Source organism: Rhodoferax sp., assembly GCF_034519335.1.
Taxonomy (GTDB): Bacteria; Pseudomonadota; Gammaproteobacteria; order Burkholderiales; family Burkholderiaceae_C; genus Allorhodoferax.
The window spans coordinates 1-56,110 of record NZ_JAXHOL010000010.1 but is presented as its reverse complement, the minus strand read 5'-3'; the positions used below and the strand labels follow the sequence as shown (position 1 = coordinate 56,110).

Here is a 56,110-nt window from a genome sequence, read left to right as displayed (position 1 = left end):
ATGGCGGGTTTTGGCATTGCCATTGTGGTGGGGGTGTTGCTGGGTTTTGTGATCGGCAGTTCGCGCCTGGCCTATGCCGCGGTGTACCCGCTGATGACGGCTTTTAATGCCTTGCCCAAGGCGGCCTTTGTGCCTATTTTGGTGGTGTGGTTTGGCATTGGCGTGGGGCCAGCCATCCTGACGGCCTTCCTCATCAGCTTCTTCCCCATCATGGTGAACATCGCCACCGGCCTGGCTACCCTGGAGCCCGAGCTGGAAGACGTGTTGCGGGTGCTGGGCGCCAAGCGCTGGGATGTGCTGATGAAAGTGGGCCTGCCCCGCTCCATGCCCTATTTCTACGGCTCGCTCAAGGTCGCTATCACGCTTGCGTTTGTGGGCACTACCGTGTCCGAGATGACCGCCGCCAACGAAGGCATTGGTTATCTGCTGATCAGCGCGGGATCCGCCATGCAGATGGGCCTGGCCTTTGCCGGGCTGGTGGTGGTGGGTGCGATGGCCATGGTGATGTACGAACTGTTCAGCGCGATTGAAAAACGCACCACCGGCTGGGCACACCGCGGCTCGCAGAACGCATGACCCCTTCTTTCTTTCCCCCCCCCGCCCCTCCCTCGGGGGGCCCGCCGGCGATTCTTTCCCTGAGCAGATTGAGCGCCATCTGCTGCGCGCCAACGCCGTGGCACAGCGTGCTATCGGCCTGGGCAAGCACCCGTTTGGCGCCATCTTGGTGGCGCCGGATGGGGAAACCGTGCTGGCCGAACAAGGCAATGTGGACACGGTGAACCATGCCGAATCCACCTTGGCCCGAACGGCCGCTACCAACTTCACTCCCGACTACCTGTGGGGCTGCACGCTGGTGACTACGGTAGAACCCTGCGCCATGTGCGCGGGCACCCAGTACTGGGCCAACATTGGCACGCTGGTGTTTGGCATGACCGAACGCCGCCTGCTGGAGTTGACCGGCAACCACGCCGAGAACCCCACCATGGATCTGCCCAGCCGCACCGTGCTGGCGGCAGGCCAAAAGCAGGTGCAGGTGATAGGGCCTGTGCCCGCGGTGGAAGAAGCCATTGCCGCCTTGCACCTGAACTTCTGGAAGCCCTGAGGCTCCCGCCTCGGCAGACAAATCCCTATGGTGTGGCACGCCCAGTTAGACCTGAACTACCGCCTGGAAGCCGGGCGTACGGTGGCACGCCACCAGCACAGCGGCCCGCTGCGCATCTTGCAAAGCCTGTACCCCGAGGGCGATGGCATTTGCCACAACGTGCTGGTGCACCCGCCCGGTGGCCTGGTGGGAGGCGACACACTCGACCTGCGCGTACACGCCGGAACCGGTGCGCACGGCCTGATCACCACACCCGGGGCCACGCGTTTCTACCGCTCTGAAGGCCCCTGGGCCACGCAAACCACGCGGCTAACGCTAGAGGCTGGCGCGCGCCTGGAATGGCTGCCGCTGGAGGCCATTTGTTACGACGCCTGCCAGGCTCGCAACCAGCTTCGCCTGGAACTGGAACCCAGCGCGGAATGCCTGGGCTGGGACACCACGGTGCTGGGCCTGCCCATGGCCAACTTGCCCTTCACCCAGGGCCAGTTTGAACAACACATCGAGATACCGGGCATCTGGCTGGAGCGGGGGCTGATCGACGGGCAAGACCAGCGCCTGCTCAACAGCCCCGCAGGCATGGCCGGGCAGCGTTGCCTGGCCACCCTGTTCTTCGCATCCGGCAGCCCACTCTCGCGCGATCGCAAAGAGGCGCTGCTGGACACTGCGCGCGCCTGCCTGCAAGACCATGCGCTGGCGGGAACGGCCGGCGCCACCAGCCCACACCCCCAACTGGTGGTGCTGCGCGTGTTGGCCCCGCACGTAGAACCTGCCATGCAGTTGCTGCGCAGTGTGCGCCGCGCCTGGCGCACCCAGCAGTGGGCGCTGGAAGCTGCCGACCCCCGCATCTGGGCGATGTAACGGCTACCTTTTTTGTAGCGCAGCGCCCATAATGCGCCATCGATGGACCCCGCCCTCCCAACAGGGCGTATGGCAAGACACCTGATGGCTGCGTTAGAAAACGACTTCTCCGCCTGCTCCGCCCTGGTTGTGGACGGCAACCCCACCTCGCGCTCGATTCTGGTGTCGCAGCTGCGCGATTTTGGTGTGGCATCCGTCGCACAGGCTGCACGCCCTGCGGATGCACGCCGACAACTGGAATTCAAAACCTTTGACTTTGTGCTGTGCGAGCAGCACTTTCCGAGCGACAACACCTCGGGCCAAGACCTGCTGGACGACCTGCGCCGCAACCAGCTGCTGCCCTTTTCGACCGTTTTCATCATGATCACGGGTGAAGCCACCTACGCCAAGGTGGCAGAAGCCGCCGAATCGGCACTGGACGGCTACATGCTCAAGCCGCACAAGGCGACCCAACTGGGGGACCGGCTGGTGGCTGCCCGCATTCGCAAGGTGTCCTTGCAGGAGATTTTTAGTGCCATCGAAGACGAGCGCTTTGAGGACGCCGCCAAGCTGTGCCTGGACCGTTTTGAGAGCAGAGGCATGTTCTGGCTGTATGCGGCGCGTGTGGGTGCCGAGCTGTTGCTGCGCATCGGCCGCTGCGCCGACGCGCAAACCCTCTACAAAGCTGTGGTCGAAGCCAAAACACTGCCGTGGGCCAAGCTGGGAGTGGCACGCTCGCTGCTCGAATCCGGGCAGATCAACCAGGCCACCAGTACGCTGGAGCGCCTGATCAGCGAAGACCCCAACTACGCCGATGCCTACGACGTGATGGGCAGGGCCCACTTTGAGCTGGGGCGCTTTGACAAGGCACTGGAGACCTACAAAATGGCCGCCACGCTAACGCCGGCCTCCATCAGCCGGCTGCAAAACCTGGCCATGATGACCTACTACGCGGGCGACCATCAAGAGGCCGAGCAGTTGCTGGACAAAACGGTGCGCCTGGGCCTGGAATCCAAAATGTTTGACGCACAAACGCTGGTGCTGTTGGCCTTCGCGCGGTTGGAGACTGCCGACCGCAAAGGCCTGCAGCGCTGCCATGACGACTTCCTGCGTCTGATCGATAAAGACCCGGACAACGCACGGCTACAACGTCTTTCGGGCATCGTAGCTGCGCTCAACCTGATTCAGCAGCACCAGTTTGCGCGCGCGGTAGAAAGCGTGCGCGACCTTGCCAAAACCGTGCGCGAGCCCCTGTTTGATTTTGAATCCGCTTGCAACCTAGTGGCCTTGTTGGCCCAGCTGTCAAACAAGGCCATCCAGCTCAATGAAGTGGAGTCCACCATAGGCACCTTGGCCAAACGGTTCTGCAGCAACCGCTCCCTCACCGAGCTACTGGCGTCCAGCGCCAGTGCCTACCCGCCTTATGCAGACACCATTCGCGGTGCGCAGACGCAGGTGCTGGAATATGCGGAGACGGCCATGTCGCTGAGCATGTCGGGCAACCCGACAGCGGCCGTTAAGAACCTGATCTTGCATGGCCGCGAAACCCTGAATGCCCGCTTGGTAGACAACGCTTACCAGCTGCTGCAAAAACACGCTGCAAAAGTGCAAGATGCAGCGAGCTTGGCCGCCACCGTAGAGGAGTTGCGTGGCCTGTGTGGCCCCACGGTCAGCCGGGCTTCATTGGGTGAGCAAAGGCGCCAGGCCGGTGGCCTGGCCCTGCGCACCGGAAAGCGTGCTCCCGCCGACGCCTCCGCACCCAATACAGCCTAGATAGCCACTAGGCCGCGTACCCCGTCAATCTCCATGTTCTGGCCCATGCCGCGCGCCAGCACCGCACCGCGCTCCATCACCACGTACTGGTCGGCCAGTTCCTGGGCAAAGTCGTAGTACTGCTCCACCAGCACAATGGCCATGGTGCCGCGGTCGGCCAGCATGCGGATGACGCGGCCAATGTCCTTGATGATGCTGGGCTGGATGCCTTCGGTCGGCTCGTCCAGAATCAGCACCTTGGGGCCAGCCGCCAATGCGCGCGCGATGGCCAGCTGCTGTTGCTGCCCGCCAGACAAGTCGCCGCCACGGCGGTTCAGCATCTGCTTGAGCACCGGGAACAGCTCGAACAATTCGGCCGGGATGGGCGTATTGGCACTCTTGTAGGCCAGGCCCATGCGCAGGTTTTCTTCAACGGTGAGGCGCGCAAAAATTTCGCGCCCTTGCGGCACAAAGCCCAGGCCCATGCGCGCACGTTCGTAGGGCGTGAGTTTCTGGATGGGTTTGCCATCAAATTCGATGCTGCCGGACTTGATGGGCACCAGTCCCATCATGGACTTGAGCAGCGTGGTTTTGCCCACGCCGTTGCGCCCCAAGATCACCGTGACCTTGCCGATTTCGGCCTCCAGGCTCACATCGCGCAGGATGTGGGAGCCGCCGTAGTACTGGTTGACGTTATTGATTTTCAACATGCTTAGCGTCCCAGATAAACCTCAATCACCCGCTCGTCGGCCTGCACCTGATCCAAGGTGCCTTGTGCCAATACCGAGCCATCGCAGAGCACGGTGACGATGTCGCTGATGGTGCGGATGAAGCTCATGTCGTGCTCCACCACCATGAGCGAATGCTTGCCCTTGAGCGTGAGGAACAGCTCGGCCGTGCGTTCGGTTTCCTCGTCGGTCATGCCTGCAACCGGCTCGTCCAGCAGCAGCAACTTGGGGTCTTGCATGAGCAGCATGCCGATCTCCAACCATTGCTTCTGCCCATGGCTCAGGTTGCCGGCCAGGCGGCCTACGCTATCGGCCAGGTGGATGGTGTGCAGGATTTCGGCCAGGCGGTCACTCTGTGCCGAGTCGAGCTTGAAGAACATGGAGGCCTTTACGCCCTTGTTGGTCTTCAGCGCCAGCTCCAGATTTTCAAACACCGTGAGCTGCTCGAACACCGTGGGCTTCTGGAACTTGCGGCCAATGCCTAACTGCGCAATCTCCGCTTCCTTGAAGCGCAGCAAGTCAATGGTGCTGCCGAAGAACACCGTACCCTCGTCAGGCCGTGTCTTGCCGGTGATGATGTCCATCATCGTGGTCTTGCCAGCGCCGTTGGGGCCGATGATGCAGCGCAGTTCACCGGGCGCAATGTCCAGGCTGAGCTTGTTGATGGCCTTGAATCCATCGAAGCTCACGCTCACATCTTCGAGGTACAAGATACGGCCGTGAGTGACATCCACCTCACCGGCCTTGGCCACGCGCGAGAAGCCCGCAGCGCGGCCCCCAGATTCGGTTTGCCCTTTGTTCGCCGCCAGCGCTGCCATGTGCGCCTGAACGCGCTTCTCGCCTTGCTCCAACAGATCGGGAGTCATGCTTTGCTCCCTTTGAGTTTCTTGATCAAGCCCACCACTCCATCAGGAAGGAAGAGGGTCACGCCAATGAACAGCGCGCCCAAAAAGTACAACCAGAACTCGGGGTAGGTCACGGTGAGCCAGCTCTTGGCCCCGTTGACGATGAAGGCGCCGACCACCGGCCCGATCAGCGTGGCACGCCCGCCCACAGCGGCCCAAATGGCAATCTCGATGCTGTTGGCCGGGCTCATCTCGCTGGGGTTGATGATGCCCACTTGCGTAACGTACAGCGCCCCGGCCACGCCGCACATCATGGCCGAGATGGTCCAGATCGTGAGCTTGAAGCCGATGGGGTTGTAGCCGCTGAACATGACACGGGTTTCTGCATCGCGCACGGCCTGCAACACACGGCCAAACTTGCTGCCCACCAGCCAGCGCGACAGCAGGAAGAAGCCCAGCAGCACCAGGGCCGTCAGCACAAACAGCGTCATGCGCATGCTGGTGGTGGCAATCGGAATGTCCAGAATGCGCTTGAAATCGGTGAAGCCGTTGTTGCCGCCAAAGCCGGTTTCGTTGCGGAAGAACAGCAGCATGGCGGCAAAGGTCATGGCCTGGGTGATGATGGAGAAGTACACGCCCTTGATGCGCGAGCGGAAAGCGAAGTAGCCAAACACAAAGGCCACGATGCCAGGCACCGCCACCACCAGGAACAAGGTGGCGATGAAGCTGTCCGACAGCGCCCAGTGCCAGGGCAGCTCTTTCCAGTCCAGAAACACCATGAAGTCCGGCAGCGCACTCTTGTAGTTGCCATCCAGCCCGATCTGGCGCATGAGGTACATGCCCATGGCATAACCACCCAGCGCGAAGAACAGGCCGTGGCCCAGACTCAGGATGCCGGTGTAGCCCCAGATCAGGCCCATGGACATGGCGCAGATGGCGTAACACATGATCTTGGCCACCAGCGCCACGGCAAAGTCGCTGAGGTGGAACACGCTGCCTTCGGGCACCCAGAGGTTGAGCACGGGCACCAGGGCACACAGCACCACCAATGCACCCAGCCAGGAAACCCAGCCGGTACGCGTGAGCAGGGGTTGCGGAGTAGGAAGAATCAGGGAAGGGGTACTCATGCTTCTGCGCTCCGGCCCTTCATGGCAAAGATGCCTTGCGGACGCTTCTGGATAAAGATGATGATGAAGACGAGGACGGCGATCTTGGCCAACACGGCGCCGGTCCAGCCTTCGAGCAGTTTGTTGAGCACGCCAAGGCCCAGCGCGGCATACACCGTGCCGGCCAGTTGGCCCACACCACCCAGCACCACCACCATGAACGAGTCGACGATGTAGCCTTGGCCCAGGTCAGGCCCCACATTGCCCACCTGGCTCAGCGCGCAACCGGCCAAGCCAGCAATGCCGCTGCCCAGTGCAAACGCATAGGTGTCAATGCGCGCGGTGTTCACACCCATGCAACTGGCAATCGGGCGGTTTTGCGTCACGCCGCGCACAAACAGGCCCAGGCGTGTCTTGCTGATCAAAAAAGCCACGCCCGCCAGCACCGCCAATGCAAAGCCGACGATGACGAGACGGTTGTAGGGCAGGGACAAATTCCCCAATACCTGCACACCACCGCTCATCCAGCTCGGGTTCTCCACGCCCACGTTCTGCGCGCCAAAAATCGTGCGCACCAGTTGCATCAGCATGAGGCTGATGCCCCAAGTGGCCAGCAATGTTTCGAGCGGGCGGCCATAGAGGAAGCGGATCACCCCGCGCTCCAGTGCCGCACCCACCAGGGCCGACGCCATGAAGGCCACGGGCACCGAGGCCAGCAGGTACCAGTCAAACGCGCCGGGCAGGTATTTTTGGAACAGGCCCTGCACCACGTAGGTGGCGTAGGCGCCAATCATCATGAGTTCGCCATGGGCCATGTTGATCACGCCCATGAGGCCATAGGTAATGGCCAGACCCGAGCGCCACCAGCAGCAAGATGGAGCCCAGGCTGATGCCGCTGAACATGGCACCCAGGCGGTCGCCCCAGGCCAGGCGGTTTTCTACGGCGCTCAGGCTTTTTTGCAGCGCCACTTTCACAGCGCTTTCAGTTTCGCCCTGCAGACGTTCAGCAAGCAAGGTCTTGGTGGCGGCCAGCCCGCTGTCCCCCAGCAGGGTAGCGGCCTCCAGGCGCTTGGCCGGGTCTCCGCTCGACAACAAGGCAGAAGCACGCAACAACGCCAGTTTGTCCTTGATGTCGGCCACCGTTTCTGCGGCAAGCGCCTGGTCCAGCAACGGCAGCTTGTCCATGTCCACATTGCCCTGCAAGGTGGTCACAGCAGCGCGCCGCACCGCCACGTCGGTGGACAGCAGCTTCACGGCGGCCAGCGCGTTGTCCAGCTCGCCGCGCATGCGGTTGTTGTTCATCACGTCTTCGGCGGTATCGGGCAAGGCAATTTCAGCCTGCGTCACCGGGTCCACACCCTTGCCATCCACCACCATCACAGGCACATCACCCACCAGTTTCACGCTGTCATCAGACAGCGCCTGGATAAAACGCACGGTGTTGTCGTCGGCCTTGGCCACGGCCGCCTGCAAGGCGGCCACCCGGTCGTCACTCTCGCCGGTTGTGATGGCTTTTGCCTCTTGGGCCGTGAGCGCGTGTGCGCTGCCTGCTACAAAAAGCGTAGCTATCAATAGCAGATGGATGAATCTCTTTGGCATACGCCAATCTCTCCGGTTGAATGGAACAAGCCGCCACGCCCCTTGCAAGGCTGTGGCGGCTCTAGCTAGAAGCTAGCTTCTCCCTGCCTTCGCCTTATTTCTTTGCGGGCTCATCAGGCTTCTTGTCGTTGCCTTCGATGTAAGGAGACCATGGCTTGGCTTTCACGGGGCCAGGTGTCTTCCAGACCACGTTGAACTGGCCGTCCGCCTTGATTTCGCCGATGAACACCGACTTGTGCAAGTGGTGGTTCTTCTCGTCCATCTTGGAGACGATGCCGCTTGGTGCCTTGAAGGTCTGGCCAGCCATGGCGGCAATCACCTTGTCCACATCGGTGGACTTGGCCTTCTCAACCGCTTGTTTCCACATGTTGATGCCGATGTAAGTGGCTTCCATCGGGTCGTTGGTCAAAGGCTTGTCCTTGTGGCCAGCGATGCCCTTGGCCTTGGCGTAAGCCGACCACTTGGCGATGAACTCGGTGTTGGCGGGGTTCTTGATCGACTGGAAGTAGTTCCATGCGGCCAGGTGGCCCACCAGCGGCTTGGTATCTACACCGCGCAGCTCTTCTTCACCCACCGAGAAGGCGACCACTGGCACGTCCTTGGCCTTCAGGCCAGCGTTGCCCAGTTCTTTGTAGAAAGGCACGTTGGAGTCACCGTTGATGGTGGACACCACGGCAGTCTTGCCACCCGCAGCGAACTTCTTCACGTCAGCCACGATGGTTTGGTAGTCGGAGTGGCCAAACGGGGTGTACTTTTCGTCGATGTCCTTGTCCGCCACGCCCTTGCTCTTGAGGTAGGCGCGCAGGATCTTGTTGGTGGTGCGGGGGTACACATAGTCGGTGCCCAGCAGCACCCAACGCTTGGCGCCGCCGCCTTCTTTGCTCATCAGGTAGTCGACAGCAGGAATGGCTTGTTGGTTAGGGGCTGCACCGGTGTAGAACACGTTCTTGGACAGCTCTTCACCTTCGTATTGCACGGGGTAGAACAGCAGGCCGTTCAGTTCTTCGACCACGGGCAGCACGGACTTGCGGGACACGGAGGTCCAGCAGCCGAAGATCACGTCGACCTTGTCTTGGGTCAGCAGCTGTTTGGTCTTTTCAGCAAACAGGGGCCAGTTGGAGGCGGGGTCCACCACCACGGGTTCGAGCTTCTTGCCCAGAATGCCGCCCTTGGCGTTGATTTCGTCAATCGCCATCAGCACGGTGTCTTTCAACACGGTTTCCGAAATGGCCATGGTGCCAGACAGGCTGTGCAGAATGCCGACCTTGATGGTGTCAGCCGCGTAGGCTGGCAGTGCGGACAGGGTAGTCAAGGCGACCGCAGCGGTCAGTGCCTTCAAAGAAAAACGACGTTGCATGTGGGCTTCTCCGTGGGGGTTAAAAAATCTGTCTCGCCCAAGCGGTGCCGTGTTGCCAAAGCGCTTGCTGGATGCGATGGGTTGACTTTAGGGACCCGCGGCAGAAACCGAAATACGCCGTGTGGCGTACACCCTGTGTGGTACCCGGTGGATGCAATACGCTATCCATTTAATAGCTGCTCGCGCATATTTCACAAGGGCTAGAGGCCTAAATGGCATGTAAATATCCATCCATCACCAAGGCCAGCCAGTCCATCACCACGCGTACGCGCTGTGACAGGTTGCGCCGATTGGCGTACACCTGCGTCAGCGTGGTGGCGCCCGGCGCCATTGAGACGGACTTTGGCGGCGGCGCTATGCGCGACAACGCCCAGCTCAACGCCTTTGTGGCCAGCCAGACCGCCCTGGGCCGCGTGGGTGTGCCCGACGACATTGGCGCCATGATTGCCTCTCTGCTGACACCCGCCAACCGTTGGGTCAACGCGCAGCGCATCGAGGCTTAGGGTGGCATGTTCCTGTAAGCCTTGGCTGTGCGCTGATGGCAGACACAGCGGTTTGGCAAAACCGCCGTGTTGCGATATACCGGCGTGGTCTACACGGAAGGACCACCATGACCATGGCCACCCCATCGCACCACCGCACCTTGCAGCGCGTCAGCGCACTTGCCCTCAGCCTGCTGGCCGGCTGCGCCGGCACCAACTGGGAGCGCGCCTTCTACGACGGCTTCCACCGCTGCCAGACTAACCAAACCGCTGACCACGCGCCCTGCCCGCCCACCAAGTCGTATGAGCGGTATGAGCAGGAACGCAAGCAGGCGCTGGAGCGGGAAGGTGCGGCGCCTGCGGTGGCGCCGGTTGCGAATTCGATTGAAGAGAATCAGCTTTGACGGATGCGCATACGCTGCGTATTGGGGATTCCTTCGCCAGCCGGTTCACACCACTCACCAACTTCAGTTGGGGCTCATCTTTTATTTGCCAGAGATTTGCTCTCTAGGTCGCGTTTGGGCCGAGGCTGTGTGGAAACTCACGATAGCGTCTAGGAAGGAGCTGCTTTGCGTTAACCCAACAGGTTTTCGCGATGAACACCGTACCGATGCCGCTTGAGCGGTCTTATGGCGCTCCTGGGGCCCCATATGAAGCAGCAAACTCCAACAAAGGACTCATGCCCCTGCCAGTTTCATCGCCTCATCATTCCCTCAAACCCAAGAACTCAACACACCAAGACGCCAACATCAACCCATCTCTCCTACGGGGCAGCCGCGGAGGAAGGGTGAGCCCATCCAGCCTTGAGCGGCCAACACTGCTCTACGGTTCGTCGCCTGACGGCATGGAGCAGAGAACACGCACTGCACAGCCTCCAACACTCCTCATTCCCACGAACCCGATGCCGCGGGTCCCCATGGCAGGGGCAGCGCGCCCAGACGGCGAGCCATTCCGCGCCTCTCTGGCCTCTAACTTCGCCCTCCCACACTCTATTCTCATCTTTCTTATAAAGCTCCTTGTCACACCCGCCTGCGTCAGCGGCTCCACAATACCTCACGGCACATCCTTATTTCACCACAAAAGCCACGGTCTCGATTGCGCGCAACCTCTTCTTACCCATACTTCACGCGCAGCTTCGCCATGACTAGTTGGGCTCTATCACTACCCGCATTGTACTTCATCCACACAAGTGTTTGCGTCCACACCCCTTACGTTGTAGGCCACCATACCCATCCCTTCCACTGTGCCATGACCGTCATCGACGGTCCTAATATTTACCGTCGGGCTCGTCTTAGCTGTTCTTTTTGCGTCGAGCTCACGCATTTGCTGCGCAACCGTGCAATTTTGTCTGTCAAACGCAAAGTCTTGCTTCAAGCTCAACAGTCTTGTGCGACGCGGTCTCCAGTGCACTCAAAGCGTTGGAGCTTTCTTCAATCTGCTCCTGCGCTTGTCGACTTTCCGGTGGAGTTGCAATCACCGAGTTAACTGCCTTAACTTGCTCCATCGATGGCTACTACTCCTGCTAAGAGTTTGAGGTCGCGGCACAGCATACGAACGACGGCATACGTTGCGGATGCCAGTGCTGTTGGCACGGCGAAAGTCTGCAATGGTTTTGAAGTCTGGGGCAAGCCTGCCTGTGAGCCACATGAGCTCCCGTTGCGCTGCATTCACGCTCCAGCGCCACTATTAATACGGTTGAGATACCCATAGAGGTAGAGCTTCAACATGACAGCAGATAGGCCGACGTCCCGTTGCAGCTATTGGCACCTTCAAAGCCCAAGCGTTCATGTCCAGCTCACTACAAGGCATCGACCACCCACCGTGTTGTCTTCAGTATGAAGTCGTCCAGGCACTCTGGCAACAAAGTCCTTATGCCTGTCTTCTCCCACAATGAATCTGGACATACTCAAACCTCCAAACAGCTTGATAGGTCATAGCAAACACTGCGCCAGATTCAAAGGGTTTTCACACAGCCTCGGCCAGATGCAGTCACTTGCTAATGTCCGTTCAGCGCACTCCGGAAGCGCAGTGCTAGACTTACCTTTCCTCGCGGTTTCTTGCTGAACGGCAAGAATGAAAAGGGAACGACAGAACGGTTGAGTTTCAACCCATGCTGTGGCTGCCCCCGCAACTGTGATCGGCAAGTTTCATGTCCACCACGCCACTGGCTTCGCGCTGGGAAGGCCGACATGCAAACGACGACCCGAGAGCCAGGAGACCTGCCCTGAGGAAGTGACCTATGTAAGGGCGGGGTGTCCCTGTGCGAGTGTCGTTTTTTCTCATGGCAGACGGGCTCGCCCGTGCTGCCGCCGTCCTATGGCTCCAACCAGGGGGCGGCCTATTGCATAAACGATTTCTGGCCGCGCTCCGCCTCCATTATTTTTGGAGGATGAATGTCAGACTTGGCTGAAACACATGCACCGGATATCCCGGCGATACCGGTCCCCCCGATTTCTGGCACAGAACCTTCCCGGATGTCTGTGGTTGACATGGTCTGGCCGGACCAGTCCAACCACCATGGAACCCTGTTCGGTGGCGCCGCCTTGGCTGCGCTGGATCGCCTGGCTTTCATCATGGGCAGCAAGGTGCTGCGCGGAACGGTGGTGACCGCCGCCGTCAGCCGCCTGGACTTCGCGGCGCCGGCGCCCGCAGGCCATCTGATCGAGTGCACTGCGGAGGTGGTGCACCGCGGGCGCAGGTCGGTGACCCTGAAAACGGAGCTGGTCGCCGAGGCTTTGCTGACCGGTGAGCGCACACGCTGTCTATCGGGTGACTTTGTGATGGTCCGCCAACAGGCGCCCGAGGAGACCTCATCAGCTCTGGCACCAACAGCTGCGGATGCGGGTGTGTTCCCGCAGGAAATATCGGATCGGACTGTGGTTCGGTTAGCAGAAATAGTCTTTCCGGGCCATGCCAATCATCGGGGAATTCTGCATGGTGGCCCCGCCATGGCTTGGCTGGCCAAGGCGGGGTTTGTCGCCGCAACCCGCCATATGCGCCGCACGGTGGTGATGGCCAGCAGCGAACGCATGGACTTTGTGGCCCCGGCCCACGTCGGTGAGGTGGTTGAGGTACTAGCCCACGTTACGCGCGTTGGCAACCGATCCATCACCGTGCAGGCGGACATGTGGTCGGAGTCTCCCGTCACCGGCGCACGCCGTTTGTGCACTTCTTCGAGTCTGGTCTATGTATCCGTTGATCACTGAAATCGGCACTCTGGATGTCGGGCACCGCCATGCGCTGCAACTGCATCTGATGACGCTGGAAAAGGACGATCGCTATGCCAGGTTCGGGCGTACCTTGTGCGATGACGCCGTGTTGGCGTGGGTGCAGGGCATGGACTGGAACCAGTCACGGTGGTGGGGCGCGTGGTCGGCTGCCGACATCGGACTGCTGGGTGCATTGCAGCTCACGCCAACTTCATATCCTGGGGTCAATGAATTGGCCTTGACGGTGCATCCCAAGGCTAGACGCCTGGGCGTGGCGACTTCCCTATTGAAATACGTTGTGGAAACACGTACGGATGCCAACCTGGCGACGCTGGTGTGTGAAAACGGTCACCCTGCTATCTTGCGCATGGCAAAGGCCTTGGGTTGGAACGTGCGCCTGCAAGAAGAAGCGCCCCGTGTGTGGCTGGAATTGCCAGCGCACATTAATTGACGCAATCCCGGGAGCGCTTGTTTCCGCTCGATAGCGGCATTCACCCTTTGGCGCCTTGCGCTATGGCCATAGCAGCAGGCTGGCGGGCCAGTTCAATAAAAGCCCGCACGTAGTCGATGCCGGTTTCCGACTCACGCGCCCCTAGAAAGATCTGCTTGGCGATGCCGCGCGCGCCCAGCCGCACGGGCACCACATCCATCTTGGCCGCGTATTCCTCCACCAGCCAGCGCGGCAGTGCGGCCACACCGCGGCCGCTGGCCACCATCTGCAGCATGATGTCGGTGGTTTCGATGGCTTTGTGGCGCTTGGGCGTGACGCCGGCTGGCAACAGGAACTGGTTGTAGATGTCCAGGCGCTCAATGTCCACGGGGTAGCTGATGAGCACTTCCTGGGTCAACTGCTGGGGCTTCACATAGGCGGCCGTTGCCAGGGCATGGCCTTTAGCCACGACCAACACCTGCTCGTAGTCGAACACGGGTTCGAACTTGAGCCCCGGCTTGAAGAGCGGGTCGGGCGTGACCAGCAGGTCAATCTCGTAGCCGAAGAGCGCGCCGATCCCGCCGAACTGGAATTTCTGCTTGACGTCCACATCCACGTCAGGCCATGCGGCCAGATAGGGTGACACCACCTTGAGCAGCCATTGGTAACACGGGTGGCATTCCATGCCGATGCGCAGCGCACCGCGCTCGCCCTGCGCGAATTGGCCCAGGCGCTCTTCGGCCAGGTCCAGTTGCGGCAGCACCCGGTTTGCCACCGCCAGCAGGTACTGGCCAGCCTGCGTCAGCCGCAGGCTTCGCCCTTCGCGCAGCCACACGTCAGTGCCCAGCTGCTGCTCCAGTTTCTTCATGCTATGGCTCAGGGCCGATTGGGTCAGATTCAGCACGCCTGCGGCTGCCGTCAAAGAACCTTGTTTCTCAACCTGCTGAACGATGTTCAGGTGCATGCGCTCCAGCATCTGAATGATCCTAATTCATGGATTAATGAGAAAAGAACATTTTACTTCATGGTTTACCGCAGGTAGCATCCGCTCCATTGTTTGAATATGAAAGCACGCATGACACGTCCACTCCGCTTAGTAGCCGTTTCCGGCGGGCTGCAACGCCCCTCCAAGGCTGCAGCACTGGCAGAGCACCTGCTGGACCTGATCGCCGATGAAGTCCCTTGCGAGCAACACCTGATCGAACTGGGTCAGCTCGCACCGCAGTTTGCCGGCGCAACATGGCGCTCTCAATTGCCCGCCATGGTGGAGCGGGAGCTTGTCGCGGTCGAACAAGCGGACGTGTTAGTGGTGGCAACACCGGTCTACCGGGGCTCTTACACGGGGCTGTTCAAACACTTCTTCGACTTCATTCACCAGGATGCCTTGATCGACAAGCCCGTGTTGCTGGCGGCCACTGGCGGCAGCGAGCGCCATGCTTTGGTGATCGACCACCAGTTGCGGCCACTGTTCAGCTTCTTCCAGGCACGCACATTGCCGCTGGGTGTCTACGCGACCGACCAGGATTTTTTCGACTACCAACTTCAGAACGAGGCCCTGATCCAGCGCGCCGCATTGGCTGTGCAACGCGCATTGCCCTTGGTGGAAATGACGCACCAGGCCAAGCCCTATTTGGCCGAAAAAATGCTTGCGGCCTGAAACAAGAGTCGCCCCCTCCAGCACAACCTAACTAACAAGATCGCCATGAACGAAGAACTCAGCTTTCACCTCAAGAGCATCCGTTTCGATGAGAACTACCACCCATCGGACAGCACACGCATCACCACCAACTTTGCCAACCTGGCCCGGGGAGCGAGCCGGCAACAGAACCTGCGCAACACGCTGAAGATGATTGACAACCGCTTCAATGATTTGGCGCATTGGGACAATCCGACCGGCGATCGCTACGCCGTTGAGCTGGACATCATCTCCGTCGAGATGAGTATCGAAGCCAAGCGCAGCACCGATGCATTTCCGTTGATTGAAATACTCCAGACCAGCATCCACGACAAGCGAGAAAACAAGCGCATAGCCGGCATTGCGGGCAACAATTTCTCATCCTACGTGCGCGACTACGACTTCAGCGTCGTGCTACCGAGCCACAACCTCAACCGGGCGGAATACAGCGTGCCGGAAGATTTTGGCGACCTGCATGGCAAGCTGTTCAAGCAATTTGCCAACTCGCGCGCTTACCAAGAGCGCTTCAACAAGCCGCCTGTGATCTGCATCAGCGCGTCGACCAGCAAGACCTACCAACGCACCGGCAACCAGCACCCCGCACTGGGTGTGGAATACCAACAAAATGAACTGTCGTCTACCGACCAATACTTCGCAAAAATGGGCATGCAGGTTAGATTTTTCATGCCACCGAATGGCGTTGCGCCACTGGCTTTCTACTTTCACGGCGACCTGCTGGGCGACTACACCAACTTGGAGTTGATCGGCACCATCAGCACCATGGAAACCTTTCAGAAGATTTACCGCCCTGAAATCTACAACGCCAATTCTGCAGCAGGCAAACTCTACCAACCGAGCCTGAAGAACCAAGATTACTCGTTGACGCAGATTGTGTATGACCGCGAAGAACGCAGCCAACTAGCTGTGAAGCAAGGCAAGTTTGCGGAGGAGCATTTCATCAAACCGTATGGCAACGTACTGGGCCAATGGGCTGCCAGCGTCGCGCTCTGACCTTGCCCCCGAAAAACACCTACACCCGCCCCACACCCGGCGGCCGCGGCGCGACCGCACCCCCCCCCCCCGCCCCCCGGTCCCGCCGCCCCCCCCCCCCCCCCCCCTGGCCCCCCCGCACCCCTCCCCCCCCCTCCCCCTTCCCTCTCACGCCGGCCCGCCCCCCCCCACCCCCACCCCGCTCCCCCCGGCGCCCCCGCCCCCCCGCCCCTCACCCCCCACCCTCCCATTTCCCCCCCCCCCCCCCTCCCCCCCCCCCCCCCCACCCCCCCCCGCCCCCCCCCCCCGGCCCCCCCCCCCCGCCCCCCCCTACCCCCCCCCCCCCCCCCCCACCCCCCCCCCCCCGCCCCCCCCCCCCCCCCCCCCCCCCCCCCCCCCCCGGCCACGCCCCCCCCCGCTCCTCTGACCAACTCACCACCTCCAATCTCTTTTTCTTGAAAGTAGTTCTCTGATGTTTGAAACCTCCATCGCTGGCAGCCTGCCGAAACCCGCCTGGCTGGCCGAAACCAACAAGCTCTGGCCCCAGTGGATGGCCGAAGGCGATGCGCTGCGCCAGGCCAAGGCCGACGCAACCCTGCTGTGGATCAAGGCCCAAGAAGACGCAGGCCTGGACATCGTGGGCGACGGTGAACAATCGCGCCAGCATTTCGTGCATGGCTTCTTGGAGCAGATCGAGGGCATCGACTTCGAGCACAAGGTGAAGATGGGCATCCGCGACAACCGTTACGACGCGATGGTGCCGCAGGTAGTGTCTGCTCTGCGCCTGAAAGGCCGCGTGCATGCCTTCGAGGCCCAGCTAGCGCGCGCGCACACCAAGAAGAAGCTGAAGTTCACCCTGCCCGGCCCCATGACCATCGTTGATACGGTGGCCGACCGTTTCTACGGTGACAAGGTGAAGATGGCTTTCGCGTTTGCCGAGCTGCTCAACCAGGAAGCGCTCGCGCTGCAGGCAGATGGCGTGGACATCATCCAGTTCGACGAGCCCGCCTTCAATGTCTACATGAAGGATGCCGCCGACTGGGGCGTGAAAGCGCTGGAGCGTGCGGCGCAGGGCCTGACCTGCACGACAGCGGTCCACATTTGTTACGGCTACGGCATCAAGGCCAATACCGACTGGAAGAGCACCCTGGGCGACGAATGGCGCCAGTACGAGGCGGTGTTCCCCGCGCTGGCACGCAGCGGCATCGACCAAGTGAGCCTGGAATGCATCCACTCCCATGTGCCGCCCGATCTGATGAGGCTGCTGGCCGGCAAGGACGTGTTGGTCGGCGTGATCGATGTGGCCAGCGACGTGGTCGAGACACCCGAGGAAGTAGCTGACACCATAGCCCGGGCGCTGGAGTTCGTGCCGAAGGAGCGGCTGTTCCCGTGCACGAATTGCGGCCTGGCGCCGATGGGACGGGACGTGGCGTGGCGCAAGCTGCGAGCGTTGGCAGAGGGCACGAGGTTGGCGAAGGAGCGACTTATGGCCACGTGATGCGGGGCGCTACGGTCAGCGACAGGCCGTAGTCGCTGCACCCTGGCGGTCCATCTCCGCCATCTGGTGAACCACTCTGAATGTCATGTATCGGGCAATGCGTTTGACTTACTCAAGGATGGCTTCGGGTCGATTGCTGCGATGGACTGAGTCCAGTGGGTGGCAGTCACCAAGGACCGGAGCCGGGAAATAGGCTGCTCTCTGCCCAACCGGCATGGCCAACAAAGGGATGCACGGGCATCCTCAAAGTTTGACGCTAGTGCGCAACAGCGCTGTCCTCAACTCGCGGCTGGCGGGTTTTGACACATCCACGCCATGCACCGCCAGGTCGAACTGGGAGCGTGGTTTGATGTTGCTGGGCAGAACTTTCTTGATGGGCGTCGCCGCCGGGTACTTGCCATCCGCGGGGCACATGCGAACGGAAAACCCGAATTCGTCGAGCACGCCTTTCGCGTACAACTCCGCCAATTGCTGAAACGACACGAAGGTGGACCGTCGCACTTCTTTGCCCCCTGGCTCACTGACGCCACGCACGATCTCGAATTTGCCCAGTGAGTCGCGTTGGGTGTTCGTGAAGGGGTGCAGCACCACCGTCACACGCGGGCCTCCCTTGACGGGCGTCATCGTGTGCTCGACGGCGATATCCGTTAACAGCATGTCGTTTTCCTTGTCATTCCGATGCACCTGAGGCACACAGTGTGCGACGCAGGCAACCCGCATCGTGCGGGGACGGACTTTAACTGAAGGACGGCAACAGGCAGGCGCCTACTACCTGCGTGTGCAGCCACTAGGCCGCACTGAAGCGGAAGCTGGACGCCGTAACACCACCAAAAATTCCGTCCTCGTGGTAGACGCAGCTGGCCGTGTCGCCCTCGGCCGCGCCCACCGCCACCATGAGCGGCAGCAGGTGCTCCTCGCGCGGGTGGCACAGGCGGGCCGCCGGGGCCTGCTCCCAGTCCAGCAGGTACTGGGTGCGTTGTGCGGCGGGTGCAGCCACGGCCGTTTGCAGCCACGCGTCAAACGCTTGTGAAGGTGCCTGCCCCGCGCGGCCAAAGGCGCGCAGGTTGTGATAGCTCAGGCCACTGCCGACGATGAGCACGCCCTCGTCGCGCAGCGGTGCCAGCGCACGGCCCAGGGCCAGGTGTTCGGCCGGGTCCAGGCCAGCGCGTAACGACATTTGCAACACGGGCACATCGGCCTGGGGGTACATCACGGCCAGGGGCACAAAGGTGCCGTGGTCGTAGCCGCGCTGCGCGTCTTGTGCCACGGGCAGGCCAGCCGCCTCCAGCAGCGCCTGCACCCGCTGCGCCAGCGCTGGGGCGCCGGGCGCGGGGTATGTGATTTGGTAGGTGTGGGGCGGAAAGCCACCGTAGTCGTACACCATGCCGGGCGCGGGGCTGCTGCCCAGCGTAAAGGCACGCGCCTCCCAGTGGGCGGTAACCATCAACACGGCCTTGGGCGTTTGGCCCAGTTGGGGCGGAATGTCGGCGAGGGACTGGGCCAGCGGCTGCATGGCGGCCGCCATCTCGGGCATCCACGGCCAGGGGCCGCCGCCGTGTGAGATGAAGTAGGTGGGCAAGCGTTGGGACATACGGGTCTCCTCAAAAAAGTGTTCGGTCCGGTCAGTCACCCAGGTCGATGGCTAAGGCCAGGGGCACACCGGCGGGGGCCTCGTAGTCGGCCACCACCCAGGCGCGGGTGGTGTGGGTGGCCGCCTCCTGCAAATAGTCCAGCACGCAGCGGATGGAAGTTTTGTCCACGGCGGCAAAGGGTTCGTCCAGCAGGGTGAGCGCGGCGCCCGAGGCCAGCGCAGCCAGGAGCCAGACCTTGCGCTTGGAGCCGGTGGACAGCATGTACAGCGGCTTCTCCAGGTGCGGCGTGAGGTCCAGCGCCTCCGCCAGGTCTGCCTGCAGCGTGGCGTCCCAGTGGGGGTAGCGCGCGGCGGTGCGGGCCAAAAAATCCACACCACGCACTTGGTCGTGGGCACTGGTGCGCGGGTCCATCCAGAACACGTGCGCGCGGTAGGCCGCGGGTGCGGTGGCCAACACCGTGTTACCGATTTGCAGGTGGCTACCGGGCAGCAGCAGGTCACCGGCCAGGCAGCGCAGCAGGCTGCTTTTGCCCCGCCCTTCCCCACCGCCTACCCAGCTCACACCGGGCGGAATCTGCAGCGCAGGCACGTCCAGCACTGGCGTGCCTGCAGGGGCCCAGCGCAGGGCACGGGCGTGCAATATGGGGGCAGATGCTGGGCTGGTGGGGCTGAGGATGGCGGTGGATGCAAGGGGCATGGATGCGAAACGGAAGCTGTGGAGTGCTTATTTTGCTACAAATACAGGAGCTGCTCGCGCAATATCCACGGGCTCCAGCGGCCAATTTGGCTCTAAAACGCATAAAAAAGCCAGCCCCAAGGGCTGGCTTTGGCAGGGGCTGCGCGGGGCAGATTACTGCTTGACGGCTTCCACCTGGATCACCAGGCGCACGTTCTTGGGGAAGCCCCAGTCCACGCCGTAGTTCATGCCAAAGGCGGTGCGGTCGATGGTGGTTTCAAAGTCGCCACCGCACACTTCGCGCTTGAGCATGGGGTTTTCGTAGCAGTTGAACTGGGTGGCCTTCAGGGTCACGGGCTGTGTTTTGCCCAGCAGGGTCAGGTTGCCGGCCACTTCGCTGACCTTGTCGCCGTTGAAGGTGAACTTGGTGGACGAGAACTTGATGGTGGGGTGCTTGGCAGCGTCGAACAGGTCGGCGCTTTGCAGGTGCTTGTCAAAGCCGGGGGTGCCGGTGTTGATGGAGGTCACGTCGATGGAGATGTCGACCTTGCCGCTCTTGCCAGCTTTGTCCAGCTGAATGGTGCCTTCTTTTTTGTCGAAACGGCCGCGGTTGGTGGTGGCACCGAAGTGGCCGATTTCAAAGGTCACAAAGGTGTGGGTGGGGTCGATGCCGTAGTTGGCGGATTGGGCTTGGGCCGCGCCTGCAAAGGCCAGGGCCGCCACGGCGGCAGCGATGAAAGTCGTACGCATAAAAACTCCAGGTTAAAAAAGGAAAAGGGAAACCAAAAATCAGAACTTGCCCACGCCAGTCAGCGCCAGCTTGAACTTGACTTGCACGTCGTCGGCCACCATGGAGGTGTCAGACCACTCGTTCTCGCCAATCTTGAAGGCCAGGCGCTTGATGGGGAAGGTGCCGGTGGCGGTGGTGGTGGCGCCGCTCTGGGTCAGCACCACAGGCACCACCACGTCGCGGCTGGCGCCCTTGATGGCGAGCTTGCCGCTCACCTCAAACTTGCCGCCACCCAAGCCCTTGATGCTGGTGGACTGGAAGGTGGCTTGCGGGAACTTGGCGGTGTTGAACCAGGTGGCCTTGGGCAGTTCGGCATCGCTCTCGGGGGCGCCCAGGGTGGCGCTGGCAATGTCCACGGTGAAGGCGATCTTGCTGGTGTCGGGCTTGGCGGGGTCAAACGCAATTTGGGCGTCAAACTTCTTGAAGCGGCCTTCCACAGGCACGCCCATTTGTTTGCTCACAAACACGATTTCACTTTGGGCGGGCACCAGCTTTTGCTGGGCCAGCGCTAGGGTGCTGGTCAAGGCCGAAGCAACGACAAGGGCAGACACAAGAAGACGGGAAGCGGTCATGGGAAATCCTGTAAAAAATATGATGAGGCGTTAGCGGCTGCCGGGCAACATGCGGCCAATCAAGCCATCCTTGTCCACCAGCTGGTGCTTCAGGGCTGCAGCAATGTGCAAGCCCGCCAGTCCGACCAGCGCAAACGCACTAAGTTCATGGAAAGGCTTGATAAGTTCAGCCAGCGCCTTGTCCACCGGCACAAAGTCCGGCAGTGGCAACATGCCAAACACCACGATGGGGAAGCCGGCCGCCGAGCTGTAGGCCCAGCCAATCAGCGGCACCAACAAGAACAAGGCGTACATCGCGTAGTGGGTGCCATGGTGAGCCCAGTGCTGCCAGGCGGGCATGGCGTTGGCAATGCCGGCGGGCAGCGCGGGCGGACGGTGGGTGGCGCGCCATAGCAAACGTGCAACTGACAAGGCCAAAAGCGTGATGCCAGCCCACTTGTGCCAGTTATAAAGCTTGAGCCGCGCCGGCGAGAAAGGCAGGCTGGTCATGTACAGGCCGACGCCAAACAGGCCCAGAATGGCTAGGCCCAGCACCCAGTGCAACACGATGGCGGTGGTGCTGTAGCGCGTTGCGGGTGCTTTGAATGTGGAGGTGGAAGAGGAAGCCATGGCCGCAAGTCTAGGGGCCCAAGCTTTGTCCTATTTTGAATTGGATTGATGATCCGATTCAAAAAATATGAATACCCAAGTTCCCCAACTAGTCCATTCAGACAGGCAGGACGCGACGAATGGGGCCCCTAACGCTCTGAGCGGCGCATTTCGCGCAACATGAACAAATACAAGCCCTCGACCTTCTCGCGTGCCCAAGGTGTTTTGCGCAAAAACTTGAGGCTGGAGCCCACGCTGGGCTCAAAGGTAAAACAGCGCACTGGCACCCGCTCGCCCAATCCATCCCAGCCGTAGTACTCGGCCAACTCGGTCACGATAGCCTCCAGCGTTTTGCCGTGCAGGGGGTTGTTGGCTTGTTGCATAGGCTCTTTGGTAAAAGTTGCGGTCATTTGCGCAGAGTGTGCGAGTGTAGAGCGACCACACCTACAACCGCGCGCGTGCTGCACGCCCCAAAAATCACGCCCCGTGCCTGCGGCAGCGCATTACCATCGACGCCATGCTTGCCTTCGCCATGATGCACACAATTTGGTCACGCGCAGCCCGGTCCGCAATAGGACTGCTATTTGCATGTCTGCTGACTACTGCAAACTCCGCCTCCATTGATCCAGCCTATTGCTCCCGCCCTGTGCGGGTAGCGCTGTTTGAATTTGGGATTCTGTACCGCAGCGCGTTAAGCGATGGCGCCGACAAACGACTAAGCGATGGCGCCGACAAACGACTGCTAGCCTTGCTTGAAAAGCGAACCGGGTGCCAGATGTCTGTTGTGGTGTTGCCGCGCAGCCGCGTATGGGCCGAAATGAAAGCCGGAACGCTGGACATAGCCACGGCGGTCATTGCAACCCCAGAGCGCGAAAGCTATTCCTACATACTGCCCTACCTCCGAACGCGCAATGTCCTTCTCATCAACAAAGGGGCCGCAAACCGCGCGCGGAACATCCGCGAATTGGAAGAATCCGGGCTACGCATGGGTGCAGTGCGGAGCTTCCGCCATGAACCGTCTTACGACGCACTGCTCGACAAAATGCGACAGCGCAACCTTGTGCTGGAGGCCGTAGACGTGCAGGAAAACTTGCGTTTTTTGCAACGTGGCATGGTCGACGCAGTGTTGGTTCAGCCAATGGTGTACCGCGCTTATCTCAGTGAAACCCAGATTCGGAACGACATTGTGGTGCGGGACTGGGCTGCCCCACTGGAAGCCTCCATCGGTGGGCTGATGCTCTCGCGGGCCACGTTCACCGAAGCTCAAGCCAAACACTGGGACAAACTGATAGAGACGATCCAAAAAGACGGCAGTCAAATCAAGACGTTTTTGCCGTTCATGTCCGCCAGCGAAGCCCAGGACTTGGTGTACACCGGGCCCCGGCCCTTCGGCACCGAGCCCGCTGCCCCATAAGGACCCGCTCGGCTCAGTTTTCAAACTGCGGATGCAACTGCCGTATCCGCGACATCGCCATGCCCGCCGCTGCCGTGCGCGTCTCCACCCCCAGCTTCACGAACACGCGTTCCAGGTGCTTCTTTACCGTCATGGGGCTGCTGCCCAAAATATCTCCGATGTCCTTGTTGGTCTTGCCCTTGACCACCCAGTACAGCACCTCGGCCTCTTTGGCCGTGAGCTTGAAAGACAGGCTCATGGCTTCGATGACCGCGGTGTCAGACACCTCCCGCATGACGATGAGCCAGTCGCCACCGGCATCGCTGTCGCCAATCTGCTGGTGCAGGCGGAAGGTCAGGCGCTTGGGGCCGCGCTCCAGGCTTAGCTTGCCGGGTTCGGCACCGCGCGCCACGGTCTGCAAGCAGGCCTGTAGCCAGACCAGCAGCTCGGGCGGCGTGTGCGGCGCCTGGGTGCCGCAGTAGCGCTCCAGCAGCTCACGCGCCAGCGGGGTTTGCCACATGAGGCAACCGTCCGCCGCACGCACAGTAATAGTGGCGTAGCCAAAGGCGTCCAGCGCGTTGCGCGTCTGGCGCCGCTCGCGCGCGCCGGCCAGGTGCACGCCCATGCGCGCCAGCACCTCCTTGGGCTTGATGGGCTTGGTCACATAGTCAACGCCACCACTCTCCAGTGCCGCCACCAGGTACTCGGTCTCGGTCAGGCCGGTCATGAAAATGATGGGGATGTGGGTGGTGTTAGGTGCGGCTTTGAGGCGGCGCGCCACTTCAAAACCGTCCATGCCGGGCATCATCGCGTCGAGCAGGATGACATCCGGCAGGCCTTGGGTGGCACGCTGCAACGCGGCCTCGCCCGAGGTGGCAATGAGCACGGTGTAGCCCGATTCATCGAGTGCATCGTGCAGTACTGACAGGTTGTCGGGCACGTCATCGACGATGAGCACCACATCGCTGTTGGCGCGGTCCAGGGTGTCGTCGGCGTCAGAGAGAAGTGGGGCTTGCATCCAGCGCTTTCTGCAATTGGGTGGCCATGGCCTCGAACTGGTACTGGCGCGCCAATGCGGCCATGGATTGGGTGAACGCCAGGCATTGCGGCTGGGCCGTGGCAATGGCGTCGAGCTTGTTGACGATACCGCGGTAAAAACCCAGTCGCACCAAATCCAGCAAGGCCTGGCAATCGGCTGGGCCAGGCAGCACCACGGCGTGGGCTTCTGCGGCAGGCGTCGCTGCAGGCTCGGGTGTGCTGAGCGCGTCCACCCACTCCAGTGCCAACTTGCGCTCCAGCCAATCCAACAGCTCCGAGTGGCGCACGGGTTTGACGATGAAGTCTTCAGGCGGCAGGCCCAGGCCGTTGTCCAGCCCGCGGTCAAACGCGTTAGCCGAGACGATGGCTACCTTGGGCTGCGTGCCACCCAGCGCCGGGTTGCTGCGGATACGGCGCAGGGTTTCCCAGCCGTCGATGCCGGGCATGGCCAGGTCCAGCAGCACCACGTCGGGGTGCAGGCCAGCGGCCAGCAGGTCCAGGCAATCGTGGCCGCTAGCGGCGGTGCGCACTTCAAAGCCCAGCGGCTCCAGCAGGCTCACCAGCAGTTCACGGTCGGCCTCTTCGTTGTCCACCACCAGCACCTTGCGGCGCGCACCGGCATATCCCAAGCGCGGCTTGCGCGCGGCGGCCACCACTTTCTGCTCGGCACTGGCGGGCAGGTGCAGCTCGGGCAAAAACAGGCGCACGCGAAACACAGAGCCCTGGCCCAGCGTGCTGCTGGCCGAGAGTTCACCACCCATCAGGTCGGTCAGCATCTTGGCGATGGTCAGGCCCAGGCCTGAGCCGGTCGCACCACCGGCCGCACTGGCGCCACGGGTAAAGGGGTCAAAGATGCGGTCCAGGTCGTCTTGCGCCATGCCAGGGCCAGTGTCCACCACCTCGACCTGTGCCATCTCGCGCGCATAACGCAGGCGCAGAGTCACGCCACCGGTCTGGGTGAACTTGATGGCGTTGCCCAGCAAGTTGAAAAAGATCTGGCGCACGCGTTTCTCGTCTGCGCGCACCCAATCGGGAATACTGCCCTGCACTTCAAAACGAAAACTGAGTCCCTTGGCCGCGGCCTGCAGCTCGAACATGCTGGCCATCTCGTGCATGCCGCTGGCGAACTGCATGGGCTTCACGTTCAGCGTGAGCTTGCCGCTCTCGATGTGGGCCATGTCCAGCGTGCCCTCAATCAACGAGAGCAAGTGCTCGCCGCCGCGTTTGATCACGCTGACGGCCTGCTTGCGGTGCGCGGGGATGGAGGCGTCTTCGCCCATGAGCTGGGCATAACCCAAGATGCTGTTGAGTGGCGTGCGCAGCTCGTGGCTGATGGCGCTGATGTAGCGGCTCTTGGCCTGGTTGGCGGCCTCGGCGGCCTGCTTGGCACGTTCGGCCAGCAGCTTGGCGTCTTGCAGGGCTTCGTCGGTCTGGCGGTGCGATTCGATTTCGCGCATCAGCAGATGGGTTTGCCGGTTCGATTCTTCCTGCGCCACCTGCCGGCTCTTGTGTGCCAGCACCAGCCACCAGGCCACGATGCCCGACATGAGCATGAGCGCGGCAAACGCCTTGCTGAAACCCGAGCGCAGCGAGGCCTGCATGGCGCTCTGTTGTTCACCCACGGCGGTGATGGCGCCCAGCTCCTGCATATAAAACATGCCGAACACCGTGGCCAACAGCGGCACGATGATGAGCATGAGCAGGATGAAGTGGCCCAGCCCCGTATCCAGAAACGGCCACACCGGTTTGGGCAACAGCCAGCGCAGCGTGGCCGACCACTGGGTGGACAAATTGGCGTGGGGCTTGCACATGTCGCCACAGCGCGCATCCAGCGTGCAACACAAGGAGCAGATCGGCCCCTGGTAGGCGGGGCAGTGGGCCATGTCTGGGCCCTCGTACTCGCGCTCGCAAATGACGCAGTGTTTGGACTGCAAGCGCTGGTAGCTGCCCAGGGCGGCGCTGGTATCGGACTGCCGCGCGAGGTAGTACTTGCCCTTGGTCAGCCATGCAATCAGGGGCGAGGTCACCATGGCAGTCACCAGCGCCACCACGGCAGAGAACGCTTTCGCCAAATCACCGAACAGCCCCAGGTAGGCGGCAATAGACAAAGTGGACGCCAGCGCCATGGCACCCACGCCCACCGGGTTGATGTCGTACAGGTGGGCGCGCTTGAACTCGATGCCTTTGGGCGACAGGCCCAGCGGCTTGTTGATCACCAGGTCGGCAACCACCGCCAGCATCCAGGCGATGGCAATGTTGGAGTACAGGCCCAGCACCTCCCCCAGCGCCTGGAACACATTCATCTCCATCAGCATGAAGGCGATCACGCTGTTGAACAGCACCCAGACCACACGCCCCGGGTGGCTGTGCGTGAGGCGTGAGAAGAAGTTGCTCCAGGCCAGCGAGCCCGCGTAGGCGTTGGTGACATTGATCTTGATCTGCGACACCACCACAAACACCGCCGTGGCCGCCACCGCCCAGCCCAAAGTGGGGAACACATACTCATAGGCGGCCAGGTACATCTGGTTGGGGTCCACCGCACGGTCAATGGGCACAGCGTGGCTGATGGCGAGGTAGGCGAGAAAGGCGCCGCCCAGCATCTTGATGACACCCAGCACCACCCAGCCCGGCCCGCCCACCAACACCCCCAGCCACCAACGGCCCCGGTTGGCGGCGGTTTGTATAGGCATGAAGCGCAGGTAATCGGCCTGCTCCCCCATTTGGGTAATGAGCGCAATCCCAACCGTCAATGCAGCACCAAACAGGTGCAAATTAAACATGCCGGACACGCCAGATTCACCAGCGTAGTGCGTTATGCCTGCAAATGCCTGCGGGTCACGCACCAAAACAAAGCCAAACGGCACCACCAGCATCACCAGCCACAGCGGCTGCGTCCAGATCTGCAGGCGACTGATGGTGGAGACGCCGTGGGTGACCAGCGGAATGACCACCAGCGCGCATATCAGATAGCCCCAGGTAGGCGGAATGTCCAGCGCCAGCTCCAGTGCGTAGGCCATGACGGCCGCCTCCAGCGCAAAGAAGATGAAGGTGAACGAGGCGTAGATCAGCGAGGTGAGCGTGGAGCCGATGTAGCCAAAACCCGCGCCGCGCGTGAGCAGATCCATGTCCACGCCGTAGCGGGCGGCGTACACGCTGATGGGCAGGCCCGCCAGAAAGATGACCAGCCCGGTCGCCAGGATGGCCCAGAACGCGTTGACAAAGCCGTATTGCACCAGCAGCGTGGCGCCCACGGCCTCCAGAATCAGGAAGGAGGCCGCGCCAAATGCGGTGTTGGCCACCCGCCACTCCGACCACTTGCGAAAGCGCTGCGGCGTGAAGCGCAGGGCGTAGTCTTCCATGGTCTCGCTGGCCACCCAGTTGTTGTAGTCGCGGCGGATCTTGACCACGCGCTGGGCGGGCGCTTCGTCGGGGGAAGGGGCTGGGGGAGCATGGTGCACAGCACCAGGGGTGCAGATTTCATGCCACCAGCCTGGGACGTTTGGCGTATGGAGGAAGGCACAGGGATTGCTTACAGTGCAGAGTCCCGAAAACCGAACCGCCACCTTCCGAGAACGTTATGGAACTCACGCCCAGAGAGAAAGACAAGCTGCTGATCTTCACCGCCGGCCTGCTGGCCGAGCGGCGCAAGGCGCGCGGCCTCAAGCTCAACTACCCCGAGGCCATCGCCCTGATCAGCTGCGCCGTTATGGAGGGCGCCCGCGATGGCAAGACCGTGGCCCAGCTCATGAGCGAAGGCCGTGCGGTGCTGACCCGCGACGACGTGATGGACGGCATCGCCGAGATGATTCCCGACATCCAGGTGGAAGCCACCTTTCCCGACGGCACGAAATTAGTGACCGTGCATCAACCCATTGTTTGACCACCAAGGCACCGGAGACACCATGCGAACCTCTTTGAAAAACGCTCTTCTTTTGATAGCTGCTTGCGCAGTATCCACGGGCGCTAGTGCCCATACTGGCCATGGAACTGAGAGCTTCATGGAAGGCTTGGCACACCCCTTCGGCCTGGACCACCTGCTGGCCATGGTGGCCGTCGGAGTTTGGTCTGTGAGCGCCCTGCCCGCCCACAAAGCCTGGCAAGGCCCGGCCACCTTCCTGCTGGCGCTGGTGCTGAGCGCCGTGCTGGGCGCCAGCGGCGTGACGCTTCCCTATCTGGAGCACGCCATCGCCCTGTCGGTCGTGCTGTTCGGCGCCATGCTCATCGTCGCTGCCAAACCCATGCCCAAGGCGTTCGGCCTGGGCCTGATCGCGGCGGCGGCATCCCTGCACGGCCTCGCCCACGGCGCCGAAACACCCGCAACCGGCTTTGCCGGCTACGCTGCAGGCTTCTTGCTGACCACTGCCGTGCTGCACTTGGGCGGCGTGGGTTTGGGCCTGGGCATCCGCCGCACGCTGGCCGCACGCAGCGGTGTGGTACTGGGCGGCCTGGGCACAGCGCTGAGTGTTGCCGGCGTGTACCTGTTCAGCCAAGTCTGAGGGCCAGCCCATGACCCCCGGCGAAATCCTCACCGACGAGGGCAACCACGCCCTCAACACCGGCCGCCGCACCCTGACGGTGGTGGTGCAAAACACCGCAGACCGCCCCATCCAGGTCGGCTCGCACTACCACTTTGCCGAAGTCAACGGCGCGCTGGGCTTTGACCGCGCAGCCGCGCAAGGCATGCGTTTGAACATCGCTTCAGGGTCAGCGGTTCGGTTCGAGCCCGGCCAACAGCGCACCGTCGAACTCGTCGATTTCGCTGGTGACCGCGTGGTCTACGGCTTTCGCGGCCTCGTACAAGGGAGTCTTTGAATGATGCACACACGTTTGCAAACACCGCAATACCAGGGATGCCGTGGAACCGGCTTCGCCGGGCCACTGGCATCGCCCCCTGCAAGGGGGGTGGCGAAGAGTGCGCAGCACCGTAGCCTGGGGGTGAACTGATATGGCTACTATCGGACGCCGCGCTTACGCGGAAATCTTTGGCCCCACCACCGGCGACCGCGTGCGCCTGGCCGACACCGGCCTGCTCATCGAGGTGGAGAAGGACTACACCCTGGCCGCGGGCGCCTACGGTGAAGAGGTGAAGTTTGGCGGTGGCAAAACCATCCGCGACGGCATGGCCCAGTCGCAAAAGACGCGTGCCGAAGGCGCCATGGACTGCGTGCTGACCAACGCCCTCATCCTGGACCACTGGGGCATCGTCAAGGCCGACATTGGCCTCAAGGGTGGGCGCATTGCCGCCATCGGCAAGGCCGGCAACCCCGACACACAACCGGGCGTAGACATCATCATTGGCCCCGGCACCGAGATCATCAGCTGCGAGGGCAACATCGTCACCGCAGGCGGCATCGACAGCCACATCCACTTCATCTGCCCCCAGCAGATCGAAGAGGCTCTGTCCAGCGGCGTGACCACCATGCTGGGCGGCGGCACCGGCCCGGCCACGGGCACCTTTGCCACCACCTGCACACCCGGTCCCTGGAACATTGAGCGCATGCTGCAGGCGGCAGACGCGTTTCCGATGAATCTGGGCTTTCTGGGTAAGGGCAATGCATCGCTGCCCGCCGCGCTGCACGAGCAGATCAACGCCGGCGTCATCGGCCTCAAGCTGCACGAAGACTGGGGCACCACGCCCAGTGCCATCAGCAATTGTCTGGACGTGGCCGACGAGACGGACACGCAAGTGGCCATCCACTCCGATACGCTGAACGAATCGGGCTTTGTGGAAGACACCATTGCCGCCACCAAGGGCCGTGGCCTGTGCGCCTTCCACACCGAAGGCGCGGGCGGCGGCCACGCCCCTGACATCTTGCGTGTGGTGGGCCAAGACAACTTCCTGCCCAGCTCAACCAACCCCACCATGCCCTACACCCAGAACACGCTGGACGAGCATGTGGACATGCTGATGGTGTGCCACCACTTGGACGCCGGCATTGCCGAAGACCTGGCCTTTGCCGAGAGCCGCATCCGCAAGGAAACCATTGCCGCCGAAGACATCCTGCACGACCTGGGCGCCATCAGCATGATGAGCAGCGACAGCCAGGCCATGGGCCGGGTGGGCGAGGTCATCATTCGCACCTGGCAAACCGCCGACAAGATGAAGGCCCAGCGCGGCAGCTTGCCCGAAGACAGCGTGCGCAACGACAACTTCCGCGCCAAGCGTTATGTGGCCAAGTACACCATCAACCCGGCGATTGCCCACGGCATCAGCCACGAGGTGGGATCAATTGAAGTGGGCAAGTGGGCCGACTTGGTCATCTACAAGCCCGCTTTCTTTGGCGTAAAACCCGCGCTGATTTTGAAAGGCGGCTTCATCGCCCACGCGGCCATGGGCGACCCGAATGCGTCCATCCCCACGCCCCAGCCGGTGCACTACCGCCCCATGTTCGGCAGCTTTGGCGGCGCGCTACACAAGGGCTCGTTCACCTTTGTGTCGCAAGCCGGTTTCAACGCCGGTGTGAAGGAACGTTTTGGCTTGGCCAAGAACGTGACCGCCGTGAAGAACATCCGCGGCGTGCGCAAGCAGCACATGGTGCACAACAGCTACCTGCCGGTGATGGAGATTGATCCGCAGACCTATACCGTGCGCGCCGATGGCCAACTGCTGACCTGCGAGCCCGCAGTGAAGCTGGCGCTGGCGCAGCGGTACTTTTTGTTTTGAGCACGATGCGGATCGTTGCGGGCGGTTTGGAGCACCCGCAGGTACAAGACTTGCTGGAAGTGCACTTGCGCTCCAGCCAGTCCCACTCGCCCCCCGAAAGCGTCCACGCGCTCAACCTGGATGCCTTGCGGCACCCCAGCATCCGCTTTTGGACGGCATGGGACGGCGAGGACCTCATGGGCTGCGGTGCTCTCAAAATACTGACACCCACGCATGGAGAACTCAAGTCCATGCGCACAGCCGACGCGCATCTGCGCAAAGGTGTTGCGCGCCAGATGCTGGACCATATCGAAGCAGAGGCACGCGCCCTGGGTCTGCGGCAGATCAGCCTGGAAACCGGCTCCCACGCCCCGTTTGCGGCAGCGCGCGCGTTGTACGCCAGGGCTGGCTTTGTGGAGTGTGGTCCGTTTGCCGGGTATGTGCTCGACCCCTACAGCACCTTCATGACCAAACACCTGCTGTGACCCGACCCTGCGCGCCTGGGCCACAATGCCAGCACCCTTTGTTCACCTGAATGCTTATGCTCCAAGTCTCCAAATGCATCCCCCAAGGCCAAGGACTGGCTTCGGTTCTGCTCAAGCGCGCCAGCAGCGTCGAGCTGGATTGGGATGTGCGCCAGAAAAGCCGGTTCGATGCCACCGATTCCACCGGCCGCACGCTGGGTGTGTTTCTGCCACGCGGCACCACGGTGCGTGGCGGCGATGTGCTGGTGGCCGAAGACGGCAGCCTCATCAAGGTCATCGCGGCGCCGCAGTCGGTGCTGCGCATCACCCATTGCAGCCAACACGGCACGCCCTTTGACCTGATACGCGCCGCCTACCATTTGGGCAACCGCCATGTGCCCATCGAGCTCCAGCCCGACCACCTGAAGATCGAGCCCGACCACGTGCTGGCCGACATGCTGCGTGCCATGCACCTGATCGTGAACGCAGTGGACGAGGCCTTCGAGCCCGAGAGCGGCGCCTATGCCACCGGTGGCCACCATGGCGGGCATCACCATGGCCACGACCACGACCACGGACATTCCCATGCTGGCCATGACCACGCCCCCAAGCCTGCAGCCAGCTTGCGCGGCATTCCGGTGGCGGTGGTGCAGGCCACGCCGCATGTGCATGGTCCGCATTGCAACCATGGCTATGACCACCACCACGGCAATCAATAAGCGCGACCGCCACCATGCTCGACAGCAGCCTGATGCAACTCATGTGGCTGGCCTCGCCGGCCCTGCCCATTGGCGGGTTTTCCTACTCGGAATGCCTGGAATCCGCCGTGGATACTGCGCGAGCCGCTACAGAAAGCGAAGCATCTGCCTGGCTGGTGGACCAGTTGCACCTGACGCTGGCCCGCTCCGACCTGCCCGCGGTCGCCCAAGGCATAGCCGCTTGGCGTGCTGACGATATAGCCCGCGTGGCCGAGCTCAACGCCTGGGTGCTACAGACCCGCGAGAGTGCCGAGCTGCGCGCCCAGACCGAGCAAATGGGCAAGAGCCTGCTGGAATGGCTGAAGAACCACACCACGGCCACGCCCACCCAAATTGCCCTGCTCGCTTCACAGGAACCTACCTACCCCATCGCCTACACGCTGGCCGCCAGCGCCACCCAAGCCCCGGTGCGCGAATGCCTGCTGGCCTACGCTTTTGGCTGGGCCGAAAACATGACCCAGGCCGCCATCAAGTCCGTACCCCTGGGCCAAAGCGCGGGGCAGCGCATTCTCTCCAAGCTGACCGCCGAGATCCCCGCCGCCGTGGACCACGCGCTGGCGGTAACCGACGACACCCGCCAAGCCTTCAGCCCCATGCTGGCCATCCTGAGCAGCCAGCACGAGGTCCAATATTCAAGGCTTTTCAGGTCCTAGCCCCTTATAGATACTGCGCGAGCAGCTCCTTTATTAATAGCAAACTTATGTCCACCCTGCACCACATCCCCAACCGTACCAAGCACCTCCCCCCGCTGCGCGTGGGCATCGGTGGCCCTGTGGGTTCCGGCAAAACCACGCTGCTGGAAATGCTGTGCAAGGCCATGCGCGAGCAGTACGACCTGGTCGCCATCACCAACGACATTTACACCAAGGAAGACCAGCGCCTGCTCACCGTGAGTGGCGCGCTGCCGGCCGACCGCATCTTGGGCGTGGAAACCGGCGGCTGCCCGCACACCGCCATCCGCGAAGACTGCTCCATCAACCTGGAAGCTATTGACCGCATGCTGGTGGACCACCCCAACGCCGACATCGTGTTTGTGGAGAGCGGCGGCGACAACCTGGCAGCCACCTTCAGCCCCGAGCTGAGCGACCTCACCATCTACGTGATCGACGTGGCCGCAGGCGAGAAGATTCCCCGCAAAGGCGGCCCCGGCATCACCAAAAGCGATCTCTTCGTCATCAACAAGACCGACCTGGCGCCCCACGTGGGCGCCAACCTGGACATCATGCGCAGCGACACCGAGCGCATGCGCAACACCGCCAAGGGCATGAAACCCTTTGTGATGACCAACCTGAAAGACCTGACCGGCCTGCAGGACGTGATCGCTTTTATCGAAACCAAAGGAATGCTCAAGGCGGCCTAAGGCCACGCCGGCCACAGGTAGAATACGCAGCTCTGGAAGCTTGGCCGAGCGGTTTAAGGCACCGGTCTTGAAAACCGGCGAGGGTTTATCCCCTCCGTGAGTTCGAATCTCACAGCTTCCGCCAAACACTTCTGTGGCGCACGCCCACAGGCGTCGATCCGCGATCGCTATGTCCTCTGACGCCGCCACACCTCCCCTCTCGGCACTTTTCCGGCAAACGCCATTCGTCCGCTTCTGGCTGGCACGCCTGGCGGGCATCATGGGCAACCAGATGCTGATGGTGGCAGTGGCGTGGCACATGTATGACATCACCCACAGCGCCTGGGACTTGGGCCTGGTGGGGCTGTTCCAATTTGTACCCGCGCTGCTGATGACGCTGCCCGCTGGCCACCTGGCCGACCGGGTACACCGCGGGCGCATCTTTGCCTGCTGCATGGCCCTGCAGGCGCTGGTGGCCGCACTGATGCTGGCATCCACCACCCAAGGGTTTGCCACTCGGGAATTGATTCTGGGCCTGGCCGTGGTGCTGGGCGTGGCACGCGCCTTCCAGATGCCGGCCCAGCAAGCCCTGATTCCCCTGCTGGTACCCGCCAGCCTGTTGACGCGCGCCTTTGCCATCAGCTCCACGGGCATGGAGATAGCCATCATTGGTGGCCCGGCGCTGGGTGGTTTGTTGTATGCCCTGGCCCCCCGCTACGTTTACATCACCTGCGTGGCACTGCTGCTGGGTGCCAGTGCCCTCACGATGGTGGTGCGCTACCGGCACAAGCCACCGCAGGCTGCAGCAACTTGGCAGTCGCTGTTTGCGGGCATTGGATTTGTCTGGCGGCGCAAGGTGATTCTGGGCGCCACGTCGTTGGACCTGTTTGCGGTGCTGCTGGGCGGTGCTACCGCCTTGCTGCCCATCTACGCCAAAGACATTCTGCACACAGGCCCTGCCGGTCTGGGCCTGCTGCGCTCGGCACCGGCGGTAGGAGCCTTGGCCATGTCGCTGGTGCTCACACGCTGGCCCCTGCGGCGCAAAGTGGGCCCGCGCCTGCTGATGGCGGTGGGGGTGTTCGGGCTGGCCATGTTGGTGTTTGGCCTGTCCACCTCTTTCTGGCTGTCCATGCTGGCGCTGGTGGTCACGGGAGCGGCCGATTGCGTGAGCGTGGTCACCCGCAACACTCTGGTGCAGCTGGAAACGCCCGACGAGATGCGTGGTCGCGTCTCCGCCGTAAATTCCATCTTCATCGGTGCGTCCAACCAACTGGGTGAATTTGAATCAGGCGCCACCGCCGCTTTGTGGGGGCCGGTGGGCTCGGTGGTGATGGGCGGCGTGGGCACCATGCTGGTGGCGGGCCTGTGGTTCCGCCTGTTCCCGGCGCTGGCAAAGCGCGATCACATGGAGAAGGCCTGACTCAGGTCCACAGGTCCAGCGGCGGATCGGCCACCACGGCGCGCAGGATGTCGGAGCGCGACACAAAACCGCTCACCCGCCCCTCATCGTCCACCACTGGCAGGCCAGGCAACCCAGTATCCAACAACACCCGCGCGACCCGGCGAATATCGGTGTCCTCCGCCACGCTGGGAACAGGGGTCCACATGACCTCGGTCACGCTCTGGGCCAGCCAGGCGCGCCAGACCAGCGGATGCTGCTCGGCCTGCGGCAGGTGATCGGCCCGCATCAGGCCCGCGCGGGCCAGCAGCCCCACCAGCACTTTCTGCTCGGAAACCACGGGTGCCTGGCCAATGCCGTGTTGTTCAAGCAGCAGCCACGCCTGCTCGATGCTGCAGCTATCGGGCACCAGCACCACCTGGCTGCTCATGATGGCCTGCACCTTGGTCAGCGGCTGGCGCGGCGTATCGGTCTTGCGCACCTCAGCATAGGCGGCCAATGCCGCGCGATGGGCCACATCGGCAGGGGCTGCAGGTGGTGTCTCGGCCAGCAGGCCCGCAAAACCCGAATCACTGCCGTGGTCGCGCCCCTCTTGGCCCACAGCCGCTACGCCGCGCGAACGCGTGAGCCCCGCAGCCGACCCCACACGGCGCAACTCCTCCATGGAGCCCCGAAACACCCGTCCCGCTTTGCCGTACACCGAAAACATAGAGAGCCTCCCGTTGTCTTGCCGGAGCATGCTGGCCAACGCCCGCGCAGCGATACCATGGGCAGTACGCCGACAGAACGCAGTCGGCGCAGCGCGGGCTCATTCTTGCAGGAAAAGCGCCTGCAAGTCACTCAAAAAATCAAAGCCCAGGGCGGTGGGCCGCACGCGGGCAAAGTCACGCTCGATCAGCCCTTTGCGCTCGGCCTCCTGCAAACCTGCCTGAATGGCCGTGATGGGTAGGCCGGTGCGCTCCGTGAAGTCGCGCAGCCCGAAACCATGGCGTAGGCGCAATGCATTGAGCATGTATTCAAACGGCAAGTCCGCGCGCGCCACCTCGCTGTCCTGCGCCAGCGCATTACCGGCCAGGGCCTGCTCCATGTAGCGCGCAGGATCGCGAAAGCGCACCTGACGAACCACGCGGTGCGCAAAGCTCAGCTTGCTGTGCGCGCCAGCGCCTATGCCCAGGTAGTCGCCAAACTGCCAGTAGTTGAGGTTGTGGAAACATCGGTGCGCAGGCTTGGCATACGCGGACACCTCGTACCGCTCCAGCCCCGCCAGACCGGTCACTTCGGTGATGTGGTCCAGCATCGCATAGGCCGTGTCGTCCTCGGGAATCTGCGGCGGAAACTTGGCAAAGTAGGTGTTGGGCTCGATGGTGAGGTGGTAGATGGAGATGTGTGGCGGCGCGAATTGCAGCGCCAGCTTCACGTCCGCGTCCAGCTGCTCCATGGTCTGGCCCGGCAGCGCATACATGATGTCGAGGTTGAAGGTATCGAACGACTGTGCGGCTTCTTCCACCGCCGCCAGCGCCTGCGCGCGGTCGTGCACGCGGCCCAGGGCTTTCAGGTGCGCGTCGTTGAAGCTCTGCACGCCGATGGACAGGCGTGTGACACCGGCACTGCGGAAGGCCTTGAAGCGGTCCTTCTCAAACGTGCCGGGGTTGGCCTCCATCGTAATTTCACAGTTCGCCTCCAGCCGCAGGCGGGCGCGGATGTCGGCCAGCAAGCGATCGATCGCCTGCGGTGAAAACAGGCTGGGCGTGCCCCCACCGATGAAGATGCTGTGCACCGTGCGGCCCCAGATCAGCGGCAGCGCGGCTTCCAGGTCGGCCACCACGGCGTCGATGTAACGCTGCTCCTGCAAACCGCTGGCGTTCTGCTCATGCGAGTTGAAGTCGCAATAGGGGCACTTCTTCAGGCACCAGGGCAGGTGCACATACAGCGAGAGCGGTGGCAAGGCCGGCAGCTGCAGGGTACCGGGGCGCATGTAGTGCTGGATGTCGCGCTGAACCGCGGCATCCGTCTCGCTCCCCTGCGGCGTGATGGGAATCATGGTCGCTCAGGCCCCCAGCCAGTTGACGCGGATGAGTGCGGCCATGGCCTGTGCGGCGCGACCACGGTGGCTGTTCGCGTTCTTCACTTCCACCGGCAGTTGGGCAAAGGTCTGGCCAAACTCGGGAATCCACATGATGGGGTCAAAGCCAAAGCCATTGCTGCCCAGACGCTCCTGGGCCACCTCACCCACCACGCGGCCCACGGCAATCAGGGGCTCGGGGTCTTCGGGCGAACGCACGGCCACCAGGGTGCTGACCATCGCGCAGCGGCGGTTGGTGATGCCCTGCATCTGCTCCAGCAACGCGGTCACGTTGTTGTCATCGCCCTTGGCATAGCCGTGCTGGGTGGCGTAGTAGGCGGTGTCCACGCCCGGCAGACCACCAAAGGCATCCACACACAGGCCCGCGTCATCGGCCAGCGCGGGCAGGCCCGTGTGTTGCGCGGCGTTGCGTGCCTTGGTCAGCGCGTTTTCCACAAAGGTGCGGTAGGGCTCCGGCGCTTCTGGCACACCCAGATCGCCCTGGCGCACCAGGGTGCAGCCCAGCGGGGCGAACATGGCCTGCAGCTCGGCGAGCTTGCCTTGGTTATTGGATGCGAGAACGATTTTCATATTTCAGACTTCTACCGAACGCCCAGGAGGCCATTTTTAAACCAAATAGGCCTCTAGCCCTTTTGAATATTGCGCAAGCAGCTATAAATTTGATAGTGAATCTTGCTGCAAGGCCATCAGCTCAGTGATGCCTTTTTCGGCCAGCGCCAGCAGCTGGTCCATCTCGGCGCGCGTAAACGCCACGCCCTCCGCCGTGCCCTGCACTTCCACAAAGTGGCCCGCACCGGTCATCACCACATTCATGTCGGTGTCGCAGGCAGAGTCTTCCGTGTACTCCAGGTCCAGCAGCGGCGTGCCCTGCACGATCCCCACGCTGATGGCTGCCACCGCCGCAGTGATCGGGGTTTCCGGGATCTTGCCAGCGGCCAACAGGCCATTGACCGCATCCTGCGCCGCCACAAAGGCGCCTGTGATGGCCGCAGTGCGGGTGCCGCCGTCGGCCTGGATCACGTCGCAGTCCAGCTGGATAGTGCGTTCACCCAGCTTTTTCAAATCAAACACGGCACGCAGCGAGCGGCCGATCAGACGTTGGATTTCCTGCGTGCGGCCGCTCTGCTTGCCCTTGGCGGCTTCACGGTCGCTGCGGCTGTGGGTGGCGCGTGGCAGCATGCCGTATTCGGCCGTCACCCAGCCCTCGCCGCTGCCGCGCTTGTGCGGCGGTACGCGCTCTTCCACCGACGCGGTGCACAGCACCTTGGTGTTGCCAAACTCGATGAGCACCGAGCCCTCGGCGTGCATGGTGTAGTGGCGGGTGATGCGCACCGGGCGCAAAGCATGGGCGGCACGCGCACCGCTGCGAACGAATTCAGTCATGGCAGTCCTTCTGGAAATGGCCGCCACGCGGCCAGCGTTTAACCCCGGCGTGCAGCCGAGCGGCGAATCGCTTCGTTGATCTCGGCAATGGAACGCTCAATGGCGGCATCATCCAGATCGTCCACCTGCGAGTCCAGCCAACCGGCCTGCACCGTGGAGGCGAATACACCATCCTCAATGTTGTCGGTAGAAATGCTGCCGCGGGTGGACTCAAAGCTGTCCGGCGTTTCCCACTCCATCGTGATCAGGGTCACGTTGTCACAATGCGACCCACCATTGGCCAACGCCTGCTCTACCAAATCGGGGGCCGAGTCGGTTACTGGTTTCTGCGCCAGGTGGTAGACGATGGTGGAGTCGTCCACGGTGCCCCATAGCCCGTCTGAACACAGCATGATGCGGTCGCCTTGCAACAAGGGCACCGGGCCGGTGATATCAAAGACCGGTTTGGTCGGCGAGCCCAGGCAGGTGTAGAGCACGTTACGGTTAAAGACCGCCGGGGTATTGGCCATCGGCCGCTCCCCCTCACGCTGCTCCATGTACGAGTGGTCACGCGTGCGGGCCAGCAATTCGCCTTGGCGCACAAAATACAAACGAGAGTCGCCGCAGTGCACCCAGTGCGCAGCGCCCCCCTGCACAATCGCCGCCACCAAGGTGGTACGCGGGGTGTCCATCAGGTGTTTCTCGGTGGCGTAACGCAGGATCTGGCGGTGGGCGGCAAGAATGGCACGCTGGAAAAACGCCTTGACGTCGTCAATCTCGGGCGTAGCCTCTTTTTGGTACAGCGCCGAAATCACTTGCAACGCCATCTGTGCGGCTACTTCACCTTCCGGGTGGCCACCCATGCCATCGGCCAGCAAAAACAAACCGGACGCCTTGGTATAGCAATACCCCATGCGGTCTTCGTTTTTCTCGCGACCGCCTTTGCGGCTGATCTGGAATACAGAAAATTTCATTTGGGTTTGCCCGGTGCGGCCACCGCACCCTGCACGGTTTTCTTGGTGTCTGCCACCATGGAATCAAACTGCATGCGCACCTTCTCACCCACGGTGAGCTTGGTATAGCGGCGCTCACCTTCGCGCGACAGCTCTTTCTGCAGGGCAAACACTGACTGCGGGCGCGACAGTGGGTCCAACGACATACACCACTCCACCACCTCAATCAGGTTGTCAGAGTACACGCCACGCAAACGGGCCAGTGCGGTGGTGATGCGGTCTTTTTCCAGACGCTGCGGCGCTTCATTGGGTGGGTAGCCCTGCATGCAGGCGTAAATACAGGCGCCAATGGCATAAATATCTGTCCACGGCCCCATGGAAGCATCGCGCCGATACATCTCGGGCGCGGCAAAGCCTGGCGTGTACATGGGACGAATGAAGTTGCCTTCCTTGCTCAACACTTCGCGTGCGGCACCAAAGTCAATCAACACTGACTTGTTGTCGTCGGTAATGAAGATGTTGGCCGGCTTGATGTCCAAGTGCAGCATTTTGTGCTGGTGCACGATGCGCAGGCCGCGCAGAATTTCGTCGAACAGGGAGCGAATGGTGGACTCGCGGAACACCTTGCTCTTCTTCTGGTCGCGCGCGGTGACGATGAAATCCTGCAGGGCCGCACCCTCCAGGTAGTTCATCACCATGTAAACGGTTTCATTCTCACGAAAAAAATTCAACACACTCACCACCGAGGGGTGGGAGATTTGGGCCAGTGAGCGGCCTTCTTCGAAAAAGCTTTTCAGGCCCAGGCGGTACAGCGAAAGTTTCTCTGGCTGAACCTGGGGCAGCAACTCGCCAGGCGCGCGACTGGCCAGCGATGAGGGCAGGTACTCCTTGACCGCTACTTGTTGACCTTCGGAATCCAGTGCGAGGTAGACCAAGCCAAAGCCCCCGGCCGCCACCTTGCGAATAATGCGGTAGCCGCCAATCGTGGTGTCGGGGGGTAACGGTGCTGGCTTGACCTTTGACATAAATTGCGGGGTAAGGGCTCGTCGGTTGCGTGTGAACCGGGTTATTCTCGGGGCCGTTTCAACGCAGCGAGAACCCGTGATGCCAGTTTACAGCATGACTGGCTATGCCAGTGCCCAGCACAGCACAGCCACCAGCGCCCCGGAAGGCGAGCCCAAAAACCAGCCTACCACCCAGCTTGGCCTGGAGATTCGCTCGGTCAACAGCCGTTTCCTGGACCTCACCTTTCGCTTGCCCGAGGACCTGCGCCAGTTTGAACCCGCCCTGCGCGAGCTGCTGGGCAGCAAGCTCAAACGCGGCAAGATTGAAGTCCGCGCCTCGGTAGAAACAACGAGCGCCAGCAGCATCCCCGACCCCACGCCCAAGCTACTACAGCGACTCAATGCTGCGCAAGACAGCATCCGCGCCTGGCTGCCCAATGCCAACCCGCTGAGCGTGGCCGACGTGATTCGCCTGGCTGCGAGCGAACAAGGTGGTCAGCGTGACTGGAGTGCCGACGTCATGCCGCTGGCTGAAAAGACCCTGAAAGAGCTCCTGGCCGCACGCCAGCGCGAGGGCGCCCGCCTGGCCACCATGCTGCTGGGCCACATTAGCCAGCTGCGCACCCTGGCCGAACAGGCTGGGCCGCTGGTACCCAAGCTGGTAGAGCAGCAGCGCACCCGCTTCATGGAGCGCTGGAAAGAGGCCATGGCGCTCACCGATGGCGCCACCCTGCCAGAGGCCGCACAAGACCGCGCCCTGACCGAAGCCACAGCCTTTGCCATCCGTATCGACGTGGCGGAAGAAATCACCCGGCTGAGTTCCCACCTGGACGAGCTGGAACGCCTGATCAAGAAAGGTGGCGAGATCGGCAAACGGCTGGACTTCCTGATCCAGGAGCTGCACCGCGAAGCCAACACCATGGGCTCGAAGTCAGCAGCGTTGGACCTGACCCACATCTCGGTGGACATGAAGGTCTTGATTGAACAAATGCGGGAACAAGTTCAGAACTTAGAATAAGGCGACTTCAGCTAGCCGCTTTATCGGAGCCAATGTCAATGGACTACCCCGGAAATCTTTTTGTCGTCGCAGCCCCCAGTGGGGCAGGTAAGTCCAGTCTGTGCAAGGCGCTGCTGGAGCTGGATTCGCGACTTCAACCCTCTGTCTCGCACACCACACGCCCACCGCGTGGCCAGGAAAAGCATGGCCGCGAATACTTCTTTGTGTCCCAGCAAGAATTTGATGCCATGGTGGCCGCTGATGCGTTTGTGGAATGGGCCCATGTGCACAGCCAGCGCTACGGTACCTCCAAAAAAGCCATAGAAGAGCGGATGGCCATGGGTGCAGACGTGATCCTGGAAATTGACTTTCAGGGTGCCGTGCAAATCAAGAACGTATTTGCCAACGCCATTTGCATCTTCATTCTGCCTCCTAGCTGGGAAGAGCTGCGCTCGCGCCTGGAGCGCCGCGGTGAAGACACCCCGGAAGTGATCGACATGCGGATGAAAAACGCCCAAGTGGAGGTGGCGCAAGTCGCAAAATTCGACTTCGTTATAATCAATGAGTTATTTGACCGTGCGCTTTTCGACCTGAAAGCCATTGTCCACTCTCAGCGGCTCAAGATTTCGGCACAGCGCCGTGCCCGTGCCGAGACATTCCAAGCGCTGAACATCCTCTAGTTTCCCGGAGAACTCCATGGCCCGTATTACTGTTGAAGACTGCCTTGTGCAGATTCCCAATCGCTTCCAATTGGTATTGGCAGCCACTTACCGTGCACGTATGCTGAGCCAAGGCCACACACCCAAGATCGAAAGCAAGAACAAGCCCGGCGTGACCGCTCTTCGCGAAATCGCAGCGGGTAAAGTTGGCATTGAGATGCTGAAAAAAGTACCTCTCTGATCGCCTGTTCTTCCCAAAAAGCACCGCTTGCGGTGCTTTTTTGCGTTTGGTCTGCGCCCCTGCATGGGGCGCGCTACATTTGAGCCATGGGTAGTACTCCACATCTCACCTCACCCGCAGCGGCCGCAAACGCTGCGGCTGCCAGTTTTGCCGGGTTAACCGCCAAGCTGGACTACCTCAGCCCCAGCGATGTGGAGCAAGTGCGTTTGGCCTACCGATTTGCCGACGAAGCCCATCTGGGCCAGTTGCGCAACAACGGCGAGCCCTACATCACCCATCCGATTGCGGTAGCCGCACAGTGCGCCGACTGGAAACTGGATGCCCAAGCCTTGATGGCGGCCCTGTTGCACGACGCACTGGAAGACTGCGGGATTACCAAGACCGAGCTCATTGAAAAATTTGGCTCTCCCGTCGCCGAACTGGTGGACGGGCTGACCAAGCTGGACAAGCTGCAGTTCAATACGCGGGAAGAAAACCAGGCCGAGTCGTTTCGCAAGATGCTGCTGGCCATGGCGCGTGACGTGCGTGTCATCCTGATCAAGCTGGCTGACCGCAGCCACAACATGCGCACACTGTCGGACGTGCCGCGTGCCAAGTGGGGGCGCATCTCCTCCGAGACCCTGGATATCTACGCCCCCATCGCCCACCGTTTGGGTCTGAACCAGACCTACCGCGAACTGCAGGACCTGTCCTTCCGGCATTTGCGCCCCTGGCGTTATGCCACTTTGTCCAAAGCCGTCGCCAAAGCGCGGAGCCGCCGCCGCGACCTGATTCAAAAAGTGCAAAAGGAAGTTGAGGCCGTTTTCGCTGCGGCCAACATGCCAATACGAATTGCGGGCCGCGAGAAGACGCTGTATTCCATCTACAAGAAGATGGACGACAAACACCTGAGTTTTGCCCAGGTCACTGACATTTATGGCTTCCGGGTTCTGGTGCCCAGTGTGACGGACTGCTACACCGCGCTGGGAATCCTGCACCAGCTCTACAAACCCCTGCCCGGCAAATTCAAGGACCATATCGCGATTGCCAAAGTCAATGGCTACCAGTCGCTGCACACCACCCTGGTGGGCCCTGCGGGTATCAACGTCGAATTCCAAATGCGTACCGAAGCCATGCATGTGGTGGCTGAATCTGGCGTGGCCGCTCACTGGCTGTACAAGGTCAACCATCCGGACGATGCATCGGGTGACCGCTTGGGCACCAAGTGGCTCCAGTCTTTGCTGGATATCCAGGATGAAACGCGTGACGCGGCCGAATTCTGGGACCATGTGAAGGTAGACCTGTTCCCGGACGCGGTGTATGTGTTTACGCCCAAGAGCCAGATCATGGCCTTGCCACGCGGTGCCACCGTGGTGGACTTTGCCTACGCCATTCACAGCAATATTGGTGACCGCACCACGGCCGCGCGCATCAATGGTGAACAAGTGCCATTGCGCACGGAGCTGAAGAACGGCGACGTGGTCGAAGTGGTGACGGCCCCGGTGTCTACACCCAACCCGGCTTGGTTGGGCTTTGTGCGCACTGGGCGGGCCCGCTCCAAGATTCGCCACCACCTCAAAACCATGGCGCATACCGAGTCCGAAAGCCTGGGCAGCAAACTGCTGCAGCAAGCGCTGCGATCCGAGGGCATTGAACGCTTTCCGGATGATGACCCCACCTACAGCGCACTGTGGGACAAACTGCTGCGGTTCACTGGCAATAAAACACGCCAAGAACTGCTCACCGACATTGGCTTGGGAAAACGCATTGCCAATATCGTGGCCAAACGCATGGTGAGCCTACTGGCCGACACCGGCGAGCACCCAGATGCCCTGCTGCTTACGCGCGAGCGATTTACGGCCCACGAGTCCGCCTCGCTAGGCTCCATCACGTTGGACGGCAGCGAAAACGCCTCGGTGCAGTTTGCGCCCTGCTGCCGCCCGATTCCGGGAGACACCATCGTGGGCTATCTGGGGCGTGGCGAAGGCTTGGTGGTCCACCAGCAAGACTGCCAGGTAGCGCGCAAACTGCAAAACAAGGACAGCGAGCGCTTCATTGGGGTGGAATGGTCAGATGAGCCGATACGGCCATTTGAGACCGGCGTGGTAGTCACCGTGAACAACGGCAAAGGGGTACTCGCTAAGGTAGCCGCTGCGCTGGCCTCCGCAGAGGCGGATATTCTGCACATCGACATGGGACAGGATGGGGTGCAAGACGCCTCCGACTTGCGCTTTGTGGTGGCGGTGCGGGACACCGCACACCTGGACATCGCACTGCGCAACCTGCGCCGCACCCCCTCTGTACTACGGGCCGAACGCAGCAGCAATAGCGCCTAAATGGGCTGGGGTGCCGGGTACACCACCTGCAGCACCTCAATGGTCGCCACCCGGTCCGGCATGACCAACTTGAGTTCATCCCCCTCGCGCGCCTTGAGCAGGGTACGGGCAATCGGCGATATCCAGCTCACCTCGCCCACCGCACTGTTGGATTCGTCGATCCCCTTGATGGTGACGGTGCGCTCCACATCGGCATCGTCGACATAGGTGACCGTGGCACCAAAGAAAATCTGGTCGTTGCCATGGTGCACGGAGGGTTCAGAAACTTCTGCAATCTCCAGGCGTTTGGTCAGAAAGCGAATACGCCGGTCAATCTCGCGCAGGCGCTTCTTGCCGTACAGGTAGTCACCGTTTTCCGAGCGGTCGCCATTGCTGGCCGCCCAGTGCACCACTTCCACGATTTTGGGGCGCTCGTTGTCGATCAGGTCCAGCAACTCATCGCGCAACGTGGCATAGCCCCGTGGGGTGATGTAGTTTTTGCCGCCGGCAGGCAGTGCAGGCAACTGCAACTCATCGTCGTCAGTGTCTGTGTCAGACTCTTTGGTGAAGGCCTTGCTCATGATTCCGTTCAAATCCGTCCACGGCACTCCGCAGGTGAATTCATTGTATCGACGGGCACATAGGGCCCATGGAATTCCAAGGCTTCATGCGGCTTGCCTGTGTGGGACGTGCCCTCAGGCTACGCAGCACGGCATGAAAGGTCTGTGCGCCAACACACACATGCCTGCAAACGTACTGTAGAAACGAAAAAACCCTAGAACATCGCTGTTCTAGGGTTTTACGTTTGGTGCGGCTGGCAGGAATTGAACCCACGACCCCTTGGTTCGTAGCCAAGTACTCTATCCAACTGAGCTACAGCCGCTAAGCTTCGTATTCTAGCACGAAGTTTTTTTGGCTTGGCGGAAAACCCGTAGAAACTTTTGCAAACCCCGATTCCCCGGGGGTGATAGCCCCCAGTTTACGCGCGGTGCAAACCCAACAAGCTGCGCGCCTCTGCCGGGCTGGCAATGCCTCGGCCGGCACGTTGGGCGCAGGCAGCCAATTCGGTGATCAAGGCCCCGTTGCCTGCCGCACGTTCGCCGTCAGGCAAATAGAAGGTGTCTTCCAAGCCGGTACGCAACATGCCTCCCAAGTCAGCGGTCTTCTGGTGCACGGGCCAAATTTCGGTGCGGCCAATCAGCGTGGTCTGCCAAACGCTGTCCTGCGCCATGTACTTGGGCAGCAAGGCAAGCAGATCGGCATCGCAGGGCATGCCGGATGCAACCCCCATCACGAGGTTGTATTCCGCGCGCCCCATGGTGGGCTTGAGCATGCCGTTTTTCAGGTACATGGTCACCGACCGCACGATGCCCACGTCGAAGCACTCGAACTCCGGGTGGGTGCCGGCCTCTTCCATCACATCCAAAAACTGCTGCACCTTGGCCACCGGGTTGTCGAACACCATGGGCGGCCACGCCCAGGAGCCGTCTTCCTTGAGCTTGAGGTAGTTGAGGCTGCCAGCGTTGCAGGCGGCAATCTCGGGCTTCACGCGGCGGATGCAGGCCAGCGGGCCGCTGATGTCTTTGCCCACCACACCCGTGGTCAGGTTGATGATGACACCGGGGCAGGCCTCACGGATGGCACTCACGATGTTCTCGGCCACATCGGGGTCCCACGAGGGCATGTGGCCCATGCCCTCTTCCTGGCTGCGCATGTGGATGTGCATGATGCTGGCACCCGCATTGAAAGCGTCGCGCGCCTCGGAGGCCATTTGCGCCGGAGTGACGGGCACCGGGTGCTGCTTGGGGTTGGTCAGCACGCCGGTCAGCGCGCAGGTGAGTATGGCTTTGTCCATCATGCTTCCTTCTTCGTGTTGAGTTCAAGCTCGACCAGCACTGCGCCGGACTCGACCTGGTCGCCCGCCCTGGCATGCACGGCCTTCACCGTGCCTGCACTTTCGGCGCAGAGCCACATTTCCATCTTCATCGCTTCCACGCAGACGAGTTGTTGGCCGTCTTGCACAAGGTCGCCCGGCGCCACCAGCACCTGGGTAACCTTGCCTGCCACGGGCGAACGGGCGCGGCTGGCGTCTTTGAGGGCATCAGCATTCGGGAAGGCCGAGACCTCGGTAAACACGTGGCAGTGGCCCGCGTGGGCCAAGTGCAAGTCCGCACCCGCAAACACCGCAATGGCGGTCTGCGCAACGCCCTCGATTTCGAGCCGCAACACGCCGTCAGCAAACTGCAGCACACGCGCCGCGGTGGTGTGGCCCTCCACGATGACGGACACACCGCCGTGCCGGTCTGGCAACACACGCACTGCGCGCACCGTATCGCCGGTCTGAAGCTGAAAACCGTAGGCCGCCACGCTGTTGGCACGCCAGCCCTCTGCAGGATTCTTGCCGTGCTGCATGGCCAAGGCCACCGCTGCCACGGTCCATGCCGCGTCGCTGGCCACGGGCGCCTGCAGCAGCGGCTCGCCCTGCTCCAGCCACTGGTCGATCAGCGTGGTGGTCATCGCGGCCTTGCGAAAGGCCGGGTGGTCCACCAGGTCGCTCAAGAAGCGGCCGTTGTTCTTCAACCCCAGCAAGGGCGTATTGGACAGCGCAGCGCGCAGGCGGCGAATGGCGTCGTCCCGGTCGCGGCCGTGCACGATGATCTTGGCCACCATGGGGTCGTAGAACGGTGACACCATGGACCCACAGCGTATGCCGTCGTCCACGCGCACGCCACCATGCAGCGCGCGCTGTGGCCTCCACCAGGCCACAGTGCCGGTCTGTGGGGCAAAGCCGGTGTAGGGATCTTCCACATACAGTCGGGCCTCAATGGCGTGGCCCGTGAGGGTGATGTCTTCCTGTTTGGCGGGCAACACATCGCCTGCGGCCACCTGCAGTTGCCACTCCACCAGGTCGTAACCAGTAATGCATTCGGTTACCGGGTGCTCCACCTGCAGACGCGTGTTCATCTCCAGAAAATAGTGGTTCAACTGGTCGTCCACGATGAACTCCACCGTGCCCGCCCCGCGGTAGCCCACCGCCAGTACGGCAGCCACTGCATCCTCGCCCATGGACTTGCGCATGGCAGGCGACACCACCGGCGACGGCGCTTCTTCAATCACTTTTTGGCGGCGGCGCTGCGCGGTGCAATCGCGTTCGCCCAGATACACCGCATTGCCATGCGCATCGGCAAACACCTGAATCTCAATATGACGGCCGTTGTCGATCAGGCGCTCCAGCATCAGCGTGCCATCGCCAAACGCACTGGTGGCTTCGCGGCGTGCGCCGTCAATCCCTTGCTGCAGCTCCGCATCACTGCGTACCAGGCGCATGCCCCGTCCGCCGCCGCCAGCCACGGCTTTCACCAGCAGCGGGTAGCCCAGCTTCTGGGCCTCGGTGGTCAATGCGGCATCGCTTTGGTCCGCACCCAAATACCCAGGTGCGCAAGGAACACCGGCTTCCAACATGCGCTTTTTGGCCAGTGCTTTATCCCCCATGGCAGTGATCGCACTAGCAGGTGGCCCAATAAACACCACGCCCGCGTCGGCACAGGCCTGCGCAAAGGCAGCGTTCTCGCTGAGGAAGCCGTAGCCGGGGTGCAGCGCATCCGCGCCCGTCTTGCGGGCTGCGTCCAGAATGGCGTCGATCTTCAAATACGACTCTGCGGCCGGCGAGGGGCCAATGTGCACCGCCTCATCGGCCAAGGCCACATGCGGTGCATCCCGGTCGGCATCGCTGTACACGGCCACGGTTTGGTAGCCCAGCTTACGCGCCGTGCGGATGACGCGGCAGGCGATTTCGCCACGGTTGGCGATCAGGATTTTGCTAAACATCCAACACCTCACTAAGAGACTGGGTGGCAGAGCGTTTTGCGTAGGTAGAGGAGGAGCCCGCGCAGCGGGCGGGGGACACGAAGCAAAACGCTCTGCCGCCCAGGCTCTGCGAGGCCATCCGTGGTTTTGAAAATGTCATGTCACAGCCCATTGGGGTTTACGTTTCTGAATAAAGGCCGTCATGCCCTCTTGCCCCTCGGGCCCTTGGGCCGCTTGGGAAAAAATGGCTGCGGCTTCGGTGACCAAGTCAGCCGCAGCCGTAAAGCGCGCCTTGCGCATCAGCGCCTTGGTGGCGGCCAATGCGCCGGGGGCGCAGGCCAGGATGTCAGCCAGCACCTTGTCCAGCGCGGCCGCAATGCCTTCGGGGGGCATGCGCTCATGCACCAGCCCCACGGCCAGCGCACCGGCAGCATCGAGACGCCCACCGGTGACAGCCAAGCGCTTGGCCTGCGAGTAACCTAGGCGCTCTACCAAGAAGGGCGCGATCTGTGCAGGCACGACGCCCAAGGATGTCTCAGGCAGGCGAAAGGCTGCGGTGTCGCTGGCAATGGCCACATCGGCCACGCAGGCCAGTCCAAAGCCACCGCCCATGACCGTGCCCTCCAACACCGCCACCACCGCCAACGGCGTGTTGGCATAGGCGGCACACAGGTGGCCAAAGGCGGCGTTCACTTCGGCAATCGGATCGGGATCAGCCTCTGCGCGTTGCATGGCCCGCATGCGCGCACCGGCCATGTCTTTCAGGTCGGCCCCGGCACAGAAGTGCCCCCCTTCACCGCGCAGCACCACCACGCGCACCGCGCCGGGCGTTCCCGCTGTGGCCTCCGCCGCCCGCAGCACCTGCTGCAGCTCGGCCACCATCTGCAAGGACATGGCGTTGCGCGCCTCGGGCCGATTCAGGTAAATATGCAGGGTAGCCCCCGTGGATACTGCGCGAACAGCTCCTAATTGCATAGCATCCAGCGGTTGCTGCATGGTTAGACTCCGTCTTTGGCCTTGCCCGGCAGCGTGCCTTCGAGCTTGCAGATGATGCCCAACATGATCTCGTCGGCACCGCCGCCGATCGAGATCAGGCGGCTGTCACGGTAGGCCTGGGAGATCGGGTTGTCCGCCGTGAAGCCCATGCCGCCCCAGTACTGCAGGCAGCTGTCGGCCACCTCGCGGCTGAGGCGACCGGCCTTGAGCTTGGCCATGGAGGCCAGCTTGGTGACGTCCTTGCCACTCACGTATTGCTCCACCGCCCGGTAGGTCAGCGCTCGCAGCGACTCCACCTCGGTGCGCAACTCGGCCAGGCGAAAGTGCACCACCTGGTTGTGGATGATGGGCTGGCCAAAGGTCTTGCGCTGACGGGTGTAGGCAATGGTCTGGTCAATCAGATTGTCCAGCGAGCGCAGTGCGCCTGCAGCGCCGTACAAGCGCTCTTCCTGGAACTGCAGCATCTGCAGCATGAAGCCCATGCCCTCCTGGCCAATCAGGTTGCGCTGGGGCACGCGCACGTTGTCAAAGAACAGCTGGGCCGTGTCACTGCTGTGCATGCCGATCTTCTCGATCTTCTGGCGCGTGATGCCGGGCGCATCCATGGGCACAATGATGAGGGACTTGTTTTTGTGCACCGCGCCTTCGCTGGTGTTGGCCAACAGGCAGCACCAGTCGGCCTGCATGCCGTTGGTGATCCACATCTTGGAGCCATTGATGACGTAGTCACCACCGTCCTTGCGCGCCGTGGTCTTCAAGGCGGCCACGTCCGAGCCGCCACCGGCCTCGCTCACACCGATGCAACCCACCATGTCGCCTGCAATGGCTGGGGCCAAATACGTAGCCCGCAACTCATCGCTGCCAAACCGTGCCAGCGCCGGGGTGCACATATCGGTCTGCACGCCAATGGCCATGGGCACGCCGCCCACATTGCAGTCACCCAGCGCCTCGGCTGCCACCATGGAATAGCTGAAGTCCAGACCCATGCCGCCAAACTCCGTGGGGTACTTGATGCCCAGGAGCCCCAGGTCGCCCATCTTCTTGAAGAGTTCGTGGGCGGGGAAGATGCCCGCCTTCTCCCACTCGGCGGTAAAGGGGTTGATCTCATTGGCGACGAACTTGCGCACCGTGTCAGAAATTTGGGTGTGCTCGGGGGTGAATTTCATGGTGTGTCCTCGGGTCGTTGTTGTTGGGCTTGCAATCAGAGACGGGCTACGCCAAAGGTATTGGCGTTGAGCTTGCGTTGCTCGGCTTCTGCGGCCAATGCCAGGCACAAGCCCAGCAGGCGGCGCGTGTCGCGCGGGTCGATGATTCCGTCGTCCCACAGCCGGGCGGTGCCAAAGAGCGCAGCACTCTCTTTGTCCAGGCGCAGGCGCAAGCCGTCAGACATGGCCTTGAGCGCCTCGTCATTGGCTTCCATGCCCATGCGCTCAATCTTGGCGCGGTTGACGATGTCCATCACCTTGGCGGCCTGGGCACCGCCCATCACTGCGGTGCGCGCGCTGGGCCAGCTGAAGATGAAGCGTGGATCGAAGCCGCGGCCACACATGCCGTAGTTGCCTGCGCCATACGAGCCGCCCAGCACCACGGTGAACTTGGGCACGCGCGCGTTGGCCACCGCCTGGATCATCTTGCTGCCGTGTTTGATGGCGCCGCCTCGCTCGGCCGCAGAGCCCACCATGTACCCGGTGGTGTTCTGCAAAAAAATGAGCGGCGTGCCACTCTGGTCACACAGCTGGATGAACTGCGCGGCCTTGGTGGAACCCGTGGGTTGGATGGGGCCGTTGTTGCCCAGAATGCCGACCAAGCGCCCTTCGATGCGGGCGTGGCCACACATCATCTCGGGTGCATAGCTGGCCTTGAACTCCAAGAAGTCCGAACCGTCCACCAGCCGCGCAATCACCTCGCGCACGTCGTAAGGCTCGCGCTCGTCGGCTGGCACGATGCCCATGAGCTCCTGCTCGTCAAACAGCGGCGCAGCAAATGGTGCGGCGGCCGGCGTGGTATCCCAATTCAGCTTGTCCATCAGCTCCCGGGTCATGGCGATGGCGTGCGCGTCATCCTCGGTCAGGTATTCGCCCAGGCCAGTTACCTGGGCGTGGGTTTCGGCTCCGCCCAGCTCGTCGTCCGTGCAGTCCTCGCCAATGGCGGCTTTCACCAGCGGAGGCCCCGCCAGATAAATGCTGCTGCGTCCGCGCACCAGCACCACATAGTCCGACAGGCCCGGAAGGTACGCACCGCCTGCCGTGCTGGAGCCATGCACGACCGAGATTTGTGGAATGCCTGCAGCCGACATGCGCGCCTGGTTGGCAAAGCTGCGCCCACCCTCCACGAATATCTCGGCCTGGTACATCAGGTTGGCGCCGCCGCTCTCCACCAGGTAAATAACGGGCAGCTTGTTCTCCAGCGCAATCTCTTGGGCACGCAGCGCTTTCTTCAGGCCCATGGGCGCCACGGTGCCGCCTTTGACGGCGCTGTCGTTCACCGAGATCAGGCAGCGCTTGCCCGCGACAACACCGATACCAATGATGGATCCACCACCCAGCACGGCCTTTTTGCCATCGTCGTCGTGCATGTTCAGGCCGGCCAGGCGGCTCAACTCCAGAAACGGCGTGCCGCGGTCCAGCAGGCGGGCCACACGTTCGCGCGGCAGCAGCTGCTTGCGCTTCTCAAACTTTTCGCGCTTGGATTCGGACTCGGCAATCACCAGGCCCTCCAGGCGCTGCACCTCGGCCAGCAGTTCGGCCATGCGCTGGGCATTGGCCGCGAAGCCGGCAGAGCGGGGATTGATCTTGGAGCGGAGAGCGGGCATGGCAACAGGTCCTTGAAACGTCTTGCCGCATTAGAGATCATGGTTACGTTAACGTCAACCTGTTATCGTATAGGTGTTTTCACTATGCTTTACGTTATGCTGTAGGGATACGATTCAGCCCGCCCCTCTCTCCAACTCACAAGGAAACCACCATGTCTCTCGCATCTGCAACCGAAGCCATCCGCGCCAAAGTGGGCGCCGACAGCGGCCTCAACGCCACACTGAAGTTCGACATGGGCGCCGACGGCGTCATCGTCATCGACGGCAAGAGCACCCCCAACAGCGTGAGCAACGACAACACCGATGCCGACTGCACCGTGGGCATCACGCTGGAAAACCTGCAAGCCCTGCTGGACGGCGACCTCGAGCCCGCCACCGGCTTCATGGCTGGCAAGCTCAAGGTCAGTGGCGATATGGGCGTCGCCATGCGCCTGCAACGTGTCATTTAAGCCCGTGGCCACCGACACCACGGTGGCAGATGCGCAGGCCTTCGTCGCTTCCCACCGCGACGAAGGTGCGACCGAGCTGTTCGGCATCACCGAGCTGTGCCGCGAGTTCGGCATCACGCTGCGTGCACTGCGTTTTTACGAAGACAAGGGCCTGCTCAGCCCACGCCGCATCAACGGCGCCCGCGTCTACACCCGGCGCGACCGTGCACGCCTGGCGCTCATCTTGCGCGCCAAGGCAATTGGCTCCCCGCTGTCCGAGATCAAGCGTTACCTCGACTTGTATGGCGACCAGGGCGAAGGCCGCGTGCAACAGCTCCAGTACGTGATCGAACGCACCGACGCAGAGATAGCCGACCTGGAACGCAAACGTGCCCAGATCGACGCCACACTGGCCGAGCTGCGCGTCATCAACGCCAGCTGCCGCGGCCATCTGGCAGAACGCGAACGTTCGGGCAAAAAATAAGCCAAATAAGCCCCTAGCCCTTATAGATACTGCGCGAACAGCTCCTGAAATAGGAGCGCGCATCGCAGGTCATCGGGCGAATTACTTGCCCAGCAAGCCCTTGAACAGGTCCTTGGCCTTGTCTTTCACGGCCTCTTCGGCCTTGGCCTTGATCTCTTGCTTCTTCTCTTCCACCTTGGCCTTGGTGGCGTCTTCCAGCATGGCGCCCCATTCGATCTTGTAGCTCAAGGCGTCGAACGGGCCGCTCACGCGCACCGGCACGGTCAAGCCCTTGAGCTGGCTGGCGTCTTTACCGCCCTGCCCTTCGCCACTGGCCACCACCGTGGCACGGGCCAGGTAATTCATCTGGCCGGCGCCCACATCCACATCGCCCGCACCGCCCAGGCGAATGAAGGGAGACTTCATCGCCAAGTCGTCATTGCGGGCCACGCCGTTGGCAATCTTGAAGGAGCCGGTCAGCTCCGAGAAATCGGTTTTCTGGCTGGCATTGGCCGCTTGGGTGCTGTCGGCCTGGCCCAGCTTGGCTTTGACGTCGCGCAGGCTTTGCGCCAGGTTGATGCCTTTGATGGCGCCGTCTTTGAGTGCCAGCGATGCCGTCCCGCCCAGCGCCTTCTTCATCGCGGTCACCGTGTCGCCGCGGGTGCTGATGTCCAGCGTCACATTGCCCTTGCCTTCCAGCAGGTCCTTCGCCACCAAGTCTTTCATCAGCGGGTTGATGCTGATGCCCACCAGCGCCTGCTTGATCGCCACGGCGTTGCCATTGGCATTCACAGACAGGCTGCCACTGGTGCTGCCCTCGTACAGGTTTAGCGACAAGGGCGCCACATCCAGCTTGCCACCCGCCAGCGCCAGCTTGGCGTTGATTTTTTCCAGCTTCAGGTTGGACACCTGCAGCGCGCCGATGCGGATGGCACCGTTCACCGTGTGGCCCTTGAGCGCGCTCAGGTCAATGGGCGCCTCTTTAGCGGCTGCTGCGGCCTCTTTGGCTGGCGCTGCGGTGGCGGGCTTGGGTGGCAGGTATTTGTCCACGTTGAGCTTGTCCACGTCCAGATCAAACGCCAGCACCAGCGGCGCAAACTTGGCCGCCTTCACGCTGGTGGCGATCTTGGATTCGTCAAACTGCGTGGCCAGCTCCAGCGCAGCGGTCTGCTGCAACGCGTCCACCTTCAGGCTGCCGTTGATGGGCAGGCTCACGCTCTTCATGGGCATGCTGGGGTGGGCCAGCTCCAGATTGCCGGTCAGCTTGGCCAGCGCCACGCTTTGGCCCGCTACGTTCACCGCCACTGGGGAACTCAGCTGCCCCTTCACGGCCGCGTCGCCCGCCTTGGCGTCCAGCTTCAGTGCCAGGCTGGCCACCTTCAGCGCCTCGGCATTGCCTTCCACACCATTCAGCACCAGGTTCACCGTCGCATTGCGGGCCGCACCCTGCAGCGTGGCCGACAAAGTGATAGCGTCGCCCGCCGACTTTTCGGGCGACAGGCTCAGCTTGGGCGCGTCCAGCGCCAGCGTGAATACGTCGGCGCCGCTCTGGCCCTTGGCCGACAGGCTCAGCTTCTCCACGGCGGCGGTCTTCTTGCCCGTGTCGGCCAACACGGCCCCGGTGGACAGGCTCAGGTTCGACAAGACAGTGGTGGTGCCCGCCTTCTCGTCGCGCCACGTGAGATGGGCGTTGGCAATGCGGATGCTGGAAACATCAATCTGCAGCGGGTCGGCCGGCTTGGCGGCATCCGCTGGCTTGCCGGCCTCTGGCGCAGCGGGTTCGCCCAGCAGGTCGGCAATGTTCAGCGTCCCGTCTTTCTTTTTCACCAGTGTGAGCTTGAGCCCTTCGATGTCCAGTGCGCGCACCTGCACCTGCTTGCGCAACAGCGGCATCAGCGCCACCGAGATGCGGGCGGACTGCAGCGCGGCAAATTCGTCTTTGCTGGCGCGCTCGGACAAGGTCACACCGTCCAGCTGAATGCCCACATTGGGCCAGACGGACAGCGTGGGCTGGCCCGCAATCACCAGCGTGCGCTGCTTTTGCTCCAGCACCGCGCGGCTGATTTCGGCCTTGATGGTGTCGCCGTCAAACAGGGCGTAGAGCGCACCCACAGCCAGGGCCAACAGGCCCACGATGGCAACCACAGCCATACCAACAACGCGAAGCGCCTTCATGAAAAGTCCTTGTGCAGAGGGAGCGAGCCCGATGCGGACCATTCTATTTCTGCAGTGCGCGCGGCACTGCAGCGGAGTGTGCGGTATTGCGCAGTAACGCTTTGTAATTGCTGGCACAACGCTTTGCCAAACCCGCGTTTTGTCAGACAGCCTTCACATGCGCAAGGCACACTGCCCGTATGGGATACCACAACGCACCCGAATGCAAAGTCGGCACGCACAAGGACTGACGGCATGCGCATCAAAAACAGTTTCTGGAATTTTTTGCTCCCCGAGCCACTGGAGAGCCCCGAAGAGGCCCTGGAGAAAATCCGCAACGCCATGCTCAGCGTGGTGCGCAGCTATTGCAGTGCCGCGGACTTTCACCTGGAGTTCAAGATCAGCTACGCCCGGGACATCGGCGAACTTTGGTACCTGCGCCCCGAGCTCATGCAAGCCCTGTGTGAGCACCAGGATGAAACCCGCGCACATGCCCTCATGGTCGGGGTGACCACTCTGTTTGTGGGGCACCACCCGGCGGCGGTACACTCCACGTTCAAACAGCGCTAAGCCAGTCAGGCCGCGCCGCTATGGCAACGCAGGCTCAGGCCAGCATCTGGTCCTTGGCCACAAAGTATTTGCGGGCATAGGCCACCAACTGCGCGTCGCTGGGGTGGTCGATGCTCTCCACACCCACCACCTTGTCACCGACCTGCGGGTCGTGGCTGTGCAAGTGTTTGATGAGCTGCAGCTTGGCCTGTGCAGGCCCCACCACCAGGATTTCCTCCGCACCCGCCAGCGCTTGGGCAATGGCATGGTAGTAATGCTTGTCTTCGGCAGCCTTGCCCGAGCCCACCGCGCCGCCCTTGGCGTGCAAATGCGAATGCGGGTGCTTGGGGCGCATGATGGAGGCCTCCACATCGTCCGGCGCAATGTGCATGACATGCGCCTGCGAATGATCCAACCAAACAACTGCGTGGTAATGCGACATGGTGT

Annotated in this window: 55 protein-coding genes, 2 tRNA genes, 2 pseudogenes and 1 riboswitch (1 of these 60 cut by a window edge); of the genes and pseudogenes, 29 read left to right on the top strand and 30 right to left on the bottom strand. The window is 62.0% G+C overall.

All coding sequences use genetic code 11. The features are described 5' to 3' along the window. The 4 genes from U5O12_RS05525 to U5O12_RS05510 all read left to right on the top strand — a co-directional run. A protein-coding gene (locus U5O12_RS05525; protein ID WP_322577675.1) for an ABC transporter permease crosses the window boundary here: on the top strand, positions 1-576 show its 3' portion. The gene continues 192 nt to the left of window position 1, outside the view; 576 of the gene's 768 nt are visible here — the last part of the coding sequence; the start codon falls outside the window, past its left edge; it ends in the stop codon at positions 574-576. Positions 577-643: 67 nt separating this feature from the next. After that, positions 644-1,102 (top strand): nucleoside deaminase, encoded by a 459-nt coding sequence (locus tag U5O12_RS05520; protein ID WP_322577682.1) that lies wholly within the window; start codon positions 644-646, stop codon positions 1,100-1,102. Positions 1,103-1,129: 27 nt separating this feature from the next. Further along, positions 1,130-1,960 carry an urease accessory protein UreD gene (locus U5O12_RS05515; protein ID WP_322577674.1) on the top strand — a complete coding sequence of 277 codons (831 nt, stop codon included), beginning with the start codon at positions 1,130-1,132 and terminating at the stop codon, positions 1,958-1,960. A gap of 84 nt (positions 1,961-2,044) precedes the next feature. Beyond that, positions 2,045-3,712, top strand: a complete 1,668-nt coding sequence (locus U5O12_RS05510; RefSeq protein ID WP_322577673.1) for a tetratricopeptide repeat protein — start codon at positions 2,045-2,047, stop codon at positions 3,710-3,712. On the opposite strand, the gene urtE is transcribed toward U5O12_RS05510, so the two are convergent. The 5 genes and pseudogenes from urtE to urtA form a co-directional block, all read right to left on the bottom strand. Next, positions 3,709-4,401 carry an urea ABC transporter ATP-binding subunit UrtE gene (urtE, locus tag U5O12_RS05505; protein ID WP_322577672.1) on the bottom strand — a complete coding sequence of 231 codons (693 nt, stop codon included), beginning with the start codon at positions 4,399-4,401 and terminating at the stop codon, positions 3,709-3,711. The two genes, U5O12_RS05510 and urtE, sit on opposite strands and share 4 nt — an antisense overlap. Before the next feature lie 2 nt (positions 4,402-4,403). Next, the gene (gene urtD / locus U5O12_RS05500; protein WP_322577671.1) at positions 4,404-5,285 is read right to left on the bottom strand and encodes an urea ABC transporter ATP-binding protein UrtD; all 882 of its coding nucleotides are present in this window, start codon (positions 5,283-5,285) and stop codon (positions 4,404-4,406) included. After that, the gene (urtC, locus tag U5O12_RS05495; protein WP_322577670.1) at positions 5,282-6,391 is read right to left on the bottom strand and encodes an urea ABC transporter permease subunit UrtC; all 1,110 of its coding nucleotides are present in this window, start codon (positions 6,389-6,391) and stop codon (positions 5,282-5,284) included. The genes urtD and urtC overlap by 4 nt, the downstream gene beginning before the upstream one ends. Beyond that, a pseudogene (urtB, locus tag U5O12_RS05490) lies at positions 6,388-7,969 on the bottom strand (urea ABC transporter permease subunit UrtB). Before urtB ends, urtC begins: the two are co-directional and overlap by 4 nt. Positions 7,970-8,063: 94 nt before the next feature. Next, positions 8,064-9,326, bottom strand: a complete 1,263-nt coding sequence (urtA, locus tag U5O12_RS05485; protein WP_322577669.1) for an urea ABC transporter substrate-binding protein — start codon at positions 9,324-9,326, stop codon at positions 8,064-8,066. A 281-nt stretch (positions 9,327-9,607) separates the two neighbouring features. Between urtA and U5O12_RS05480 the strand changes: the two are divergent. The 4 genes and pseudogenes from U5O12_RS05480 to U5O12_RS05460 form a co-directional block, all read left to right on the top strand. Continuing rightward, positions 9,608-9,829: pseudogene (locus U5O12_RS05480) on the top strand (SDR family oxidoreductase); the annotation flags it as partial. Between the two features lie 107 nt (positions 9,830-9,936). Beyond that, positions 9,937-10,212, top strand: a complete 276-nt coding sequence (locus U5O12_RS05475; RefSeq protein WP_322577668.1) for a hypothetical protein — start codon at positions 9,937-9,939, stop codon at positions 10,210-10,212. A gap of 1,629 nt (positions 10,213-11,841) precedes the next feature. Continuing rightward, positions 11,842-12,050, top strand: a riboswitch (cobalamin riboswitch). Positions 12,051-12,282: 232 nt separating this feature from the next. Next, positions 12,283-13,014 (top strand): acyl-CoA thioesterase, encoded by a 732-nt coding sequence (locus U5O12_RS05465; RefSeq protein WP_322577667.1) that lies wholly within the window; start codon positions 12,283-12,285, stop codon positions 13,012-13,014. After that, positions 12,995-13,468, top strand: a complete 474-nt coding sequence (locus tag U5O12_RS05460) for a GNAT family N-acetyltransferase (RefSeq protein ID WP_322577666.1) — start codon at positions 12,995-12,997, stop codon at positions 13,466-13,468. The genes U5O12_RS05465 and U5O12_RS05460 overlap by 20 nt, the downstream gene beginning before the upstream one ends. A 40-nt stretch (positions 13,469-13,508) precedes the next feature. Here the strand turns inward: U5O12_RS05460 and U5O12_RS05455 are convergent, their stop codons facing one another. Next, positions 13,509-14,423 carry a LysR family transcriptional regulator gene (locus tag U5O12_RS05455; RefSeq protein ID WP_322577665.1) on the bottom strand — a complete coding sequence of 305 codons (915 nt, stop codon included), beginning with the start codon at positions 14,421-14,423 and terminating at the stop codon, positions 13,509-13,511. 99 nt (positions 14,424-14,522) lie between these two features. Between U5O12_RS05455 and msuE the strand changes: the two genes are divergently transcribed. The 3 genes from msuE (at position 14,523) to U5O12_RS05440 (ending at position 17,610) form a co-directional block, all read left to right on the top strand. Further along, positions 14,523-15,104 carry an FMN reductase gene (gene msuE, locus U5O12_RS05450; RefSeq protein ID WP_322577664.1) on the top strand — a complete coding sequence of 194 codons (582 nt, stop codon included), beginning with the start codon at positions 14,523-14,525 and terminating at the stop codon, positions 15,102-15,104. A 45-nt stretch (positions 15,105-15,149) separates the two neighbouring features. After that, positions 15,150-16,133 carry a DUF1852 domain-containing protein gene (locus tag U5O12_RS05445; RefSeq protein ID WP_322577663.1) on the top strand — a complete coding sequence of 328 codons (984 nt, stop codon included), beginning with the start codon at positions 15,150-15,152 and terminating at the stop codon, positions 16,131-16,133. A gap of 451 nt (positions 16,134-16,584) precedes the next feature. Continuing rightward, on the top strand, positions 16,585-17,610 hold the full coding sequence (locus U5O12_RS05440) for a methionine synthase (protein ID WP_322577662.1): 1,026 nt from the start codon (positions 16,585-16,587) through the stop codon (positions 17,608-17,610). Between the two features lie 243 nt (positions 17,611-17,853). On the opposite strand, the gene U5O12_RS05435 is transcribed toward U5O12_RS05440, so the two are convergent. The 7 genes from U5O12_RS05435 to U5O12_RS05405 all read right to left on the bottom strand — a co-directional run bounded on the left by U5O12_RS05435 (position 17,854) and on the right by U5O12_RS05405 (position 22,237). Continuing rightward, positions 17,854-18,267 (bottom strand): hypothetical protein, encoded by a 414-nt coding sequence (locus U5O12_RS05435; protein WP_322577661.1) that lies wholly within the window; start codon positions 18,265-18,267, stop codon positions 17,854-17,856. A gap of 130 nt (positions 18,268-18,397) precedes the next feature. Continuing rightward, positions 18,398-19,201: a class III extradiol ring-cleavage dioxygenase gene (locus tag U5O12_RS05430; RefSeq protein WP_322577660.1), complete on the bottom strand. Its 804-nt coding sequence runs from the start codon at positions 19,199-19,201 to the stop codon at positions 18,398-18,400. A gap of 31 nt (positions 19,202-19,232) precedes the next feature. Continuing rightward, complete coding sequence (locus U5O12_RS05425) at positions 19,233-19,898, bottom strand: ABC transporter ATP-binding protein (protein WP_322577659.1); 666 nt, start codon at positions 19,896-19,898, stop codon at positions 19,233-19,235. Between the two features lie 153 nt (positions 19,899-20,051). Beyond that, complete coding sequence (locus U5O12_RS05420) at positions 20,052-20,627, bottom strand: YceI family protein (RefSeq protein WP_322577658.1); 576 nt, start codon at positions 20,625-20,627, stop codon at positions 20,052-20,054. Positions 20,628-20,666: 39 nt separating this feature from the next. Further along, complete coding sequence (locus U5O12_RS05415) at positions 20,667-21,239, bottom strand: YceI family protein (RefSeq protein ID WP_322577657.1); 573 nt, start codon at positions 21,237-21,239, stop codon at positions 20,667-20,669. A 30-nt stretch (positions 21,240-21,269) separates the two neighbouring features. Beyond that, entirely contained in the window at positions 21,270-21,848 is a 579-nt protein-coding gene (locus U5O12_RS05410; protein WP_322577656.1) for a cytochrome b, read from the bottom strand. 128 nt (positions 21,849-21,976) lie between these two features. After that, the gene (locus tag U5O12_RS05405) at positions 21,977-22,237 is read right to left on the bottom strand and encodes a VF530 family protein (protein WP_322577655.1); all 261 of its coding nucleotides are present in this window, start codon (positions 22,235-22,237) and stop codon (positions 21,977-21,979) included. 107 nt (positions 22,238-22,344) lie between these two features. On the opposite strand from U5O12_RS05405, the gene U5O12_RS05400 reads away from it, so the two are divergent. Further along, positions 22,345-23,241: a substrate-binding periplasmic protein gene (locus U5O12_RS05400; protein ID WP_322577654.1), complete on the top strand. Its 897-nt coding sequence runs from the start codon at positions 22,345-22,347 to the stop codon at positions 23,239-23,241. A 13-nt stretch (positions 23,242-23,254) separates the two neighbouring features. Here the strand turns inward: U5O12_RS05400 and U5O12_RS05395 are convergent, their stop codons facing one another. Further along, positions 23,255-24,238, bottom strand: coding sequence for a response regulator transcription factor (locus U5O12_RS05395; RefSeq protein ID WP_322577653.1), 984 nt, complete (start codon positions 24,236-24,238; stop codon positions 23,255-23,257). Beyond that, a complete protein-coding gene (locus tag U5O12_RS05390) occupies positions 24,216-27,716 on the bottom strand; it encodes an ATP-binding protein (RefSeq protein ID WP_322577652.1) in 3,501 nt (1,166 codons plus the stop codon). The genes U5O12_RS05395 and U5O12_RS05390 overlap by 23 nt, the downstream gene beginning before the upstream one ends. A gap of 119 nt (positions 27,717-27,835) precedes the next feature. On the opposite strand from U5O12_RS05390, the gene ureA reads away from it, so the two are divergent. The 10 genes from ureA (at position 27,836) to U5O12_RS05340 (ending at position 34,882) form a co-directional block, all read left to right on the top strand. After that, entirely contained in the window at positions 27,836-28,138 is a 303-nt protein-coding gene (gene ureA, locus U5O12_RS05385; RefSeq protein ID WP_105261169.1) for an urease subunit gamma, read from the top strand. Between the two features lie 22 nt (positions 28,139-28,160). Next, positions 28,161-28,754 (top strand): HupE/UreJ family protein, encoded by a 594-nt coding sequence (locus U5O12_RS05380; protein ID WP_322577651.1) that lies wholly within the window; start codon positions 28,161-28,163, stop codon positions 28,752-28,754. A gap of 10 nt (positions 28,755-28,764) precedes the next feature. After that, positions 28,765-29,070, top strand: a complete 306-nt coding sequence (locus U5O12_RS05375; protein WP_322577650.1) for an urease subunit beta — start codon at positions 28,765-28,767, stop codon at positions 29,068-29,070. Between the two features lie 133 nt (positions 29,071-29,203). Beyond that, positions 29,204-30,922, top strand: a complete 1,719-nt coding sequence (ureC, locus tag U5O12_RS05370) for an urease subunit alpha (RefSeq protein ID WP_322577649.1) — start codon at positions 29,204-29,206, stop codon at positions 30,920-30,922. A 5-nt stretch (positions 30,923-30,927) separates the two neighbouring features. Then, a complete protein-coding gene (locus tag U5O12_RS05365; RefSeq protein WP_322577648.1) occupies positions 30,928-31,386 on the top strand; it encodes a GNAT family N-acetyltransferase in 459 nt (152 codons plus the stop codon). 56 nt (positions 31,387-31,442) lie between these two features. Beyond that, positions 31,443-32,084, top strand: coding sequence for an urease accessory protein UreE (ureE, locus tag U5O12_RS05360; protein ID WP_322577647.1), 642 nt, complete (start codon positions 31,443-31,445; stop codon positions 32,082-32,084). A gap of 14 nt (positions 32,085-32,098) precedes the next feature. Further along, entirely contained in the window at positions 32,099-32,776 is a 678-nt protein-coding gene (locus U5O12_RS05355) for an urease accessory protein UreF (RefSeq protein WP_322577646.1), read from the top strand. A 47-nt stretch (positions 32,777-32,823) separates the two neighbouring features. Continuing rightward, a complete protein-coding gene (gene ureG / locus U5O12_RS05350; protein ID WP_322577645.1) occupies positions 32,824-33,483 on the top strand; it encodes an urease accessory protein UreG in 660 nt (219 codons plus the stop codon). A 34-nt stretch (positions 33,484-33,517) separates the two neighbouring features. Further along, positions 33,518-33,607 (top strand) — tRNA-Ser (locus U5O12_RS05345). A gap of 45 nt (positions 33,608-33,652) precedes the next feature. Then, positions 33,653-34,882, top strand: coding sequence for an MFS transporter (locus U5O12_RS05340; protein ID WP_322577644.1), 1,230 nt, complete (start codon positions 33,653-33,655; stop codon positions 34,880-34,882). Between the two features lies 1 nt (position 34,883). On the opposite strand, the gene U5O12_RS05335 is transcribed toward U5O12_RS05340, so the two are convergent. From U5O12_RS05335 to U5O12_RS05310, 6 genes are all read right to left on the bottom strand, one after another. Then, a complete protein-coding gene (locus tag U5O12_RS05335; protein ID WP_322577643.1) occupies positions 34,884-35,570 on the bottom strand; it encodes an HPP family protein in 687 nt (228 codons plus the stop codon). A 99-nt stretch (positions 35,571-35,669) separates the two neighbouring features. Next, positions 35,670-36,902, bottom strand: coding sequence for a radical SAM family heme chaperone HemW (gene hemW, locus U5O12_RS05330; RefSeq protein WP_322577642.1), 1,233 nt, complete (start codon positions 36,900-36,902; stop codon positions 35,670-35,672). A gap of 6 nt (positions 36,903-36,908) precedes the next feature. Continuing rightward, on the bottom strand, positions 36,909-37,514 hold the full coding sequence (locus tag U5O12_RS05325; RefSeq protein WP_322577641.1) for a non-canonical purine NTP pyrophosphatase: 606 nt from the start codon (positions 37,512-37,514) through the stop codon (positions 36,909-36,911). 81 nt (positions 37,515-37,595) lie between these two features. Continuing rightward, positions 37,596-38,327 carry a ribonuclease PH gene (gene rph, locus U5O12_RS05320; RefSeq protein ID WP_322577640.1) on the bottom strand — a complete coding sequence of 244 codons (732 nt, stop codon included), beginning with the start codon at positions 38,325-38,327 and terminating at the stop codon, positions 37,596-37,598. A gap of 38 nt (positions 38,328-38,365) precedes the next feature. Then, entirely contained in the window at positions 38,366-39,280 is a 915-nt protein-coding gene (locus tag U5O12_RS05315) for a PP2C family serine/threonine-protein phosphatase (RefSeq protein WP_322577639.1), read from the bottom strand. Next, positions 39,277-40,284, bottom strand: a complete 1,008-nt coding sequence (locus U5O12_RS05310; protein ID WP_094477508.1) for a serine/threonine protein kinase — start codon at positions 40,282-40,284, stop codon at positions 39,277-39,279. The genes U5O12_RS05315 and U5O12_RS05310 overlap by 4 nt, the downstream gene beginning before the upstream one ends. Before the next feature lie 79 nt (positions 40,285-40,363). Between U5O12_RS05310 and U5O12_RS05305 the strand changes: the two genes are divergently transcribed. The 4 genes from U5O12_RS05305 (at position 40,364) to U5O12_RS05290 (ending at position 44,475) form a co-directional block, all read left to right on the top strand. Then, complete coding sequence (locus U5O12_RS05305; protein WP_322577638.1) at positions 40,364-41,281, top strand: YicC/YloC family endoribonuclease; 918 nt, start codon at positions 40,364-40,366, stop codon at positions 41,279-41,281. A 38-nt stretch (positions 41,282-41,319) separates the two neighbouring features. After that, positions 41,320-41,940 carry a guanylate kinase gene (gmk, locus tag U5O12_RS05300; protein ID WP_322577637.1) on the top strand — a complete coding sequence of 207 codons (621 nt, stop codon included), beginning with the start codon at positions 41,320-41,322 and terminating at the stop codon, positions 41,938-41,940. Positions 41,941-41,956: 16 nt separating this feature from the next. Continuing rightward, the gene (gene rpoZ / locus U5O12_RS05295; RefSeq protein ID WP_105261191.1) at positions 41,957-42,160 is read left to right on the top strand and encodes a DNA-directed RNA polymerase subunit omega; all 204 of its coding nucleotides are present in this window, start codon (positions 41,957-41,959) and stop codon (positions 42,158-42,160) included. 86 nt (positions 42,161-42,246) lie between these two features. Then, a complete protein-coding gene (locus tag U5O12_RS05290) occupies positions 42,247-44,475 on the top strand; it encodes a bifunctional (p)ppGpp synthetase/guanosine-3',5'-bis(diphosphate) 3'-pyrophosphohydrolase (protein ID WP_322577636.1) in 2,229 nt (742 codons plus the stop codon). Here U5O12_RS05290 and greB read toward each other — a convergent pair. The 7 genes from greB to U5O12_RS05255 form a co-directional block, all read right to left on the bottom strand. Next, entirely contained in the window at positions 44,472-45,035 is a 564-nt protein-coding gene (gene greB / locus U5O12_RS05285) for a transcription elongation factor GreB (RefSeq protein WP_322577635.1), read from the bottom strand. The genes U5O12_RS05290 and greB overlap by 4 nt on opposite strands. A gap of 225 nt (positions 45,036-45,260) precedes the next feature. Beyond that, positions 45,261-45,337 (bottom strand) — tRNA-Arg (locus tag U5O12_RS05280). 96 nt (positions 45,338-45,433) lie between these two features. After that, entirely contained in the window at positions 45,434-46,312 is an 879-nt protein-coding gene (locus tag U5O12_RS05275) for a 3-keto-5-aminohexanoate cleavage protein (RefSeq protein WP_322577634.1), read from the bottom strand. Beyond that, positions 46,309-48,282 (bottom strand): biotin carboxylase N-terminal domain-containing protein, encoded by a 1,974-nt coding sequence (locus U5O12_RS05270; protein ID WP_322577633.1) that lies wholly within the window; start codon positions 48,280-48,282, stop codon positions 46,309-46,311. The genes U5O12_RS05275 and U5O12_RS05270 overlap by 4 nt, the downstream gene beginning before the upstream one ends. A 135-nt stretch (positions 48,283-48,417) precedes the next feature. Then, a complete protein-coding gene (locus U5O12_RS05265; protein ID WP_322577632.1) occupies positions 48,418-49,257 on the bottom strand; it encodes an enoyl-CoA hydratase/isomerase family protein in 840 nt (279 codons plus the stop codon). Between the two features lie 2 nt (positions 49,258-49,259). Beyond that, a complete protein-coding gene (locus U5O12_RS05260; protein WP_322577631.1) occupies positions 49,260-50,423 on the bottom strand; it encodes an acyl-CoA dehydrogenase family protein in 1,164 nt (387 codons plus the stop codon). Between the two features lie 35 nt (positions 50,424-50,458). Next, a complete protein-coding gene (locus U5O12_RS05255; RefSeq protein WP_322577630.1) occupies positions 50,459-52,069 on the bottom strand; it encodes an acyl-CoA carboxylase subunit beta in 1,611 nt (536 codons plus the stop codon). Between the two features lie 152 nt (positions 52,070-52,221). Here U5O12_RS05255 and U5O12_RS05250 point away from each other — a divergent pair, with 152 nt between their 5' ends. Next, complete coding sequence (locus U5O12_RS05250; protein ID WP_322577629.1) at positions 52,222-52,518, top strand: SCP2 sterol-binding domain-containing protein; 297 nt, start codon at positions 52,222-52,224, stop codon at positions 52,516-52,518. After that, on the top strand, positions 52,508-52,981 hold the full coding sequence (locus U5O12_RS05245) for a MerR family DNA-binding transcriptional regulator (protein WP_322577628.1): 474 nt from the start codon (positions 52,508-52,510) through the stop codon (positions 52,979-52,981). The genes U5O12_RS05250 and U5O12_RS05245 overlap by 11 nt, the downstream gene beginning before the upstream one ends. An 81-nt stretch (positions 52,982-53,062) precedes the next feature. Here U5O12_RS05245 and U5O12_RS05240 read toward each other — a convergent pair whose 3' ends face one another. Further along, a complete protein-coding gene (locus U5O12_RS05240) occupies positions 53,063-55,135 on the bottom strand; it encodes an AsmA family protein (RefSeq protein ID WP_322577627.1) in 2,073 nt (690 codons plus the stop codon). A 234-nt stretch (positions 55,136-55,369) separates the two neighbouring features. Between U5O12_RS05240 and U5O12_RS05235 the strand changes: the two genes are divergently transcribed. Next, complete coding sequence (locus tag U5O12_RS05235; protein WP_322577626.1) at positions 55,370-55,684, top strand: hypothetical protein; 315 nt, start codon at positions 55,370-55,372, stop codon at positions 55,682-55,684. A 34-nt stretch (positions 55,685-55,718) separates the two neighbouring features. On the opposite strand, the gene U5O12_RS05230 is transcribed toward U5O12_RS05235, so the two are convergent. Next, on the bottom strand, positions 55,719-56,110 hold a 392-nt coding region (locus U5O12_RS05230), incomplete at its 5' end, for a translational machinery protein (RefSeq protein WP_322577625.1).

Coding starts and splice junctions, on each gene's coding strand:
- U5O12_RS05440 (WP_322577662.1), top strand. CDS start 16,585: ATGTTTGAAACCTCCATCGCTGGCAGCCTGCCGAAACCCGCCTGGCTG.
- ureC (WP_322577649.1), top strand. CDS start 29,204: ATGGCTACTATCGGACGCCGCGCTTACGCGGAAATCTTTGGCCCCACC.
- msuE (WP_322577664.1), top strand. CDS start 14,523: ATGACACGTCCACTCCGCTTAGTAGCCGTTTCCGGCGGGCTGCAACGC.
- U5O12_RS05410 (WP_322577656.1), bottom strand. CDS start 21,848: ATGGCTTCCTCTTCCACCTCCACATTCAAAGCACCCGCAACGCGCTAC.
- urtA (WP_322577669.1), bottom strand. CDS start 9,326: ATGCAACGTCGTTTTTCTTTGAAGGCACTGACCGCTGCGGTCGCCTTG.
- ureA (WP_105261169.1), top strand. CDS start 27,836: ATGGAACTCACGCCCAGAGAGAAAGACAAGCTGCTGATCTTCACCGCC.
- greB (WP_322577635.1), bottom strand. CDS start 45,035: ATGAGCAAGGCCTTCACCAAAGAGTCTGACACAGACACTGACGACGAT.
- U5O12_RS05380 (WP_322577651.1), top strand. CDS start 28,161: ATGCGAACCTCTTTGAAAAACGCTCTTCTTTTGATAGCTGCTTGCGCA.
- urtE (WP_322577672.1), bottom strand. CDS start 4,401: ATGTTGAAAATCAATAACGTCAACCAGTACTACGGCGGCTCCCACATC.
- U5O12_RS05275 (WP_322577634.1), bottom strand. CDS start 46,312: ATGATGGACAAAGCCATACTCACCTGCGCGCTGACCGGCGTGCTGACC.
- U5O12_RS05420 (WP_322577658.1), bottom strand. CDS start 20,627: ATGCGTACGACTTTCATCGCTGCCGCCGTGGCGGCCCTGGCCTTTGCA.
- hemW (WP_322577642.1), bottom strand. CDS start 36,902: ATGATTCCCATCACGCCGCAGGGGAGCGAGACGGATGCCGCGGTTCAG.
- U5O12_RS05460 (WP_322577666.1), top strand. CDS start 12,995: ATGTATCCGTTGATCACTGAAATCGGCACTCTGGATGTCGGGCACCGC.
- U5O12_RS05355 (WP_322577646.1), top strand. CDS start 32,099: ATGCTCGACAGCAGCCTGATGCAACTCATGTGGCTGGCCTCGCCGGCC.
- U5O12_RS05250 (WP_322577629.1), top strand. CDS start 52,222: ATGTCTCTCGCATCTGCAACCGAAGCCATCCGCGCCAAAGTGGGCGCC.
- U5O12_RS05235 (WP_322577626.1), top strand. CDS start 55,370: ATGCGCATCAAAAACAGTTTCTGGAATTTTTTGCTCCCCGAGCCACTG.
- rph (WP_322577640.1), bottom strand. CDS start 38,327: ATGACTGAATTCGTTCGCAGCGGTGCGCGTGCCGCCCATGCTTTGCGC.
- U5O12_RS05305 (WP_322577638.1), top strand. CDS start 40,364: ATGCCAGTTTACAGCATGACTGGCTATGCCAGTGCCCAGCACAGCACA.
- U5O12_RS05400 (WP_322577654.1), top strand. CDS start 22,345: ATGCTTGCCTTCGCCATGATGCACACAATTTGGTCACGCGCAGCCCGG.
- urtC (WP_322577670.1), bottom strand. CDS start 6,391: ATGAGTACCCCTTCCCTGATTCTTCCTACTCCGCAACCCCTGCTCACG.
- U5O12_RS05395 (WP_322577653.1), bottom strand. CDS start 24,238: ATGCAAGCCCCACTTCTCTCTGACGCCGACGACACCCTGGACCGCGCC.
- U5O12_RS05310 (WP_094477508.1), bottom strand. CDS start 40,284: ATGTCAAAGGTCAAGCCAGCACCGTTACCCCCCGACACCACGATTGGC.
- U5O12_RS05435 (WP_322577661.1), bottom strand. CDS start 18,267: ATGCTGTTAACGGATATCGCCGTCGAGCACACGATGACGCCCGTCAAG.
- U5O12_RS05240 (WP_322577627.1), bottom strand. CDS start 55,135: ATGAAGGCGCTTCGCGTTGTTGGTATGGCTGTGGTTGCCATCGTGGGC.
- U5O12_RS05475 (WP_322577668.1), top strand. CDS start 9,937: ATGACCATGGCCACCCCATCGCACCACCGCACCTTGCAGCGCGTCAGC.
- ureE (WP_322577647.1), top strand. CDS start 31,443: ATGCTCCAAGTCTCCAAATGCATCCCCCAAGGCCAAGGACTGGCTTCG.
- U5O12_RS05515 (WP_322577674.1), top strand. CDS start 1,130: ATGGTGTGGCACGCCCAGTTAGACCTGAACTACCGCCTGGAAGCCGGG.
- U5O12_RS05510 (WP_322577673.1), top strand. CDS start 2,045: ATGGCTGCGTTAGAAAACGACTTCTCCGCCTGCTCCGCCCTGGTTGTG.
- U5O12_RS05375 (WP_322577650.1), top strand. CDS start 28,765: ATGACCCCCGGCGAAATCCTCACCGACGAGGGCAACCACGCCCTCAAC.
- U5O12_RS05365 (WP_322577648.1), top strand. CDS start 30,928: ATGCGGATCGTTGCGGGCGGTTTGGAGCACCCGCAGGTACAAGACTTG.
- U5O12_RS05335 (WP_322577643.1), bottom strand. CDS start 35,570: ATGTTTTCGGTGTACGGCAAAGCGGGACGGGTGTTTCGGGGCTCCATG.
- U5O12_RS05430 (WP_322577660.1), bottom strand. CDS start 19,201: ATGTCCCAACGCTTGCCCACCTACTTCATCTCACACGGCGGCGGCCCC.
- U5O12_RS05425 (WP_322577659.1), bottom strand. CDS start 19,898: ATGCCCCTTGCATCCACCGCCATCCTCAGCCCCACCAGCCCAGCATCT.
- ureG (WP_322577645.1), top strand. CDS start 32,824: ATGTCCACCCTGCACCACATCCCCAACCGTACCAAGCACCTCCCCCCG.
- U5O12_RS05325 (WP_322577641.1), bottom strand. CDS start 37,514: ATGAAAATCGTTCTCGCATCCAATAACCAAGGCAAGCTCGCCGAGCTG.
- U5O12_RS05260 (WP_322577631.1), bottom strand. CDS start 50,423: ATGAAATTCACCCCCGAGCACACCCAAATTTCTGACACGGTGCGCAAG.
- U5O12_RS05265 (WP_322577632.1), bottom strand. CDS start 49,257: ATGCAGCAACCGCTGGATGCTATGCAATTAGGAGCTGTTCGCGCAGTA.
- U5O12_RS05445 (WP_322577663.1), top strand. CDS start 15,150: ATGAACGAAGAACTCAGCTTTCACCTCAAGAGCATCCGTTTCGATGAG.
- U5O12_RS05455 (WP_322577665.1), bottom strand. CDS start 14,423: ATGCTGGAGCGCATGCACCTGAACATCGTTCAGCAGGTTGAGAAACAA.
- urtD (WP_322577671.1), bottom strand. CDS start 5,285: ATGACTCCCGATCTGTTGGAGCAAGGCGAGAAGCGCGTTCAGGCGCAC.
- U5O12_RS05405 (WP_322577655.1), bottom strand. CDS start 22,237: ATGACCGCAACTTTTACCAAAGAGCCTATGCAACAAGCCAACAACCCC.
- U5O12_RS05340 (WP_322577644.1), top strand. CDS start 33,653: ATGTCCTCTGACGCCGCCACACCTCCCCTCTCGGCACTTTTCCGGCAA.
- U5O12_RS05415 (WP_322577657.1), bottom strand. CDS start 21,239: ATGACCGCTTCCCGTCTTCTTGTGTCTGCCCTTGTCGTTGCTTCGGCC.
- gmk (WP_322577637.1), top strand. CDS start 41,320: ATGGACTACCCCGGAAATCTTTTTGTCGTCGCAGCCCCCAGTGGGGCA.
- U5O12_RS05290 (WP_322577636.1), top strand. CDS start 42,247: ATGGGTAGTACTCCACATCTCACCTCACCCGCAGCGGCCGCAAACGCT.
- U5O12_RS05315 (WP_322577639.1), bottom strand. CDS start 39,280: ATGAAATTTTCTGTATTCCAGATCAGCCGCAAAGGCGGTCGCGAGAAA.
- U5O12_RS05270 (WP_322577633.1), bottom strand. CDS start 48,282: ATGTTTAGCAAAATCCTGATCGCCAACCGTGGCGAAATCGCCTGCCGC.
- U5O12_RS05255 (WP_322577630.1), bottom strand. CDS start 52,069: ATGCCCGCTCTCCGCTCCAAGATCAATCCCCGCTCTGCCGGCTTCGCG.
- rpoZ (WP_105261191.1), top strand. CDS start 41,957: ATGGCCCGTATTACTGTTGAAGACTGCCTTGTGCAGATTCCCAATCGC.
- U5O12_RS05465 (WP_322577667.1), top strand. CDS start 12,283: ATGTCTGTGGTTGACATGGTCTGGCCGGACCAGTCCAACCACCATGGA.